The sequence below is a fragment of the Aerococcus viridans genome (assembly GCF_002871935.1).
Lineage (GTDB): Bacteria > Bacillota > Bacilli > Lactobacillales > Aerococcaceae > Aerococcus > Aerococcus viridans_B.
In genome coordinates, this window is the sequence record NZ_PNHQ01000005.1 from 1 (window position 1) to 57,671 (window position 57,671).

Sequence of the window (57,671 nt, forward strand, 5' to 3'; positions counted from 1 at the left end):
TCACTACTTTGAATTGTTGGTTTCAATTGCTACGCAATTGATTCCCTACACAATTTTGGTTCGTCTTCTTTGTTCAGTTTTCAAAGGTCTATCTCATTGCCTTATTAGCAACTTTTATATCTTATCATCTGCATTCAAGATTTGTCAAGCAAAAGTTTTTTTACTTTTTAATCACCTTGTTCCGTTTGCGACGACTTACTTATTTTACCTTATCGAAATCGTTCGTGTCAACATTTTTTTGAGCTTTTTGCTCATTTATATGACTTACAATTCATAAAGCTTTATAAGTTTATCATTTCAAACCGAAGTTTGTCAACAGTTTTTTGTATTTGTTTTTTTCTTCCTAAAACAAACAACTTCATAATAATAGCAGTCCTGAAAGAACTTGTCAATTATTTTTTCTGTTTTTTTCGATTGACATGACGTCGAATCGACAAGATTTATAATATCAACTAAGCTGAATTTCGTCAATAGTTTTTTTGTATTTTTTTATAATAAATAAAAAAAGATCGAGTATAATTACTCGACCTTTTTCTCTTAATATGAATGTAATTAATTTAAACGTTTATTTAGTTCATCTGCTAAGTCTTCAAAACCAGGTTTCCCTAATAAGGCAAACATATTTTTCTTATAAGCTTCCACTCCTGGTTGGTTGAATGGGTTCACGCCATTTAGATATCCAGAAATAGCTACAGCAATTTCAAAGAAATAGATCATATAACCTAATGAGTAAGCATCCATTTCTGGAATAGTTAACACAAAGTTAGGTACATCACCATCTGTGTGTGCCAATACTGTACCTTGGAAGGCTTTAGTATTTACGAAATCAACGTCTTTACCTTCTAAATAACCTAATCCATCTAGATCTTCATCAAAAGCTGGTATAGCAATTGATTTGCTTGGTTTATCCACTTTCACAACTGTTTCAAATAAGTTACGTTGTCCTTCTTGGATATATTGACCAAGGGAGTGTAAGTCAGTTGTAAAGTTGGCGCTTGATGGGTAAATACCCTTACCATCTTTACCTTCTGACTCGCCAAATAGTTGCTTCCACCATTCAGAGAAGTATTGTAATTTTGGCTCGTAATTGATTAACAATTCAGTTACTTTACCTTTTCGGTATAATATATTTCTTAATGCAGCATATTGGTATGCTTCATTTTTAGCTAAATCTGCATCGCTGTATTCTACCATTGCATCAGCAGCACCTTGCATTAAAGCATCAATATCTGCTCCTGAAACTGCAATTGGTAATAGCCCTACTGGTGTCAACACAGTAAAACGTCCACCAACTGCATCTGGAATAACGAATGTCTCATAGCCTTCAGCATCTGCTTCTGATTTCAATGCACCATTCGCTTTATCTGTAGTGGCATAAATACGTTCTTTAGCAGCTTCACCATATTTTTCTTCTAATAGTTTTTTGAAAATACGGAATGCTACAGCAGTTTCAGTTGTTGTTCCTGATTTAGAAATAACATTCACTGAGAAATCTCTATCCCCAATAGTTTCAATTAATTCTGCAATATAAGTAGAGCTTAAGCTATTACCTGCAAAGAAAACTTGTGGTGTTTTACGTTCTTCTTTGCTTTGTAGATTTGCAAACGAATGAGATAAGAAATCAATCGCAGCCTTAGCACCTAAATAAGATCCACCAATTCCTAATACAATTAATACATCAGAATCAGATTGAATTTTAGCAGCTGCTTTTTTAATACGTGCATATTCTTCTTTGTCATATGCTTTTGGTAAATCTACCCAACCAATAAAATCACTTCCTGCACCAGTTCCTTCACGTAGAATAGTATCAGCAGCAGTAACTAGTGGTTGCATTTGTGTTAATTCGTGTTCTGCAATAAATTGGTCAGTATTACTGTAATCAAATTTAATATGTCCCATTTCAATACTCCTCATTTATAAAATATTATTTTGTAGCCATTTTGTTTAATGCTTCCTCAATCCACCCTGGCATTTGTTCTTCAATAGAGACAAAACCAATTTTTGGTGCATGCCGTTTTTTAGGCCAAGCATTTTTAGCAGGTTTATTAGAGGTTGCAAGTTTTTTTAATGCTCGAATAGACAAACTCATTTTGCTTGTATACTCGTCGATATCGATAATTTTTACCTTCAGTTTTTCACCTATAGTAAATTTATCATCCACATTACTCACATAACCATGATTGATTTCGGATATGTGGATTAAACCTTGATGATTCTCATCTAGTTGAACAAATACACCATAGGGCTGTAAACCTGTCACTTCACCCTCAACTACATCACCAATGTGGTAGGGAAAATCTTTAGTTGTCATGAAGCGTTATCCTTTCTAGCGTGTTTCTTACTCGTTTTCAAAAGTAACACTAGTAATAACAACCTCTTCTAATGGTTTATCTGATGCGTTACGAGGTTGGTTTTCAATGTCGTATACTACATCCATACCAGAAACTACTTGTCCAAATACTGTATGTTTTTGGTCTAGCCATGGTGTTCCACCATTTTCACTATAGGCTTCAATAATCTCTTCTGGCCAGCCACCAGCTTTCAATTGCCCTAGCATTTGTGCGGGTACTTCTTTAGCAGTTACAACAAAGAATTGAGAACCATTCGTATTTGGTCCTGCATTTGCCATAGATAACGCACCATTAATATTGAATAATTCAAGACTAAATTCATCTTCAAATTTTTCTCCATAAATAGATGCGCCACCCATACCTGTACCAGAAGGATCGCCACCTTGAATCATAAAGTTAGGGATTACACGATGGAAAATAACACCATCATAATAACCTTGTTTTCCTAATGTCACAAAGTTTTCTACTGTTTTTGGTGCTAATTCTGGAAATAATGCAACTTGGAAAGCGCCTTTATTTGTTTCAATCGTCGCTTTTAATTGCGTATCTTTAATTTCTAATTGTGGATAAGTCATTTTCTGCCTCCTAATTATTTCTAATCTTATTGTAACAAATACTAGCTAAAAATTCTCCATTTAATGTCCGAATATTTTTAACTACTATGGTTCATAAAGTTTTTCTTATTTTTTCTTTTTACAGCGAAACATTTTTCGAATGATTCTTTTTCATGCTATTATTAAATTAAATAAATTCAAGGAGGAAAACATGAATACGACAACTAATTTTCCTTTAGTCGTTACCTTTGCAGCTATTATGATTGCGCAATTGGTTAAATATCCTATTGCTGTATTCTTCAAGAAACCTAACGCTAGCTTATCCATCATTCATGCTACCGGTGGAATGCCTAGTTCCCACTCTGCTGCTGTTACTTCGCTTATCACCGCTTTAATTCTTCAGTATGGTTTCTTCTCACCCATTGTAGCGATTGCCGTTTGTTTTGGTATGATAGTCATGTTTGATGCCATGGGGGTTCGTCGCCAAGATGGAGAACAAGGTGTGTTGATTTATAATCTGATGAAGATTTTGAAAGAAAAAGCAAAAGAGACAGACGATCAAGATTTGCTCAATAAACTAAACACTTTAGATGAGGACCGTATGGTGATTAATGACTATCTAGGCCATAAACCTTCAGAAGTAATTGGTGGTATGACTACTGGTGTACTTGTTACATTAGGTATTCGCTTTATATACAACTTATTAAATATGCCATTATAATTCAGAAACAATTAGAAAGAGATCAAAATGACAAATAATAGAACGGACCTACTCATCGTTGGGGCTGGTCCAGTAGGTATGTTTACTGCCTTTTATGCAGGTATGCGTAATCTAAGTGTACGCTTAGTCGATTCCTTACCTGAAATAGGTGGTCAACCAAAAGCTTTGTACCCTGAAAAAAATATATTTGATATACCCGCTTATCCAAAAATTACCAGCCATGAACTAAGCCAGGTGTTAACCATGCAATTAGACCGTTTTCGTGAAACAACCCAAATTCATTTAAATGAAAAAGTACTTACTATTCAAAAAATAGACCAAGATTTTATTATTGAAACGAGCAAACGTACCTATACGGCCGGTGCAATTATTATTGCTGCTGGTAATGGTTCTTTTAAACCTAGAAAAATAGCCATTACCGGCTTAGATGAATATGAAGATAACTATATTTCTTATCATGTTTCAAACTTTGATCAATATACAGGTAAAGAAGTAGCAGTATTAGGTGGTGGCGATTCTGCTTTCGATGCATCTTTAGCATTAGCTGATTATGCAAAAAAAGTATATTTAATTCACCGACGAGACCGATTTAGGGCACACGAATATTCTGTCTCCCTTGCCAAACAAAAAGATAATATCGATTTTATTACGCCTTATGTACCAGAAGCACTAATTGGGCAAAACAAGAAATTAACCGGCATTCAAATCGCTAAAGCTCGAAGTCAGGAAACGAAGCTACTAAATGTAGAACATATTTTTATGACCTATGGATTTGTATCTTCTATAGACGAAATTCGTAACTGGGGCTTAGAAATTGAGAATGAATCCATTCAAGTAGACCATAATTTACAAACCAACATTCCAGGTATTTATGCTGTAGGTGATATTGCGAATTATCCAAATAAAGCAAAATTAATTGCAACTGGATTTGGTGAAGCACCACACGCGGTTAATCAAGTAGCGCATTATTTATTTCCTGACCGTCGCGTTGCGCCATTGCATTCGACCTCCATGTTCACTGACTAATACCTAACAAAAACAAAAACTACCAAGGAGCCTAGTCACATACGCTCCTTGGTAGTTTTTTAGATACCTAAAATTTGGTGGTTAAAATCCTTTTTTACTTTACGATAGACTACTTCTATTTCTATCTGAAGTATGACGAATACGGATATGAAGCACAACAGGAAGAAAGATTCATGGAGTACTAAAATAATAGGGTCAGTTGCAGGATTGAATAACCAGGCATCATTGTTAAATGCAATCTCATGAAAAACAATAAAAATAGTATTAAAATTAAAGATTAATAAAATGATTACTAAAATAGGTAACCATCTTAACTGTTTAAAAGGCCAATATAAACGCCACAAATTACGGCTCACCTTCAATTTGTATAAAAGATAGCGACCAACTATAGCAGAAACTATCAGGATAGCATAATTTAAGTAAAATAAGTGCTTAACTTCCATAAAATGAAAAGCCGCTGAAGCTGAGGTCGGAAAATCTTTCATAACTAAATGATCTATCCATGGAACATTCAAATAAGCCAATAGCTGTAAATAATTCTCTACAACTGTCCAAAAGGATAAATGAACTAACTCAAAAGACTTTGAGTACCATAATGATCCCATAAATAGTGGTACGTTTGCTATTGTAACTGTAATGGCCAAACTCACAAAGAATATAACTAGTGTTAAAACAACCATAAATAAATGTATATCATGTAAAAATTTATGACCAGGTTGATAAGAGTGCTTCATAATTTTCCACCACCAATGTTGGCGTCACGTCAAATTCTGATAAATTGTCTTTAGTATGTACACCTGTTTCAATAAAAATAGCATCAATTCCTGCACTTTCAGCCGCGGAAATATCTGTCATGAGATTATCACCGAGAAATACTGCTTGATTTTTGCTATATCCAAGCTTAGCCAGTGCCCCTTCAATAATTAAAGCATTTGGCTTTCCACATACAGTTGGCGATATTCTTGTAGCTGCAGTAATAACCTGACCTAGGGCACCTGCCCCAGGTACGAATCCTCTATCTGAAGGAAACTGAAAATCCGGATTGGTTAGATAGAATACTGCACCTCTTTGAACAGCAATGGATGCTTCAACTAATTGCGGGTAGGTAACGTCTTGGTCAAGTCCAACTACTACAATATCACAAGGCCTTTGGTCTACATCATCTACTAGATTAAAGCCAGCTTGGATTACTTGATCTTTTAAATAGCTCATACCGATGACATAAGCATTACCTTTATCCTTTACCAATTTACCTGACTTTAAATCTTCTGCTAAAATAAAGCGTAAAGTATCCACTGATGTATAAAAGTGATGTCCTTTAACATTTAAGCCTGTAATTTTATTTAAATTATCTGCAGCTGCTTGATGGTCTCGCATTGCATTATTGGTTACAAACATAAAAGGTATATCTTCTTGAATCAAGCGTTCGATAAAATCTTTCGCACCCTCTATTGGTTGACCGCCGCGGTACATCGTACCATCTAAATCAATTAAAAAAACTTTATCCTTAAGATTCATCTATGATTTTTCCCCTTTTTCTTTGATACTAAAGGAATGCTGGCGTTTAGTTACTATTTTCTTTTTCACTGATTTTTGACTTTGTCCACTTTTAAGTGTTTGTTTATTCTGCGAAATAGAAAAAGTTGGCCCCTTATAAGCAGCATGTTTTTTATTGGATCCTTTTTGTTGCGTTTTATATTGGTTTGACCCAACTGATTTTTGTCGGTTGTCACCTTTTTTACCTTGATATGACTTTTTACTTGATGAACGGTTTTGCTGATTTTTACTTTGTCGATTACGCATAGATTCATGGTTCAGGCTTTTTTGTTGTGCCCAATATTCTTCATTACGTTTTTGTATCTCTTCTGGTGTTCGTTCATGTGCAATGACAAAATAAGCTGCACCAAAACTAGCATACTCTAATAGGTAATCTGGTAAATGCTTAATTTTTTGCTCCAAACTACCAATCTTAGCATCATTAGCAAAAAAACCTTTTAAACGTAGCTGTTCATAAGACCAATCACCCACTACAAAATCATAAACATCTAGGATGTCCATATACCTATCAGCTATGGCTTCTATATCTAACGCCTCACGATAATTATCGATGACAACAAAAGTTTGGCCATTAATACGTAACGTTTCTGGATTAATTCGTTCTATTTTTGCAATCGGATAATTTAAATTCGCTCGTTGTTCTTTTAATTCTTCTTGTCTTTTACGACTTAACATCCAATACCTCCTCACTAATCTCTATTTCAATTCATCACTATACTTACACATGTCTATCAATAATCTGCTTTTAAAGCAAGTATTAAATACTATCTCGACTACTTGCCTGGTGAATTTTATCTGCGAGTAATTCTCTAATAAAAGGTTGTGACCATAAATAATGGTGTTTATTCGTTAATTCTGTGAAAAATGGCAGATACAAAATATGGTCAATTGTAATGATTTTCAAAGATTCATTTAGGTCAAGATGTGTTAATTCTTCATTGTCTAATACCATTAACTGGCCAAAAATATCTCCTCGAAAACCTGATCCTTTAATTGGCATTGCTTGAAGGTCAGCGCGTAACGTTGCAATTTGTGGATAAATATCCTGTAAATATTCCCTTACACTACACTCAACTACCATTAAACGGATTGGGTGGGGTAAGGCCTTATGTAAATCATATTTGGAAACTGGACCTGCAGGTAATCCTTGTAGAAATAATCCAGAATTTACTATAGCAACATCAGCACCACTCGCCTCTTTCATAGCCATCAGAGTATAATATTGCAAAGGTGAATAATGGTATTCATCAGCTGCTAAAGCAATGGGTAAATAACCAATTATCTGATTCTTTAACCGTTTTTTTCCTTCTTCTAACCAGTTTGATATCTGCTGTTCGTCCACTTCATAATCAGAAATTCGATCCGAGGCGATTAATTCCTCGTCTAATTTAAAGTGAGCTGGATAGTCAATAATAATACCAGATTGATTAGCTGTTTCTCTTTTATCTGGCGTGTATAAATGGTCTTGCTTTTGTAATTTATTCACTTCAAGTGTTAAATGTCCCATGAATTGACCATACTTACCACCACCAGTCAATAGGGTATGTCCAACCCACTCTCCTTCTGGTAGAACGTGGTGAGTGTGCGCACCAAAAATCACTAAGATTTCAGGAAATTGTTCAGCAATCTGGCGATCTGTTGGTAGGCCGAGATGACTAAGCAATAATATGCCATCAAAACTTTCATTTGCTTTAATTTCTTTTAAAACACGGGCAATACTTAATAATGGATCAATTGGTGTCCACCCAACAACGCCATAAGAAATTTCAAATGGTGCAGTCATTCCTAATACAGCAAATCGACTCCCTTTATCCGTTTGGATCATGGTGTAATCTTTGGTATATTTAGGTGCTTTACTCGTAACTTTATCAACGATATTACCTAGAACCACCTGGAAATCTGCTTCTCTATAAAGATTATCTAAGATGTCATGTTGACTACCAATACCTTCATTATTGCCAATTGTTGCTACATCGACACCAAATTCATTCATTAACTTGACCATGTTTTGACCTTGACTAGCTTCAGTTAAAGGATGCTGACGGTCTACTGCATCACCTATATCAAAAAGAAAATAAGCCTCATCTTCATCGCGATGTTTATTTGCCTGTGTTTGATAATAACGTAAAAACTTTGGCCAATTCTCAAGATGAGAATGCCAATCATTTGTATGATAAAAATGAATTACTTCCTTCATAGCAACACCTCATTCATTCTGTATTATCATATCATATTCATATACTTTTCAACATGTGAAAAATCTGGTAATTATTTTACGCATATTCTTTTAAATAAAAAAAGAAGCTAGTCTTTTTTTGACCAACTTCTATAAGAATATCTAGGAGGATTAACCTTCTAAAATATTTTGAGCTTTAAAGCCTATTTTTTTTGTTAAGTTAATATAATTTTCCAAGTCGTCTTCGCTAAATTCTTGGAACATATCAGCAATTAATTGACTGTGTCCGGGGAAAACTTCTGCCATTTTTTCACGGCCAAGTTTTGTAATTTCAGCATAGATTACACGACGATCTTCAGGATTATGTGTACGTTCAACGAATCCTTTATCCTCTAGGCGATCTATCACATAGGTTAAACTAGATGAGGGGATTAAGATGCGTTTTCCAATTTGTTGAATAGGTTGTTGTCCACGGTTGTATAGTAATTCTAAAACGGTAAACTCGTTTTCACTTAACCCTTTTTTACGCATATCTTTTTTTAACACTTCAAGGATATATTGGCTTCCTTTTAGGTGAACACGTAAGGCGTGTAAACTTTCAGCTGTTTTAGACGCGTCATGTTCTCTAGGCATGTTTTCACCTTCTCTTTCACTTCTTTGACCATAAATATACCCAACTTGAAAATATTAATCAAGTATAGGAATGAAAATTCATGAGGGTTTCTACCTTCAAAAATGTGATCTCTATTTGATTTTTCGACATTCGCAAAATGTTATCTTTGGGTCACTTTCACATTTTGGATTGCGCGCAGTACAGTATTCTCGTCCAAAATAAATAAACTGATGGTGAGCATCCCGCCACCTTTCTTTGGGTATTTTTGCCATTAAAGTTTCTTCTGTTTCTCTCACACTAGCTTTTGGGTCAACAATTCCCATTCTTTTTGTCACTCGTTCAACATGAGTGTCTACTGCGATTGTTGGAATACCAAAAGCCTCACTTAATACTACATTGGCCGTCTTACGACCAACGCCAGGTAACTTAATCAACTCTTCTCTAGTTTTGGGAACTTGCCCACCAAATTCATCACGTATCATGATCGCTGTCTTTTTCATATTCTTAGCTTTATTACGATATAAACCGATTGTTTTGATGTAATCTTCTAAGTCTTCTAGGTCAGCCTCAGCCATATCGTCTGGACTGGGATATTTAGCAAATAAGGCAGGAGTCACTTTATTTACTGCAACATCAGTTGTTTGCGCCGACATAAGAACGGCAATTACTAACTGAAATGGTGTTTGATAATCCAACATTGTTTTTGGATTTGGATACATTTTATCCAATTCATCTAGAATTGCTATCGTTTCTGCTTTTGTTTTTAAAGGTAATTTCGTCAAAGTAAAGCCTCCTTACTTATTTAACCATTTAGTAACTGGGACTGGTGGCAGATTCTGCTCTTGTGCATTTTGTTTATTAAAATTAGTAGAATCTTTGCCTTGGACTTGTTTCCTTTTAGACCAGTTCAACAAAATACGGTCCATGTAATTTAAAGAATAAACATTATTTAATACCATTTCTTTTAGCGCTTCTTTGACCACCTCTGGATCATAACCATCTTTTTGGAACCAATCGCCAATTTTTTGATACTCAATAGGGGATAATTGTCGACCAAATTCAACTTGTATCATGTCAAAAACTTCACCCTCTTTAGTAGCTTTTGCTTGTTTAAAGCGATGGCTTTCGTCTTCTTCATCTAATTGTGTTAATTTCTGATACAAAGGGTCTAACGAATAATACTCAACTAATTTCCCTTCATCATTTTTATAAAAAGGGATACTTAGAAATCCCCGTTCAATTAATGATTGAATCATATTATACAGTTGTTGATCTTCCAAATTCATTCGTTGACCTATTAATGAGATTGCTGGAAAATCCTCTCCCGCTTGTTGAAAAGTCAAAAAATGAATCAGTAGCATCATCTCTTCATTGCTAATATTTAAGCGGTGATACGATTCTAAAACACGATTGCGTAGTACAGTATAATATTCTCTTTGCATACGTCACCCTTCTTTGATATTCATTTTCAGTCATACATGTCATTGTTTAAACTTTACAATTGAATAATAGCTAGTATATTCAAATACTGTCAACTTTATTATAATCCAAAAAAGTTAGGCTGCTTTATATACCTAACTTTTTAGAGTTATTTAATAAAATAATGACTATTCAAGTTATCGAGCAATTTTACTTTCCACAAATTCACGAATGCGTTTCATTGCTTCAGCAAAACTTTCCTCATTAGTTGCGTATGAAAAACGAATATGATTTTCTTTACCAAAAGCTACACCTGGCACACCCACTACATAGGCTTCCTCAATAAAAGCATTGGCTAGCTCTGTCACGGAATCATAACCACATAATTTAGCAGTCTCTGAAGCATCTGGGAATAGGTAAAAGGCACCTTGAGGTTTATGATCTAATTTAAAACCAGGAACAGTTAGTAGTTCTTGGTAAGCTGCATTTAGACGTTTCTCAAATTGTTTACGCATTGCTTCTACGGCTTCTTCTCTCGGGTCAGTTAAGGCTGCTAAGGCTGCATATTGACTGATACCTGTGGGATTAGAATTAATTTGACTAGCTAGTTTTGAAAAGGATTCAATATATTTGTGATCAGCTAAAGCATAACCTAAACGCCAACCAGTCATGGCATAAGCTTTAGAGAAACCATTGATAATGATTGCATTCTTTTTGATTTCAGGTGATAACGCAGCGATTGAATGTGCGTTATGCCCGTTATAAACCAAGCGGTAGTAAATTTCATCTGCAACAATTAAAATATTATGTGCTAAACAATACTCGGCAACTGCAAGTAGGTCCTCATCACTCAAAATGGCACCTGACGGATTAGACGGTGTATTTAAAACAAGCAACTTAGTCTTGTCTGTCACGTGTTGATCTAAAAGTTCCGGTGTAATGCTAAAGTTATCACTTGGTGAGGTTTCAAAGATAACTGGTACGCCGTCAGCCATTTTTACCTGATCAACATAGCTAACCCAGTATGGTGCAGGAATTAAAACTTCATCACCTTCATTTAACAAAGAAAGAAAAGTGTAATACAAAATCATTTTTGCGCCATCAGCAATAAATACTTGGTCTAAAGTATATTGAATATTGTCATATTCAGCATGATAGTCAATAATGGCTTGCTTTAAGGCATTAAGACCTGATGCTGCGGTGTAGTGATGGCCCCTACCAGCAAACATATCTTCTTTTACCTGATTTAAAATATAATTAGGTGTATTAAAATCTGGTTCACCTACTGCTAATGAGATAACGTCAACACCTTGTTCCTTCAATGCACGCGCCTTTGCGGCCGCTGCTGAGGTTTGGGACCCCTGCATTTTTTTTATTCTATTTGCTAATTCCATATACCCTCAATCCTCCTATAAATCGTTTATAGTTTCATACCATTCACCCGTCGTTGCGTTGATATAATGATAACCAAGACGACCGTCTGCGTCTGTGAATGAAACCTCCCAAACGAATGTATCGTTTTCGATACCTAGATTGGCGGTTCTTACATTAATATCTGGCATTTCGTATCGTGTGAGTGAAAAAGCATTGTCCTCATTCACCATTTCATCTACAAATCCCATTTTCTGATAGTCAGACTCTGGTTGATAAGCAAAATAAACTTGGCGTCCTTCACTATTTTCACCCATAACGGCATAATACGTTTCATCTTTATTAAATACATAAAAATCAGTTATATGAGTGAGACCATTATCCTTTGCTACTTGAGTGGTTTTGGCTTCTGCACTCGCCACCATTTGTTGAGAACTGGCATATACATATGTTGAACCCACTAAATAAATCACCATGACAGCAATTAAAATAGAAAATAATTTTCGTTTCATGATTTCTTACCCCTTTTATAGGTCTATCCTAACATAATTTTAATCTTTCCGCTTTAATTCATTTAAGTTGATTTTCTGCATGGTTAATGCTTCCGGCATCACATCAGCTATCTGGTCAGCATAAGCCGCTGTTTCCAATCGTTTATCCAGTGAGATAAAGATTGCTTGTCGACTCCCCGATGAGGCCATTCGCCCAAAAATCTGTGTTAGATTCATCAACATGTCCGGTAAAGCTACATCATTGAAATAATTATCTCCAAGTGATTTTAAATAATCTTGTTTAGCTAACGCATCCGGGGTATCTGGCGCTGAAAACGGCAATCTAGTTAGCACAAAAGCATCAGTTTCAGCATTTAAGTGAATACCTTCTTGAAAGCTTGCCACTGCAAATAAAATTGCACGAGTACTTTCTTCATACTGGCGTGCTAGACGATCTAGATTCCGTTGATTATTCTGCACGATTAAATGGCCAAAAACAGCTCGAGTCAGTCGTTGTTTCATTTCATGATGAGTTATGCGCATCAATGAACGTGATTGAAAAAACACCTGTATTTTCCGCATGGATTTTTTATTTGTCCATAGTGCCTCCAGCACATCCGAAATTACAACAGCGGCCTCTTCTTCATTATACTTATCAATCGACAAATAGTCTTTTAAATAATAACCATGAACTTGTTGTGTCCGACCATCTACTAGTTGTAGAGTATAAGAATCTTCTATAAATGAATACCATGCAAAGTCTTCGATGCCAAATAACGATTGGACCATATTCTTAGATCGTACAATTTCTAGTGATGCTGAAACCAATAGCAATTGACCTGGGATAGCATGGAACATAGCTGATAAATGCGATTGGCTGGTATATAGTTTACGATCAATTGTCACTTGGACATTATTTTTTCCAAAGCTTACGTGTAGATCTGCATAGTAATCTTTACTGGCTTTACTTGTCTTTATCCAGTTTTGAATATGGTCATCATATTGATTTAACTGGCTAATTAGTTGTTGGTAAGCCCGTTTGGTCAAAATATCCATTTGATAAAGCTGTCTAGCAATAACTTTTAGTGGTGCGCACATCTTCGCCATAGCTGTAACAGCTTTTTTTACACTTTCTCGCCAATTTGCCACCATATAAAAATCGTGGCTTATATAATAAGATTCTTGACCTGTCTGCCTATGATAATAACTTTTGGTTTGGTATTGATCTGATATTTGATCAATAAACCGATCCCAATTAGCCCAAGCTGCTTGTAAATTCTGCTCAACATGATAAAGCTTATCTACCGATTGCATTTTCGCATTATTTGTGACTAGCTTATCCATCAATCGATGAACTATTCGCTCAATAGCAGTAAGCGTTTCTTCAACTTCTTTTGATTGAATAGTTTTAATTTGTTGTTGATGCACGGTCACTGGTAATTGATGACATTCATCAATGATGACTTTCGCTTCCGCTGTCAAAATAGCTTGTTCAATTAAATCTTGATAGTGATAAGCAAAATAAGCGTGATTTAAAATCACGATATCCGCATACCTAGCTTCAGCTACGTGACGCTCATAGAAGGCATAATCACCCCACCGCTGAATTTCATCGTTACGGCTACCTTTAGATAAACGATTCACATTATGCCAATACACTTCATTGTTCAACCCTGGATTAAGCTCGTGCAGATCTCCTGTGGTTGTTTCGTGTAACCAAACAAACAATGCTACTGAAATTAATACATCACGCTTTAGCGCAGCTTCAGGATGTTGTTTTAATTGTCGGATGTATTTCTGTAATTTAGTCAACTGTATAAAATGGTTTTGTCCTTTCAAGATGACTGTTTTCAATGGTCTGCCGAATAGATTAGCTGCTAATCGGATTGTTTTATCTAAGAATTGATGCTGCAAAATAACAGTTGATGTTGAAATAACAACCTTGGAGTGGTTATTGTACTGTCTAGTCTTTTCATCGCCATTATCTTCACTAGATAGCGCTGATACTACATAAGCTAGTGACTTCCCTACTCCTGCATTAGCAGTAAGGAATGCGTATTTCACTTTGTCGTCTTGCATTTCTCCTACATCTTTTTGATTAAAAAATGGTGCGATCTTTTGGACCATCGTTTTCTGAAGTGATGCTAGTTTGACGCCATGATTTGCCTGTATGATCTTTTGGTTGCCAACTTCCATATAACTCGCTTCATCTTCCCCAAATCCGGATGGAAAAATCTGGAAACTAGCTAATTTTGGATTTAAGGTAAATGGCGCAATATATTCATAAGGTCTGGGTGCCTGTTGATGTTTTATAAACCATTGTGCTATATAGTCTCCGGTTTGACCTATAAAATAATGTAAAAAAGGTTGAACTTGCTCAAATAATTCCACTGGCATAGTAGCCACTTTCTCTTGACACATGACTAGAATATGTGCTGTTGCAATAGCATCATCAATTGCTGTATGCGCATTTTCTAAATGAATACCGTGGGAAATACAAAATTCCCCTAATTTATAGGAATCTGCAGTTGGATAAAGCACCCGTATCATTTCAACCGTATCTACTCGGTCATGTGACATAGCAGGATAACCATGGTCTTGGAAAGTCTTGTCTAAAAATTTATAATCGAAGCCTATATTATGTGCCACAATAACCGTATTAGTTAGCTTTTGCCATAATATTTCAGCAATTTCTTGAAATTTAGGGGCAACTTTAACTTGTTCATTGGTAATACCTGTTAATTTGGTAATTTCACGTGGAATTTCTTGGTTAGGAAAGATATCCGTAGCAAATTGATCCACAATTTGCCCATTCTGAACAAAGGCCACCCCTATTTGAATAATGCGGTCACCGTTATCATATGTAGATCCTGTTGTTTCTAAGTCCAGAACTGCATAAGTGGTTGTCACTTCTAACACCTTCCTACAATTAAATTTGATAGTTATCCTTTAAATATGCCAACAAAGCAAGTTGGTCATTGATTACCTCTTCTTTAACTACAGCTTGCTCCAAGTACTTTAACATTTGACCAATCTCGCGTTTATTTTTGGGATTAATTTCTCTAATGATGTCTTGCCCATTAATTGCTAAGTCGCGTAGGGAATTAATGGGTAATGCCTTAAATAATTCATGAATAACTTGGGGATTGTTGGACTTAAAGACCGTTTTGAACAAAACTTGCGCATTTTCTTGTTGCAAGGCGATGAAAGTTTCCACCAGTTCAATTTGATGCTGATTTCGACCATAAATATCCACTAGCTTCCACTCCGTATGATCAGTTCGGTAAATAAATATTTCTAAGTATGCCAATATCTCTTTTTGTGACTGGTTGGACATTTTCCAAGCTTTGACGAATTGGCGAACTTGCTGTTGTATCATTGTGATGTCTTTATGGCCTGATAATTCATAGACACGCCAAAACAATAGTGCCCACGCAAAGTTTTCGTCTGGTAATTGAACCCGGTCGCTAGTGAGATCTAGTAAATCAGAAAATACATGCTTGTAATCAGCCAATATAGGCACATACTGTATTAGGTCAGTTGATAAAAAATATGATAGTCCTTTATGCCAATTGACACCAATCCAAAGTTTATTCATTTCAACTGTAATTCGCTCAATTGCAATATGTACTAATATACTTGCATTATCTTTTATTGCTTTAAAGGTCTCTCTCTCTATTGCAAAATCTAACTGGCTTGCAAAGCGAATACCACGCATCATCCGCAGACCATCCTCATTAAATCTATCGTGTGGACTGCCTACTGCTCGGATTACTTGATTAGCTAAATCTTTTTGCCCATCAAAATAATCCACGATTTGGTGATCAGGTGTCATGGCTAAGGCATTAATAGTGAAATCTCGTCGTAACAGATCTTCTTCAAGATTTTGTACGAAAGTAACATTGTCTGGTCGACGGTAATCTTGATATGTCGATTCAGTTCTAAAGGTTGTAATCTCATAGGTCTCCCCTTCAAACCACACCATAATAGTGCCATGGTCTAAGCCCACATCGAAATGACGAGGAAATAAGGATTGAACCTCTGCTGGGTAAGCAGAGGTTGCAATATCAACATCATGAATTGGCAAGTCTAATAGTAAATCACGTACGGCACCACCCACAAAATAGGCCTCGTAGCCAGCCTCATTTAGGGTATAGATAATAGGTGCGGCTTTAATAAATTCTTGACTATTAGTCATCTAATAAATGCTCCAAACCATAGATTAAGCCATCCAATTGGCTCACTTTCTCAACTGCCAATGCTACGCCGGGCATGTATGAGTTACGATCGAATGAGTCTTGACGAATCGTTAAAGCTTCTCCAACTCCACCGAATTGTACAATTTGATGTGAATTATAGCCTGGTAAACGTAATGAGTGGATACGAATACCATGATAATCAGCCCCACGTGCTCCAGGCATTGACTCCGTTTCCTCAGGGTGCCCAGATACGTGCGCCCCACGTGCTTCATAAATTAATTTAGCTGTTTTTTCTGCTGTACCACTTGGTGCATCTAACTTTTGGTTATGATGGATTTCTGTAATTTCTACATCTGGTAAGTGCTTGGCTGCTTTAGCAGAGAATAATTGCATCAATACTGAACCGATTGCAAAATTCGGTGCAATTAAACCACCTAACTGTTTCTCTTTAGATAAAATAGTCAATTCTTCAATCTCTGCATCAGTGAAACCTGTTGTACCAACGACTGGATGAATATTATGTTCAATATAATATTTAGTATTTTGATAAGCTGCAGCTGGAATAGTAAAGTCAATCGCTACATCAATTGCTACTTGATCAATCGCTTCTTGAATACTTTCAAAAACTGATGCTTTATCTTGCCATTCAGCTACTTGTTCTGCATGCTTATCTAAATCAGTATTTACTAAAGCTACTAATTCAAAACCTTCATGGTTCAAAACCATATTAGCTGCTGTTGAACCCATTCTACCTAAAAATCCTGTTACTAATATGCGCATAATCTTGCCTCCTAAAGTTCTATTAGTGCAATCTATTATCTAATATTCTTCGTTTTCAGCTAACCAATCTTGTAAACTTTCGTACACATCTTGAAACTCTGGTCTTTGGGCCAAGTCAGCTTGGCCTTCAAAGACAGCTTGAATTTGTCGCCAATCTCCAGCTTCCCTTAAGAAAACAAAGTAATCTTGTAAGAATGAGTAATCTTCCTTTAATTGTGCATAAGCATCTGTGTATGATTGTCTTGCAAAATCAAACTCTTCCAATTCTTGGAATACCTTAGCTTTCATCCAAACATAACGATCAAATTCAATACCTTTTTCATCCATATCTTGAATCAACGCACGAGCAGTACCATAATCTTCATCATCGATGAATAATTGCAGTAGTAAGACTAATGCCTGGCTATAATCCGGATCGATATCCAACGCGAATTCTAAAGCTTCACGAGCTGTTTCTCGGTTGCCAGTTTGTTGTGCAAATTCTGCTTTTAAGAAATATAACCTTGCCTCATAAGGGTTTATTTGAATCGCTTTATTCATCAATTCTAAAGCACCGTCATGATCATGGAAGGCATTCTTTACTTGAGCATAAACAACTAATAAGCCATCTGATAATTTGTCATCTTCATATAAATTTTCTAAGATTGTATTAGCTTTCTCAAAATTTTCTGTTTCTGCATAATAAAAGGCTAATTGTTCTTGCTGTTCATCCGTTCGATCATTTTCTGGTGTTGCTTCAATTAATTCAATAGCTTCTTCAAAATTACCAGTTGCCGCTTTCGCATAAGCAAAATGTGCTTCTATCGTCTCCAATAAAGATTCCGGTGTCTCTTCGGATTGCAATAGTCTTTCATATAGTGGCAAAGCCTGTTGGAACTCTCCTTGTTGAAATCTTAATTCCGCAATCCCGTATAAAATCACTGGTTGATTTGGCGCTAATTCTCTTGCTTCATTTAATTTCACCAAAGCCACTTCTGGTAAATTATACATTTGATAGGCATCCGCTTGTAACAACAAGGCATCTACATATAGCGGACTTTCAGGTACAATTTTAAGTAATTCATCAATTGATTCTTCTACTTGTCCATTGTCTAAGGCAAGTTCCCCTTTTAATAATATCCAAGAATCTTCTTCTGGAAACCGTTTTTCCCCCACCGTATAAATCTCATTAGCATAATCAACAAAACCTAATTGGGCTAGGCTGTACCCCGTTTGTGCTAATACTTGAGCATCTTCATTTTCTAACTGATCTAACATTTTTTCAAAAACCTTGTTGGCTTTTTCAATATTATTTTGTTGTATATATGTTATAAATTCATTTACCAATTGGTCCAAAAGATCCAACCTCCTATACCTAGCTTATTTTAGCATAATTGACTGGATAAAATCTCCAACCAAGGTTACAAATCTCCTTAGAAAAAGAGTTTATCATAGCTGGCACTGATACTTATAAAAAAAGAGGCTGGGACAAAAATATCTCAGCCTCTCTTTCCTATATAAGAACGTTTATCCTCGCGTTTCAAAAGTCAGCATTGTCCGATACTACTCAAAATGCGCCAATCACATTTCGTTATTGTTCAGCTTTTGGTCTAGTATGTCAATTTTAACGACTTTTGTCTCACCTTCTAAATCACTGCTTAATCTTTCGAATTAACTGCTCGCGCAATAGGTGTATAGAAAGGCTTTATACCTTCCGTTAACAAAACTTGCCCATCTTTTCTTATGACTACAGCTTCGACGCCAACAACGCTTGATAGTTGCTTTAGTAAGTCATCACTAGATAGATGAAAATATAAAGAAGTATAAATTTCTCCTATCAGCGATGATTTTGAAACAATTGTTAAGCCTGCAATATCACTTTCCACTGGATAGCCAGTTTGTGGATCAAAAATATGATGGTAACTTTTCCCTGCATACTCAAATTGTCTTTCATAAATACCAGATGTCACAACTGAACCATCTTGGAATTGTAAAATACCACTTAAATGGTTACGTTGTTGCTCAGGATCTTGAATACCTACATGCCAAAAGCCACCGGGATTTTTTGGATGACTACCTATTAATAATACATTACCACCTAAATTAATCATGCCGGATTGAACACCTTTACTCAGGAAAAAATCTTTTATTAAATCTGCGAAATAGCCCTTGGCTAATGCACCTAAATCAATTTCCATTCCTTTTTTTTGTAAATATACTGTTTTAGCTTGATCATCAAGGATAATATCTCGAGGATCAGTTAGTGCTAAGCGAGTTTGAATGCTGTTCTTATCAGGTAAATTTGCACCCTTGAAACCGATCTTCCATAACTTCACTAGAGGCCCAATCGCAATATTTAAGCAAGTGTTTTCTTTTAGAGAGTATCTTTTCCCGATGGCAATCAACTTGAAAATATCATCATCTACTTCAACAGGACTAATGCCTGCCTTCGCATTCACTCGCATCAAAAGGCTGTGCGCATCGTTAGCAGAAAAACGCTTTTCAAAATCTAAAAGCCGTTGTTTAGCTTCTGCCAATATTTCATGTGCTTGTTCGTGAGCAATGGTTAACCTAATGCTCGTCCCCATAGCCTTAAATAGAATTTCTTCCAATGTTTTCACCTTCTATATCTCTAATTGCCATTATTATACAGTTTGGCCAGGAATCAATTTAATTGGTAGAATATAACGATTATCTGCATGCTTTTTAACTTCAAGCGAGTGATCAATTTGTTGTAATAAAACATCCACCAATAATTCAGCTAAGTCCCTAATAGGTTGTGCAATTGTCGTTAATTGTGGTACGTAAGTCTGAATAAAATTCGTACCATCATAACCTACAATTCTTAAATCATCAGGAATGGATAGGCCCAATTCCCGTGCTGTATTCATCACTAGTAAAGCTGTTAAATCATCAGAACAAAAAATAGCATCCGGTCTTTCTTCCGTCAATAACGCTTTAATCTTCAATTGCTTTCTTATTTGTGAGAATTCTTTTGGAATTTTCGTTAGATGTCCCTCTAAACCACGTTCCTTTGTCACATCCATAAAAGCTTGATAACGTAAATATGTTGGAGAATTGGGGTCGTTAGTACCAGTTATCATCCAAGGTTTAGTCGAATGACTCTTCAGCAATGTCTCTGTAGCCAATCTCCCCCCTTGGTAATTATCTGATGATACGATTGGAATGTTTTCCCCAATAAAACGGTCAAAGGATATCACTGGTGCAGTTACGCGCTCATAATCTGTATAATTTAAATTATGTGCACCAGCAATTATACCCTCCACCTGATTAGACTGGAGCATATTCAAATAATCAGCTTCCTTAGCCTCATCTCGTTCACTATTACAAATAATTGTTTTATATCCTTTTGCAAAAAGTATTTGTTCAAGATTGTTGACTAATTCTGCGTAAAATATGGTATCAATATTTGGAAATATTAGCCCTACTAGTTTAGTTGATTTACCTTGTAAACTCCGTGCTAAGGAATTAGGATAATAATTCAATTCCTTCATAGCTTTGTGCACTTTTTCAATTGTTTTTTGAGATAGGTACCCCTTTTGATTGATTACCCGACTAACTGTTGTCACTGAAACGCCTGCCAAAGCTGCTACGTCTTGTAACTTTGCGCGCAATTTACTTCCCCCTATTCACTATTTTTGCAAGGGATAAATGACGTTATTGTCGGTTCCTTCCGCAAAAATATTTTTTTGTTGTTCATCTGCTGTAAAGATTCTTGATGATAAAACATAAGCACCATCATTTATAAATACCTCTAAGACGGACTCATCTACGAAGACATTTACTTTAACATTTTCTTGACCTGTTAATGTTAATTGACGGCTTACGCCAAATTCGGCACCAAAACTAGCACCCATATCACTTCTATCAAGTACTATCTTACCATCAATTGTATTAATGGATAAGGTTACAAAGTGTTTTTTATCAGAATCAGCATATAAATAAACAGTCGCTTCCTGGTTAGCGAATACTTCAAATGCATATTCATAAGCATTTTTTTCTACAGTAATATTTTCAGAAAAATGGATAGGGGCTTGTCTTAAAGCAAGCATTTCCTCAACTGGGTATTGGTATAAATGACCATTTTTTATACGGAAATCTTTAATCAAACTCAAAGCGCCTTGGTAGCCGTATGCATCTGTAGGATAATCTATTTCTGGCAATCCTAACCAAGAAACACCTAGCACTCTCCCATCAGGAGCGTTAATCAATTGACTTGCATACACATCAAAACCGTAATCTAAGTTATATAATTTTCCTGGATTTTCTAACTGACCATCTGGGGTAAAGGCATCTGCGATTAAGTAAGCATTTGGGTATATATTTTGATACGCTAATTGATCACGATCAATGCCTTGAGGACAGAATGTGACAAACACTTTGCCATCCACTTGATTAATATTCGGACACTCAAACATATAGGCTGAATCTGCCTGCGCAATCGGCAATTCACTGTGGAAGGTCCATTGATCTAAATGAGTTGTTTCAGCTCGATATAGGTAAAGGGTCCCCTTATTATCGGAAACTCTCTGTCCGCCAATGACTAGCCATGAATGGTCGTGAGCAGTGAAATACATCGGATCTCGAAAATGGTCTGTTGCTAGATCAATTTCATCAATAATCAGTTGCTTTTCGCTAAATCCACCTTTGTCTGGATTATATGTGATGGTGTTTTGTTTAGGATGACGAATCCATTGATCATCTCTTACATTTCCTGTATAAAACAATCTTAAATCTTCACCATCAGCTACTGCCGAACCAGAGTATGCACCGTGAGCATCCAAAGCATTATCAGGTAATAAGCCAATACCTTTTTCCTCCCAGTGGACTAAGTCCTTAGATGTTAAATGATACCAAGATTTAAGGCCATGAACAGGGCCGAATGGATAATATTGGTAGAAGAGATGCCATTCCCCATTATAAAAAGAAAAGCCATTTGGATCATTCAATAATCCTGTCTTAGGTTCGATATGAAAATGATTGCGCCAAGGGGATTGAGCAGCTAAATCATTCAATGATTCAATGTATTCTTGTGACCATTCTCCATAATCGCGATAACGGTCTTCCTGATTAAAAGTATGTAATTTAAAAGCCATACGCTTCCTCCTTGATAAAAGATATATAGTGAAATCTTCATTTATACGTTTATGTTGGTATCATTTTAAGCATATCTCAGAAAAATAGCAAGCGTTTCCATATTTTACTACCTTAATTTGCGACACTTTATAATTGGAAATGATATTTTTCTGTCAAACGTTTGACATATCTATCACAGCCTGTTAAAATTCTAATCAAGTAAATGAAAACGCTTAAATTTACAAGTCATTATTTACAAAGAAGAGAGGTAAAGTAAATGAATCATAAAGAAGTTGCCAAACGTATCTATACAGCCCTGGGAGAAGATAATGTCGTAACCGCAGCCCACTGTGCTACACGATTACGTCTAGTTGTGAATGACGATTCAAAAATCGATCAAGATGCCTTAGATAATGATCCAGACTTGAAAGGTACTTTTAAAGCAAATGGGCAATATCAAATTATCGTTGGTCCTGGTGATGTAAACAAAGTTTATGAGGAATATACCAAGATCGCTAATATTAAACCCGCTTCACAAGAGGAAGTTAAGGAAACAGCTAAAAATCAAGGCAAGCAAAATCCCGTGATGGCAGTTATTAAGGTATTATCGGATATTTTTGTTCCCTTAATTCCTGCATTAACTGCTGGTGGTCTGATTATGGCTGTCAACAATGTTTTAACGAGCGAAAACTTATTTGGACCTGAAGCACTAGTTGCCATGTATCCTGCTTGGGCTGACTTTGCAAACATGATTAATATGTTCGCCTCTGCTGCCTTTGCCTTTCTGCCGGTTTTAATTGCCTTTTCAGCAACAAAACGATTTGGCGGAAATCCTTATTTAGGTGCAACAATGGGGTTAATCATGGTGATGCCACAATTGGTGAATGGTTATGACGTTGCAAATGTAACGGCTGCTGGTGAAATGCCTGTATGGAATATCTTTGGTTTAGAAATTGCGCAAGCTGGTTATCAAGGACAAGTTTTACCTGTTATTGGGGTCGCATGGATTCTAGCTAAATTTGAAAACTTCTTCCATAAATATCTAAAAGACGCGATTGACTTTACCTTTACTCCGATGCTTACAGTAATCCTTACTGGTATAATTACTTTTACAGTTGTTGGGCCAATCTTACGTACCCTTTCTGACCTATTGTTAAACGGAATTGTAGAAGCTATTTCTTATTTAGGTGCTTTTGGCTACGGTGTATTCGGTCTATTCTATTCAGCAATTGTATTAACTGGATTACATCAATCATTCCCAGCAATTGAAACTGCCTTAATTGCAGATGTTGCGACTACTGGTGGTAATTTTATTTTCCCAATTGCTTCAGTAGCCAATGTTGCTCAAGGTGCAGCTACTCTAGCAGTATACTTTATTACGAAAAATGAAAAAACAAAAGGTTTGGCAACATCATCTTCTCTATCAGCTATGTTAGGTATTACTGAACCTGCTATGTTTGGTGTAAACCTAAAATTGAAGTATCCATTCTTTATTGGATTGATAGCTTCTGGTATTGCTTCAGTCATTTTAGGTATCTTTAATGTTCGTAGCCAATCATTAGGACCAGCTGGTGTAATTGGATTCGTTGCCATCATTCCTAAATTTATCCCAACCTTTATGCTTGCCATTGCTGTATCCATAATTATTGCATTTATTGCAACTTTCATTTATGGAAAATCTTTGGTTAAAAAAGAAGCAAAACAAGTTCAAGTTGAAAAAGAAAAAGAAGCTAAAGTCGTTGCTGACCAAAATGATGACCAGTATATAGCATCTAAAACAAGCGATAAAACTTCTAATAATACATATGTAACAAACGACTTAACGATAGAAGCGCCTATTTCTGGTAAAATTATGCCATTAGAAGCTGTAAACGATCCCGTATTTTCTCAAGGTATGATGGGACCCGGATTAGCTATTATTCCAGATGAAAGCGGTCAAATCTATGCCCCTATTTCTGGTAGCTTAACGATTGCTTCAGAAACAGGCCACGCATATGGACTAGTCAGTGAATCAGGATTAGAAGTATTAATCCACATCGGTATTGATACTGTTAATTTAAATGGACATGGCTTTACGAGTCAGGTTGAACAAGGCGACATGGTAGCGAAAGGAGACCTTTTGGGTAGCTTTGACTTATCCGTAATTAAAGAAGCAGGCTATGATTCAGACGTTATGGTGCTTGTTACAAATGGTCACCAATATGAAAATGTTGAACCTATTGCAGAAGGTCATGTCAGTGAACATACCCCTATTCTTCAAATAAAGTAGTAAATAAAAAACATATATAAATGAAGGTGATCAAAAAGTCGTTTAGCATTGACTTACTAGACGAAAAGCCGAATAATAATGTAATGTTATTGGCGCATTTTGGACAGTATCGGTCAATGCTGACTTTTGAAACCCGATGATAAACATCTTTATATAGTAAAGAGAGGCTGAGATATTTTTGTCCCAGCCTCTTTTCTTATCTACTAATATTTTTAGTCAATGAATGATTCATTCACGGTTCGAATTCTGCTGAGACTGTTTAACAATATATAGCAAATCAATTAATACAATGAAGCTCCCCTAGAACTTGATGCCTCTATGTCATGCATTACACGGTTTCCTCAAGAGGCAACTTTAAATAAAATAATCGCTTCTTTTCTGCTTCTTTTTGACTAAAACAAAAAAATAACCGCTGATATACCTTGATATATCAACGATTATAGATTGTTTCTATTTAACTGCATCTTTTAATGCTTTACCAGGTTTGAAAGCTGGTACTTTGCTTGCAGGAATTTCAATTTCATCGCCTGTTTGAGGGTTGCGACCTTTACGCGCTGCACGATCACGAACTTCAAAGCTACCAAAACCGATTAATTGAACTTTTTCGCCGTCAGCTAGAAATGCTTCGATTTGTTCGAAAACTGCATCTACAACCGGTGCTACACTTTTTTTAGAATCACCTACTGCATTTGCAACATTTTGTACTAATTCTGCTTTATTTGCCATTCTAATTTCACCTCCTCCGAAATTCTTTCGGATATATTTATTCTAAGATAAATATACGGGATAATCGAAATGTCTCTCGGATAATCCTTTTATAGAATACCATACAAACCGCTATATAACAACGTTTTTGGCATAAAATAATAGGATTTTGCACCTTTTTCGTTATTTTCTATTTCTTGTTATGATTTGAATAGGTGTCCCTAAGAAATCAAATGATTTTCTGATTTGATTTGAAAGAAAGCGCTCATATGAGAAGTGCATCAATTCTTCATCATTCACAAAAGCGACAAAAGTTGGAGGTGAAGTTTTTACTTGTGTCAGATAGTAAATACGTAATTTTCTACCTTTATCAGAAGGTGCTGGATTAATACGAATTGCATCGACTAATACCTCATTTAATAATGAAGATTGTACACGGCGATTAAAGTTGCCATAGACATGAGCAATCATCTCCGGTAACTGGGTTAAACGCTGTTTAGTTTCTGCAGACACAAAAATAATTGGTGCATAATCAATAAATTGGAATTCACGACGAATATCATCTGTAAATTTCTTCATCGTATGATGATCTTTTTCAATGGTATCCCATTTATTCACAACAATCATAATACCACGACCCGCTTCATGCGCGTATCCTGCAATTGTCTTATCTTGATCACGAATACCTTCTTCAGCATTCAAGACAACTAAACATACCTGTGCTCTTTCTATAGCGCGCATAGCTCGCATTACAGAGTATTTTTCAGTTGCTTCATAGACCTTACCACGTTTACGGATACCTGCAGTATCAATAATTTTAAAGACTTGCCCCTCATCTTCAAAACTGGTATCAATTGCATCACGAGTTGTACCTGCAACATTCGATACAATTACACGATTTTCACCTAAAATTGCATTTACTAATGATGATTTACCAACGTTTGGACGACCAATTAAAGCAAAGGAAATTGTATCGTCATCATCATCATTTTCAATATCATCAGGCGCCAAATGGAATACTTCTTCTAATATATCACCGATTCCTAGGCCATGAGAGCCAGAAATTGGATATGGATCCCCTAACCCTAATGAATAAAAATCGTAAATTTCAGCTCTTTGTTCTGGATTATCCACCTTATTCACTGCTAAAACAACAGGTTTATCTGTTTTACGTAACATACTCGCAATCTGAGAATCGGTCTTTGTTACACCTTCACGGACATTCGTCATCATAATAATGACATCTGCTTCTTCCATTGCAATTTCAGCTTGCAAGCGAATTTGTGTCATGAAATCTTGGTCATTAAATTCTATACCACCTGTATCAATCACATTTAATTGTTTACCTAACCATTCTCCTTGCGCATAAATTCTATCACGGGTAACGCCAGGTTCATCTTGGACAATTGAAATTCGATCACCAACTATACGGTTAAAAATAGTAGATTTACCCACATTTGGTCTACCGACAATTGCAATTGTTAAATTAGACATCGTTTTGCCCCCTTTCAATAGCAAACATTTAAATAAAAAAGGTAGGCGAGTTTCCCCAACCTACCATCAAACCAAACTTATGGTTTATTAATAATTATTATTCATTATCGTCGCCGAAATCGAAGTTTTTCAATTGGTCACCTAATAAATCACCAAATGTGAAACCTGATTCATCGTCTGATGATGCTTGAGAAGCATTGTTACGACGGTTGTTGTTTTGTTTACGAGGTTTGTTTTGACGTTTTTCTTCGCGAGGTGCAGCAGACTGTGCAGATGCATCAACTTCTGGTGCTTCTTCTAAGGCTTTAATAGATAGTGATAAACGTTCGTTTTCAGCATCAACGTCTAAAACTTTAACTTGGATAGCTTGACCTTCTGTTAACTTCTCAGCTGGTGTAGCAATATGGTCATGAGAAATTTGAGAAATGTGAACTAAACCTTCAACACCTGGGAATACTTCAACGAATGCACCGAAGTCAACTAAACGACGTACAGTACCTTCTAATTCTGCACCTTTAGGTGCTTTTTCTTCAATATTTTCCCATGGTCCAGGTTGTAAAGCTTTAATAGATAATGAAATACGTCCACGTTCTTCATCTACTGAAAGCACTAATACTTCAACTTCTTGTCCTTCGCTTAATACATCTGAAGGATGGTTAACGTGTGCTTGAGCGATTTGAGAGATGTGTACTAAACCATCGATACCACCTAAGTCAATAAATGCACCGAAGTTAGCCAAGCGTGCTACTGTACCTGTTACTTTATCGCCTTCTTGGAATGAGTTTAATTTTTCTGCACGTTCAGCAATGCGTTTTTCAGCAGCAATTTCTTTGTGAGAAAGAATTAAACGGTTTTCGCTAGGTTCAATTTCAACAATTTTAACTTCTAATTCTTGGCCTTTGTATGGAGAGAAATCGTCAACGAAAAAGTCTTCAACCATTGAAGCTGGGATGAAACCACGGACACCCGCATCAACAACTAATCCACCTTTAACTACGCTCTTAACTGGAACAGTGATTGTTTCACCGTTTTCAGCTTTAACTTCTAATTCAGCCCATACTTTTTTCGCTTCGATACGACGGCGAGAAAGTAAGAATGAACCATTTTCTTTTTCTTTGATTTGTTTAATTACAACTAACTCTAAAGTGTCGCCAACTTTAGCAACTTCTTCAATTGAGTCAATTGGTTGAGCAGATAATTCTTTGAAAGGAATAACCCCTTCAACACCTGCACCTTCGATACCAACAATTACTTGATTATCGTCGATTGATAATACTTCACCTGTAACAGTATCTCCAATTTTTACTTCTACTGATTCAGCTAGAATCTCTTCCATTGATGGAATCTCTTCCATTGATGGAATCTCTTCCATTGATGGAATCTCTTCATTATTTTGATTTTGTTCAAATTCGTTTGACATACTTTAAATCCTCTCCTAAGTGTACTACCTCATTCGCACTAAGCCAATGATCAATTACTATTGTATCATTTATTTAAAATATATTCAACATTTATTCCTCAAAGACAACAAAACGAGGCAAAATTCTCTTGAGTTTTGCCTCATTTTGTGATTGTTGTTATTTTTGCAAGTTTATTTATGCTATTGCTTGCTGAATTTCGGCTAGAATCTTATCCTCTACCTCTTCAATCGTTAAGCCAGATGAATCAAGCATTACCGCATTATCTGCTGGTACTAACGGACTATCTTCTCTTGTTGTGTCATATAAATCACGACGTTTTATATCCTCAATTAAATCAACTAAATTCATATCCGAATAACCTTTTTCTTGGTTTTCTAAAAAGCGGCGACGGCCACGTTCCTCAGCAGAAGCAGTCAGGAATATCTTTACTTCTGCATCTGGCAATACGACTGTTCCAATATCGCGCCCATCCATCACAACGCCCTGACCGTTTTGTGTATAAGCTCTTTGTTTTTCAACTAAAACCTGACGAACTTCTGACACTGCAGCGTATTTTGATACTTGTTTAGAGATACGATCAGTACGTATCTCTGCAGACTGATCTAACCCGTTTACCAGTACACGTTGACCATCTTTGGTAGGTTCAAAGGTAATTTCACTAGCTTCTGCTAGTACTTTTAATTTCTCTACATCTTCAGCCGCGATGTTGTTTTCTAAGGCTAATAAAGTGACTGCACGATACATAGCTCCTGTATCTAAATAAACATAAGCTAACTTTTTAGCAATTTTTTTAGCAATTGTACTCTTACCAGATGATGCCGGTCCATCGATTGCAACTTGAATTGCTTTAGACAATCTGTCCACCACTCTTTCATTCTATATTAATTCACACGTAGAACGGTTCCTGGTCCAATACTAGAACCCTGTTGTAAACCATTCAATTCAAGTAATTCATCTAAGGTCATGCCATTGTTTACAGCGATACGGTATAAGTTATCTCCTGCTTGAACAGTATAAGTACCTGTTGAAGTCGAAGCACTTTCTGAAGCAGCAATTGATTCTTGCTCCGCTATTGCTTGTGACTCTGCAATTGATGCAGATTCAGCAGCACTTTGCGCTGCTGCTTCTGAAGCCGCTACTGCAGCATTTGACTCCGCTATACTAGCAGCGATACTTGATGATTCTTGTTCAGATGCTAGACGGGCAGATTCTGATTCTGAAGCGGCTACTGCACTTTCAGATGCAGCGATTGACGCAGAAACTGATTCAGATGCTGAAATGGATGCTGACTCACTCGCTTTTGAGATGGATTCAATATTTTGTGTTTTCGAAATCATCACTTGTTCAGTTGATTCAGGTTCAGGTACCTTATCTTCATTTTTCATATAGGCAATCAATAAAAAAGGCACAACAATCATCACAAAAAGTAAGAAGGCGATAACTTTTGAAGTTGTTGATACTGTATCTTGATTATTTTTCTTATTACGAGCCGTTCTTGTGTACTTTTGATTTTTCAAATTTTCAAATTCGCCAAACCCTTGATTCTGAAAGTCATCACTTGTAGGGGGAGTTTGTTCAGAAGACACCGAACTACCTTGTTCAGATTTTTGTTCAATATTTACTTCTGTTTTATCTTGATTTTTTTTAGTCAACTTATCCCAGAATTTCATCCATATACCCCTTTCTCAACACCAAGAATTGTACCATGAACCCCCTTTTATGTCAGTATTTCTTTAGTGAATTTAATAAAACTTTATACAGCGTTTTCAAGATAATAATGCTTGCAAACGCTGGGTCCACATTTGTTGAAAATCTTCGTTTACTTGCTTCTTGTTAGTAGCTACTCGATTTGGCAAATCTATTAACTTTTGCCAAACACTATTATTTCTATAATTCGGCTGGCAATTACTGCAACATAATTGATTTTTTTCAGCAGTTGACGCATCAGACTGACGCAAGAGAAAATCCCGATAGCAATGTTCATTATTCATTAAATCTAGCATTTGATAAATTTGTTGAAGTCGTTCATTTCGCAATTTTTCTGCATGTACTTTAGCCGATTGGTAATCAGAGAAATGATGGCCATAAAAATACAACATGGCTCCTATACTCTCTGCATATTGACCTATCTGTTGTTGTGGTAAGTCCCCGTTAAACAATTGGACTAATAACTCATCTAATAAATCAGCCTCGTCCTCTAATAATCGTCGCATTTGTTGTAGTCTAGCTGCCTCTCTTTTGTCATATAAGACGATTGAGACTGACTGCTTTTGATCCCGACCTGCCCGTCCTACTTCTTGAATAAAATCAGCCATATTTTTAGGCAAATGATAATGTAAAACAAACCGGATATGACTATGATTAATCCCCATGCCAAAAGCGGATGTAGCAAAAACAACGTCTAATTCACCTTGAAGAAATTGGCTTTGAATAATATGCCGGTCTTCTAGGCTTTTATCCCCATGATAAGAAGCTACCCGCAAATCTGTATGATCTTTCATCCATTGGTTAAGTTCTTCTAACTCACTTTTATGATGCACATAAACGATACCTGGTTTAGGTAGCATATCTAACCAGTCTTGTAGTTTATGTATTCTTACTTCATCCGATTCGATTTCATCAAACAAATAAAAAATATTGGGACGATCTACTGATTCTTTAATGAGTTGAACAGATTCATATGCTTCAAATAAGTATGATTGAATATCAGCTAATGCTGTCTGGTTAGCTGTTGCTGATAAAGCCAATGTTTTAGGATAGTTTAAGCGCTGACGTACACTTTTTAATTCAGTATATTGTGGCCTGAAATCATAACCCCATTGAGAAATACAATGCGCCTCATCAATGACCAACAAGTGAATATACATTTGTTGAATTGCATGCATCACTGGTTCTTTAAGCAGCATTTCGGGTGAAAGAAACAAGAATTGATAGTCAGATAGATGATTTAAGATATACTCTTGTTCTTGACGGTTGTAGGTAGAATTTATGGCAATACCTCTACCTAATCCCATTTGTTGCAACTGACTTACTTGATCTTGCATCAAGGATATCAGTGGCGAAATAATTAGTGTAACACCCTTTTCATGATATTGATGTATTTGATAAATTAAGGATTTGCCACCACCAGTTGGTAAGATAGCGATCACATTTTCTTGACACTCTAAGGCCTCTAAACTTGTCAATTGTCCTGGCTTAAAAGCCTGATAACCTGTCATTTCTTTAAGACGTTGATGCCAATCGATCATGATGATCTCCTTTCTGGTACACAATATGCCAATAGCGATATAACCAATACGCTTTTTCTCCAAATCTATCCTTAAAGCCTTCATAGGTTACATCTGGTTTAGTTGTTATTAAAATGCCAATATCCTTTAAGTCAAGTAACTCAACTACCAATGGTTCGATGATTTTGGGATTACTCAAAGATATCTCGATGATATGTTCTGTAATTGTAGAGAGTTTCAATCCTCTTTTAAACGCAATTTGTTCCAAGCTGTTCCCTTGATTGAACATATCCAAAGTTTCTTGTGTTGTTTGGTTCCAAATTGGAAACTGGTTAAAAAGTCCTCTGGTGAATACTTGAAGCCAATGAGTGGTATCCTCTAAAGTCTCCCCACTCAGCCAATTCTGATAGAGTTGGTCCAACACAGCTTGTTGTGTAATGACAACTGCACGTTTAGAAAGCTGATGATTTTCAGCAGCTTGTTCAAGGGTTTGTGCTGGTAATTGAGCGCCCTCAAACTGCTCAAGGAATAACAAGGCTGCCTGGTTGGGAAAATCGGTAAGGTCCTTGATTAATTGCTGGTGGAGGCTATGACCTATGGCTGTTAAATCAGCTTTATCAGCATTTTCTCTTTTTATCATTAATACAAAACTTTTGATAAATTGTTGTATATCTAAATCTTGAACAATTGGACTATAATGTGAATTTTCAGCTAGGTGATTGGATAATACTTGCAACAATAATTTAAAGGCTAGATGGTGTTTATGATGATGATTTGCAATAATTAGACCATTTCGACTGGGTAATATTTTATCAAAAATTAACTCCATAAACTCTGAATGGTTATCTTGCCGAAAAATTGCCTCTATTGAAATATAGTCTTCTACATTTTGAGTATAGGATAGCCAGACATTTTTTTGAAGTTTAGGGTACAGCCCCAAATAAGCGGTTAAATGATTCGAAAAAGCAAAAAAAAGTGTTGTAGCAGTTCGCTTGCCAATCAACACTTGGTATACAGAATTTTGAGGGAGGGCTTGGACCTTAAAAGCAATCGCCATTAATAAAGTATCCAATTCTACCCCTCCAACATTCCTATATAATATTTTTGCGTTTGTTATTTATCCTTTGGTCTCTATTATAGCAAAAAATGAGTCTATCTTCATTTTCAACGGTGTGAATATTCGAGCGTTCCAAATCGACTGACTAAAGTTGGTAAACTTTGAACTAAAACAAAGTGTGCCAATAGTGAAACCAATACGCCTTTGATCAGATTGAATGGGATAATACCCGCTAGGATATATGTTTGCATATTACCTACATCGAAGTTCATTACTTGCATGTAGAATGGCGTAATCACGAAGTAGTTTAAGATAGTCATCACAATCGTTAAAGAAAGAGTAGCTGATAAATATGCGGCAATCGTTTTTGCAAAGTTCATTTCTTTAGCTGACTTTCTACCTGAATATACTGTTACCATTTGATCTTTTAATAGATAGTATATCGGTAAGATATAGGCTATAGTAGCGATAAAGGCAGTAGCGTCTCCTATTGGAATACCCATCTCACCACCAGTGTAAATATAATGTAAGCCATTTGCAATTAAGCCAGCTGCAGTAGCTTTTTTGGGTCCCGAAATAAAAGCAACAAGTAAGATTGGCACCAATGAAAAGTCTACCTTTAAATAGGGTAACGCTGGGATGATTGGAAAACCAATAAACATCAAAATAAATGATAATGCCCCAACAATTGCAACCAATACTATTTCCTTAGTGTGATTCTTTCCCATATAAATGCTCTCCTTTTCTACTTCATGGGTCGGCACTCAAAAGTGGAAATAAAAAACTCTTTCCACCTTCAAGGTAAAAAGAGTATAGACAAACAGCCTTTGTTCGCCCATCTTCTTCCATCCTGACTTTACAGTCGGTTCTAGAATTTCACTAGATCAGTCCCAAAATGGGAGTCGCGGACTTTACCGCCGATCGGGAATTTCACCCTGCCCTGAAGATTGCTTCAAATTTATTTTCTTACTACTCTTATTATAGCAAGTATCTTACTTATTTCAAGTATATTGCTTATTTCTTCTTAGCAATCGTTAATAGCTCTTCGATTTCATGCTTCAATAAAATTCTACTATCTCCTGGTTTTAAGCCTTTAAGATCTAAAAATCCGTAGCGTTCGCGTTTTAATTTAGTAACGGGGTGTCCTACTGCTTCAAGCATCTTACGGACTTGGCGATTACGTCCTTCGTGGATAATCACCTCAATAATTGTTGTTTTTTTATCCTTATCAACAGAAAGAATTTTAGCTTGTGCAGGTGCTGTTTTACCACCATCAATTTCAACGCCACGTTCTAATTGCTTACGCTCTTCTCCAGTAATAATCCCCTCAACTTTTGCCACATAAACTTTATTAATCTCGTAACGCGGGTGCATTAAAGTATTCGCAAATTCACCGTCATTGGTTAACAACAGTAAACCGGATGTATTGTAGTCTAATCGTCCTACCGGATAAATACGCTGTTCGACATCTGGAAAAAAGTCTGTCACAACTTTACGCCCTTTATCATCTTTTACAGCAGAAATCACGCCAGTTGGTTTATAAAATACATAGTAAACTGGCTCTTCTTTATAAATAGGTACCTCGTCTACTTCAATACGATCAGAATTTGACACTTTTTTTCCTAATTCTCTAACAACTTGTCCATTAACTTTGACGCGTCCCGCCGTAATTAATTTCTCTGATTCTCGTCTAGAGGCAACTCCTGCGTGTGCCATCACTTTCTGTAATCTTTCCATTATTCAATAACTCCTATTGGTGACCTATTCTGTTGGCTCGTCTTTTGTTATTTGGTTGAATTCCTTTTGCATGGGTTCGCCATGCTCATCTATTTTAAAAAGGGTTTCTTCATCTACAGACCCATCTAACACTAAATTATGGATGTCTGGCAAGTCGTTTAAAGACTCTAATCCAAAGTATTGGTAAAAGTAAGATGTCACCTCATATATGATTGGTCTCCCCGGTGAATCTTGTCGACCCGTTTCCATAATTAAATCTCGCTCTAGCAATTTATGGATCATGTTTGACGATTGAACGCCCCGGATATCATCAATTGTCATCCTTGTCACCGGTTGTTGGTAGGCAATAATCGCTAACGTTTCTAAGGCTGCTTGTGATAGTTTTGTAGCGAAAGGAGACACCGCATATTTCTTCACTACATCACCATATGTCGCTTTTGTCACCAATTGGACCCGTTCATTAATCACTGTAATTCTCAAACCCGATTGCGGATCGTGTTGCAGACGATTTCTCAATACCATCACATAATATAAGGCCCATTCTGACTTTATTTCCAGTAAATTCGCAAGTTCATCCACAGCAATACCGTCTTCACCTGCTACGAAAAGTAAACTTTCTATCGCAGCGACTGCATTCATTCACTTTCCTCCCGTCTAATCAATTGAATATCTGCCCTTAAGTTTTCTTGGTATAAGTATAACTCATTTGACTTCACTAATTCTAAAATTGCTAGAAACAAGCTGACAATTTGACTTCGTGAGTGAATTTTACCAATAAAAACAGTATCTTGGAACATTAAAACATTTCGGTTTGACGAGACAAAGGCTTCACGGATATCAGCCATTGCAGCACTTACTGAGTAAAGTTCTCCCGCAATCGTTGTTTGGATCGGTTGTTGATTCTTTAATCGGAAGGCCATTTTTTGAATAGCTCTGTATAAGTCATCCGGCGTTAGTTGGCGTCCAGTCATCGGTATTTTAGCTTGATATGCTGATAAATCAGTTGGTTGCTTGGTGTATTCTAAAGATCTTTCAGCCTGTTTATCCGCTAATATATGAGATATCTCTTGATATTGTTGGAAAGCTAGTAATTGTTCTACCAAAGAATCGCGTGGATCTTCCTCTTCTTCAACAACCTCTTTAGGTGTTTTAGGTAACATCATTTGCGTTTTAATTTCCAGTAATGTAGCGGCCATCACCAAATATTCTGAAGCAACATCCAGAGATAGCGCTTCATAAGTATGAATATAGGCTAAATATTGGTCTGTAACTAAATTAATTGGAATATCGAAAATATCCACTTTTAAATCTTTAATTAAGTGTAATAGTAAATCTAGCGGCCCCTCAAAGGCCGCTAGATCTAGTGTTAATCCATTTGTTTGCTCGTTCATATTGACACTTATCTCCTAGACTTGGGTAGTGTGTTCTTGATTATTATCAGATTCCTCTTGGCGACGCTTTGTCCATTTTGACAAAATTGTTGATAGAGAAATTACTCCAGTAAGGGAATAAACGGGATACTCTTTTTTTAATGCCGTCAGTATATCATAAGTAAGTCCTTCTTCTCTAAAAGAAGGATTGATGGATAAATAACGCACAACTAAAGTATCTGTATCATCATGTTGATCAAATCCCACTAATCCGATAATATTATCTGAATCAGCATCTTTCCATAAATAAATCTTACGCTCATGCTGATCTATTTTATTCATCTCTTCTTTAAGTTCAGAAAACTCTTTAAATTCAGGGATGTAGGATAATAGGCCCATTACGACTTTCTCGTATCTTCCTATATAAGGCACTAACATTTTTGCCCTCCTTTTACTTTTGCTTAATAACAAAGTATGTGTAAGAGTACATTAGCATAGATCTCTAGTCAAGGCAATTTTTTCTCTACTAAAATAGCTTCTTTTAAAGATTGTGTTCGTCATTTAATGCAACCAATAAATCGAATATAGCCAGGCCAACCAGACCTGGCTAACTTGTTTATCTTAACTTTTTTTCTCATTTTGCCTCAAGTTGTAAGATTGTTTTAAGGTACCAAATAAGCCTTTGTCTGAGTAGGTCAATACATTTGACCGGTAGAAATTGGCTGATAACCATAAACATAAAATAGAAAATAGGAGTGAAATAATAACCGACAAAACTAATTCTGTTGTCGATACTGTTTCAGTTGCAATCCTAAATGGCATAACGAATGGTGTAAAGAATGGAATTTGTGATCCTACTCTTACTAAAATATTATTAGAGAAACCTAATCCGAACATACCAATATAGAAGCCTACTATACTAAGCAAGATAATTGGCGTGACCATTTTGTTGACATCTTGTACATTTGAAACGAGTGACCCTAAGAATGCACCTAATACTGAGTAGGTAATGATGCCTAAGAATGCTAATAAGCCTGACCACATAAGGACTGATGATGACGATCCTAGTAAAGTTAGAATAGATTCATTTCCTAAGAAACTTTGAATTTCTGGTGGTAAGGGTGTGCGCATCAACGTGATAAATGCAATACCTAATAAAATAGCATAGAAAGCTACTTGGGTTAATAGTACTAAGGAAATCCCAATCATTTTACCCATAAAATGTGTATTGGATGAAATGGATGATAAGACGATTTCCATAATTCTAGATCCTTTCTCCACAGCAATTTCTTGTGAAATAATGGAGATATAGTTCATGACAAACATGAATACTATAAAGGATACTACATAAGCAACCCCTGTTCGAAACATCGATTGTAAATCTTGGCTACTTTCGGTAGTACCGGCTTCTAAATTAACCGTTTGGTTATGAAGTGGCACGCTTGAATCCAATAGATAACTAGCTTCCTCTTCTAACAACCCTAAAGATTCGGATCTGTTCGATAGTTGAATATCCTCTAATACATTTTGGAATCCATCTGTAGAAATATTTTTACCTGTATTACTTCGATAGAAGTCTGCTTGAATATTTTCTGGATCACTTTCATCTACTTTCAGATAGCCATCAATTTCTTCATTCGCTAAGGCCGCTTCAGCTTGTGCAGTATCTTGATCAAATATTAATTGATTTTGTCCATTATCTTGATTTGCTATTGCTTTGCCAGTTTGATCAGAAACACCCACAATAGCAACCGTTCCAATTGAATCAGAGGCTGTAGCTGATCCAATAATCGTTGCAATGATAGCAACTACTGCAACCATTAAAATAGGACTGAGTAATAACATTACAAATGACCATGAAAATACATTTTTCTTGTAGACTTCTTCAATAATAATCGCTAATCGACTATTTCTCATGACGTCCACCTGCTTCCATTTTGAAAATTTCGTCTAATGTCGGCGGTTGTTGGCTAAAGGATTGGACATACTGTCCATTAGAAATTGTATCAAACAAATCAGGCCCTATGTTTTCATCTTGTAGAATTAACCTATATTCTCCTGTTGCTAATTGAGTAACTTCGTCTACTCCTTCCAACGCTGAAAGTGTATTTTCATCCCAACCGTCAGCTTGAATGAACAATCTCGTTTTTCCATAAGCATTTCTTACCTCATTAATAGGGCCAAAAAACTTTTGATGTCCGTTATGGATCATAATCACAGCATCACAAATATCTTGTACATTAGACATATTATGACTGGAAAAAATAATACATGCACCTTTATCTCGTAACCGCATAATACCTTCCATTAAGAAACTAGCATTGACTGGGTCTAAACCTGAGAAAGGCTCATCTAATATAACCAATTTTGGTTCATGAATTAAGGTTGCAATCAATTGGACCTTTTGTTGGTTACCTTTCGATAACGTCTTAATTCTATCTTTACGGTTACCTTTCACGTTAAAATTTTCTAGCCATTCATCAATTTTGGTATCAATTTCATGTTTTTTCATTCCACGTAATCGAGCAAAATATGTAATTTGTTTCTCAATTGTCATCGCTTCATAAAGTCCACGTTCTTCAGGTAAGTAGCCCACGATATCATATACCTTTTTCATATGTAATGGCTGTCCTTCCCACTTTACTTGACCACCATTTTCTGGTGTTAGAAAATTCAAAATCATACGGAATATTGTTGTTTTCCCAGAACCATTTTGACCTACGATACCTAGGATAGTGCCTGGTTGAATGTCAAATGAAACATCATCCACTGCGACAAGTTTGCCGAAGGTTTTGCGTAGGTGTTCTACTTCTAACATACGATTTCCTCCTCGAATTTTTAATGAAAATTTTTTCGCCTACTTATATTATAAAATAAATAAATGGTTAAATATCTTCATAATTTTAAAAAAAATACATCATATTGAATATATGCAAAAAAAAAAGCAGGAAAAGCCCTACTTTTTATAATGAGTTATATTTATCGCACAATTTTTGATTTTTTTATGCTCGTGGATGGTTTTGCTTATAAATATCTTTCATATATTGTGCATGAATATGGGTATATATTTGTGTGGTCGAAATATCTGAATGACCAAGTAACTCTTGTACCACCCTCAAATCGGCCCCATTTTCAAGTAAATGTGTTGCAAAAGAATGCCGTAGCGTATGAGGACTAATGTCCTTAGTAATATCCGCCATCATAACCATTTTCTTTAAGTTTTTCCAAACGCCTTGTCTAGATAAAGGTTTGCCCCGATTATTCACAAATAAATAATCTTGACTCTCGTCTTCATCTTTAACTAACTTAGGACGTCCTTCAGTTAGATACCTATTAATCCATTCTTCAGCCAACTCCCCAATCGGTACCAATCGTTCTTTATCCCCTTTACCAATTGTTTGAATAAAACCCATATCTAGGTGAATGTCTGCTAATTTGATATGAATAATTTCAGAAACACGCATACCAGTTGAGTATAGGGTCTCCAATAGCGTTCTATCTCGTAATCCTAACGGCCTGCTCACATCTGGAGCAGCTAGAATGCGATCCACTTCATCTAAGGTTAATACTGCTGGTAAATGTTGTATTTTCTTTGGTAGAGAAATCTTTTCCATTGGATTGCTTTCAATAACACCATCTAATTTTAAATACCGAAAGAAATGTCGTAAGGTTGACACATAATGTGACCTTGTAGATGTTGCTAGCTGGTCCTCATTCATCCACTTGAGGTGTGTGAGCACCGTAGCTTGATCAATTTCTTGAACACGCTCAACCCCCTGACGACCTAGATAAGTCATCATTCTGTTTAACTCCTGCTTGTAGGAAATGATGGTATTTTCAGCCAGTCCTTCTTCTACGCGCATCGTATTTAAAAAATCTTCAATCACTTCACTTAACTTCATGCTTGCCCTTTCTTCACTCAACAAAACGTGCTACTGAATTTAAAGTAGCTTACTTTATTAATAAATTCTGGAAAACTCAGTTGATTACTACTTTAAGCTTGATTACTTAAGGCGGATACCACCGTCAACTTGCTCAATTTGACGGTTTTTTAACAAGTTCCCTACAGCCCGTTTAAATTGTGCCTTAGAAATACCAAAATAGTCGCGGATATCCTCTGGATTAGATTTATCATGGTAAGGTAAGAAATGATTTGGTTGACGTTGTAATAAAGCTAAAATCATTTGTGCATCTTCAGTGATGACTGTATGTGCAAGTGGCTTTAGAGAAATGTTCAAGTTTCCATTCTGCCCAATACCAATTACGCGACCTTGTACTTCTTGACCCAAATGCGGTTCTTCTAATCGCTCACTTTCGTGAATGAAAGCTAAGAAATAATCATCTGTAATCACATAAGTACCAACTAACTTAGCGCGATAGACCGTCCCTTTGACTTCTTGATTGGTCCAAGATTTCGATTGTGGTGATAATTTATTTGTAATTTGTTGAAAAACTTGATCTTCTGCTAATTTACCCCAGATACGGCCTTTTTTATCTACTTCTAAACGGATAAATAACCGGTCACCTTTTTTAGGCCATAAGTGTTTTTCACTTGGTAGGTCATCTAAAGAAACAACAATTTCTTTATCTGCCAAGCCAATATCCACAAAAACACCTAAATCTTTACGAATCGTTGTAACCGTCGACCAACCATAACGACCTTGACGTATTTCTGGTAATCGCGTTGTCATCATTTTTGTATGTTTCATATTTTCGTAAATAAAACCTCGGACTGCATCACCTAATTGGTAATCGCCCTCGTTTTTATCAAGTTGGTAAGTAATACCCTCTTTTTGTACTGAATAAAATTTATCATTTTGATCTGTTACCAATGCTTTAATAACAGTAGCTAATTGTGCGCTCATATTTTTCTCCTTCAGCTGATCCATTGTTTATATTAGTGCTATTGTATCATATTTAATTCATTATTTAGTCGTACCGCCATACTTCAAACAATTGATTATACTCGATTCCTATTCAAAGGTAAATGGTTATTATTTCAATACTATTCATTAAAATAATGTATGCGTATATATATAATAAAAAGGAGATGTGCGGTTTAGCAACATCTCCCTTCTATTTCATCAAATTCAACTAACACATTTTTCTAATCACTTCTGCTGTTTCATGTGCCGCCATTCGACGAACATCTAGTCGATAGTTCGACGCTTCCTCGTATAAGGGAATACGTCGCTCATATTTAGCAGCCATTTGCTTTTTACTATTAGCATTAACTAATGGACGATCATTTTGGATAAGTCCACCTCGGTTAATTCGTTGCCAGGAAGTTTCAAAAGTATCCTGTAAGTAGAATACCTGATCTTGTTGGACAAGCAATTGTCGGCATTCAGTCGTTTCAACAATACCTCCACCAGTTGAAATAACCATACGCCCATTTTCTTCCGCTTCAAGTAATTCTCTTAGTACTTGATACTCTATTAATCTAAATCCCGATTCTCCAATTTGATCAAAGATTTCTGCAATCGTCTGACCTTGTCGGGCCTCGATATAATAGTCCATGTCCACAAATGGCACACCCAATTTATTGGCCAAAATGCGCCCGACTGTTGTCTTCCCGACACCCATAAATCCTGTTAATATGATTAGCATCCTTTGATCAACCTTCCATTTCATTTTAAAATTGGGTAACTTATTTGCTTAATGCAGCTAAGTCATCGAAGAAGCTAGGAAAAGAAATATTGACAGCTTCTGGATGTGCCAGTTGAACAGTACCTTCTTTAACCAATAATGCAGCCACTTGTAACATCATACCAATACGATGGTCACCGTAACTGTCAACTTCTGCTGCATGTAATGGTGTTGGTCCAGTAATGATCATACCATCTTCAGTTTCTTCAATGTTTGCACCCATTTTGTTTAATTCTTGGGTAGTGGCCTTAATACGGTCAGTTTCTTTTACTTTTAATTCTTCTGCGTTTCGAATAATCGTTTTACCTTCAGCTTGTGTTGCTGCTAAAGCAATAATAGGAATCTCATCAATTAAAGTTGGAATAATATCTCCACCGAATTCAGTTGCTTTCAGATTGCTCCAATGGACAGTTAAGTCCCCACTTAAGCCACCTTCATGTAAGTTGATTTCAATATTTGCACCCATATCTTTCAATACTTCAATAATGCCAGCACGAGTTGGATTCAACCCGACATTAGGCATATTTAGTTTAGACCCCTTAACTAAAAGTGCAGCAACAATGAAAAAGGCCGCAGAAGAAATATCTGCTGGTATAGTGATATCACTAGCTGTTAATGTTTGACCACCTTTTAAATAAATATCTCTATCTTCAACACGTAAGTCCACACCAAAGTTTTTTAACATCTTTTCAGTATGGTCACGAGACCGTTCCTTTTCATGGATAACCGTTGTTCCCTCAGCTGAAAGACCTGCCAATAGGATAGATGACTTTACCTGAGCTGAAGCTACTGGCATATCATACTCAATCGCATTTAAATGGTCGACAGGCTGAATATATAGAGGGGCAAACTCGCTTCCGTCAGATCCAGAAATAGAGGCACCCATTTGACGTAAAGGTAACATTACCCGATTCATTGGGCGTTTAGATAGAGAGTCATCCCCAATAATTTTGGTTTTAAAAGGAAAACCAGTAAATAGTCCTGCTAATAGACGCATAGTTGTACCAGAATTTCCAGCATCTAGAGCTTTTTGCGGTGCCGTTAACCCGTCGATACCTTTACCATGCACAATAACAGAGCCGTCTGGTTCTTCATCAATTTGAACACCTAAATCACGGAAAATATTCATAGTTGAAATGCAATCTTCGGCATATAAAAAACCTTCAATTTTAGTTGTACCTTTTGCAATTGCAGCAAACATGATTGCCCGATGAGTAATTGACTTGTCACCGGGAATCGTAATCGTGCCTTCTAATGCATTGGCATCAATCATTAACTTTTTCATGAATACCTTACTCTCCTTCATTTTGCCAGATATCAGGATTTTTCACATATTCGCGGTAGTCGGCTACAGACTTTACTAATTCATTGTAGTCATCATGAGGGAATTTTTCTAATATTGCTTGCGCTAACTCAGTCGCAATCACTGTTTCCGCGATAATAGCGGCACGTGGTACTGCAGTAATATCTGAACGTTCGATTGATGCCTTGTAAGGTTCTTTTGTATAGATATCTACTGATTGTAAAGGATGGTATTGTGTTGGAATTGGTTTTTTGTATCCACGAACGATAATCGGCATACCTGTAGTCATACCACCTTCAAAACCACCCATATGGTTCGTTAATCGGTAGAATCCTTGCGTTTCATCATAGGCAATTTCGTCCATTAATTCATTACCAAAACGGTTAGCAACTTCAACACCATCACCAATTTCAGCAGCCTTAAAAGCATTGATTGATACCATAGCACCAACTAATTTAGCATCCAATTTTTTGTCCCAATGGGTATATGAGCCTAGACCAGCTGGTACGTTTTTAGCAATCACTTCAATTACACCACCAAGAGTTGTACCATCTTTTTTTGCTTGGTCAATTTTTACTTTAATTTCTTCATCTATAGAATGATCAATCATTTTTAATTCTGATTCATCAGTTGTTTGACGGATTTCATCATAAGAGAGGCTTGTAGCATCAACTTTACCCTCAACGCCACCTAAAGCTTTTACATAAGCGATTATTTCAATACCTAGCCCGTCTAAGATTTGTTGTGCAATGGAACCAACAGCTACTCGCATAGTCGTTTCTCTAGCTGAAGAACGTTCTAAAACGTTACGCAAGTCTTTAAATCCATATTTAATCCCACCAACTAAATCAGCGTGTCCAGGACGTGGATGATGAACTGTACGGCGTTTTTTAATGCCTTCTTCCACATCTTCTGTGCTCATAATTTCTGTCCATTTTTTAAAGTCTCTATTTTCAACTTGTAAAGTAATTGGTGAACCTAAAGTTAAACCATGACGCACACCTGATGTGATACGCACTTGGTCTTTTTCAATTTTCATACGATTTCCTGCACCATAACCCATTTGGCGGCGAGCAAGATTCTCGTTGATTTTATCTATATCGATTGGTAAATTTGCCGGAACGCCTTCAATAATCGCAGTTTCTAATGGACCATGTGATTCGCCAGCTGTAATGAAACGTAGCATGTACTGTTTCCTCCTAATTATCAATTTCTTCTATTCATTTTAGCCTTTATTTCCTATTGGAGCAATTATATTTATGCAAAAAATTAGAAAATAATGAATATTTAACAACAAATCTAATATTACTAGCTATACTTGCAAAAAAGAAAAGTGTTGATTGAGCCAAATAGCTCAGTCAACACTTTTTAAATGTCCGAACAATAGATTATAATGATATAGTTTCAAATGAATTAGATAGTTGTAGTTGCGCCGTTATAAACAATACCACGACGAGCATCAACTGTTACTAATTGACCATTTTCAATTGTGGTAGTGGCATTTTCAGCACCTACTACAACTGGAATACCATTTTCAACACCTAGTACTGCTGCATGACTAGTCAACCCGCCTTTTTCAACAACTACAGCCGCTGCATTTTGAATCGCTTCATTGTAATCATTGTCAGTTGATTTCACAACTAAAATAGCGTTAGGTTTTACTTTAGCTACTGCATCTGCTGCATTATCTACTACTACTGCATGACCAACAACAGATTTTTCACCGATACCTGAACCGGATACTAGTTTTTCACCAATAACTTGAATTTTCATCAAGTTAGTTGTGCCTTTTTCACCAACTGGTACACCAGCTGAGATGATGATTGTATCACCGTCATGGGCATATCCTGAGTCTTTAGCTACGATGCCTGCTAATGTCATCATTTCATCAGTTGAAGCTGGTTTTTCAATAACAAATGGTTCCACACCCCAAGCTAAAACTAATTTACGTGCTTGGCTTTCAGAGAAAGTTAATGCAATAATTTTTGCACTTGGACGGTATTTAGAAATCATTTTAGCTGTATGACCTGATTCGGTCGCAGCAACAATTGTAGAAACGCGTAAGCCGCGAGCTGTATAAGCAACAGATTGGCTAATTGCTTCTGCCATATCACCTTCTGTATTTGGTTTCAATGAACCAATGTCAGTTTTAGCTTCTTCACGGCCTTCAGTGACTAAAGCAATTCGGTTCATAGTTTGAACTGCTTCTACTGGATAATCACCAGCTGCAGTTTCACCTGAAAGCATAATTGCGTCAGTACCATCTAAAATTGCATTAGCAACGTCAGAAGCTTCTGCACGTGTAGGTCTTGGGTTACGTTGCATTGAGTCTAACATTTGTGTAGCTGTAATAACCGGTTTACCAGCTAAATTACATTTACGGATCATGTCTTTTTGTACAACTGGTACTTGTTCAGCTGGGATTTCTACCCCTAAATCACCACGAGCAACCATCAATCCGTCAGATACAGATAAGATATCTTCTAAGTTATCTACACCTTCTTGGCTTTCGATTTTAGGAATGATTTGAACAGATTCATTACCAGTTTCTTCTAAAATTTCACGAATTTCTAACACATCACTTGGTTTACGTACAAATGAAGCAGCGATGTAGTCAATATCGTTTTCTAAACCGAAACGGATATCATTTTCATCTTTTTCAGTAATACCTGGTAATTGAACAGAAACGCCAGGTACGTTAACACCTTTTTTATCTTTAACGATACCAGTATTTTGAACTTCAGTAATGATTTCGTTATTTTCAGTGTCGATACCAGTTACCAATAAGTCAACTAAACCATCATCAATTAAGATATGAGAACCTAATTCAACATCATTAATTAAGCCAGTATATGTGACTGAGAATTTCTTCTCATCCCCTTCAACTTCTGTCATTGAAATGCGAACTTCAGAACCTTTAACCAGCGTAACAGCTTTATGATCTTTCATGTTGTTTGTACGAATTTCAGGACCTTTAGTATCCAGTAAAATCGCAACACGACGGCCAGCTTTTTCAGAAGCTTCACGAATGTTATGAATACGTGCTAAGTGTTCTGCATGGTCCCCATGAGAGAAGTTTAAACGAGCAACGTTCATACCTGCTTCGATCAGTTGAACTAAAGTTTCAACGGACTCCGATGCGGGTCCAATGGTACATACAATCTTGGTGTTTTTTTCCATAATGATTCATGCATCCTTTCTTAGAGAAAATTAAAATGAAATTTCTGAGTTGATATTGTATAAATCTACTTGAGACGTATGTGAGTGGCCTTTCGATTGTAATGCTTCGTTAATATCAGTAGAAATAATTTTTTCTCCACTAATACCGACACAAACACCACTAGCCCCTTCATGAAGCAATTCCACAGCTTTGAAGCCAAATTGCGCCGCTAATACACGGTCACGAGCTGTTGGTGCTCCACCACGTTGAACATGACCTAATACCGTAACACGTGCATGATAATCATCGTATTCATAAAGCTTATCAGCAAATTCATGCCCTTCCATTACACCTTCAGCAAGGATAATGATAGAGTGCTTCTTACCACGACGTTGACCTTCTTCGATATTTGCAACAATTTCATCCATATTAAATTCTGCTTCAGGAATAATAATTTGCTCAGCCCCTGAACCGATACCAGTCCAAACAGCAATATCTCCAGCATTACGGCCCATCACTTCAATGACAAATGTCCGAAGATGACTCGTTGCCGTGTCACGAATTTTATCGATAGCTTCTAAGGCAGTATTACATGCGGTATCAAAACCAATAGTATATTCGGTACCAGGAATATCGTTATCAATTGTTCCTGGAATGCCGACAGTTTGAATACCTTCTGCGGCCAATGATGCTGCACCTCTGTATGAACCGTCCCCACCGATGACTACCAAAGAGTCAATACCATGTTTTTTTAATTGTTCAATGGCTAGTCTACGGCCTTCTTCATCCTGAAATTCAGGATAACGGGCAGTATATAGCATAGTGCCTCCGCGAGCAGTTAAATCACTCACATCCCGTTCCGCCATTTGGAAAATATCGCCTTCAGCTAGGCCACGATAACCGTAGCGAATACCGAAAACTTCATCTCCATCATGAATTGCTTTACGGACAACTGCTCTAATAGCTGCGTTCATACCAGGGGCGTCTCCACCACTAGTTAAAACTCCTATACGTTTTCCCATTTTTCCACCTCAATTAATTTATTTACAGTGTTATTCTACCATTTTTCATAGCTAATGTCTTACGTTTTCTTAATTTGTGCAAAGTTATACAAGTATTTTACATTATTTAATCACAACATTGCGCTCGCCATAGATTGCAATCAATGCTTGCACCGATTCATTTGTCACTTGGATTGCATATTTTTCTGCTAACCAGTAGCTTTCTTGACTAGCCACAATTGTAAAATGAAGCAATGTTTGACCTGGATATTTAGCTACTACAGTTAACAATCCAGCTTTTAAATCGCTTGCCATTGCTTTATCAGCTACACGAATCCAACAAACCGGTGCTGATTGCTTCTGCACTGTTGACTCAGGGTGATTCACTGAACGCTTTTTCTTATCAACTTTCTCCGACGCTCCAGGTAGCCCAACTTGTTTTTGTTTTAACTGATTTAAATATTGCTTAGCTGTTGCATCTAACATCCATGCTTTAGTTAACACTACCTGCAATTCACCATTGCGTTTTTGTGTCCTTCCATAAATTAATAAAGCATTTCCTTGATTCAGATGTTTAGCAAAGTCGATATAAGCTTCAGGAAAAGCTGTCACTGATATCGCACCTGTTTGATCTTCGAGTGTCACAAAAGCCATGGGTTGATTTCTTTTCGTGGTAATCCGTTTAACTGTCCTTACCTCACCAAGGAAAAAAACCTTGTTATTTTCTTTTAGCCTATCAATGTAGTTGATGATCCCTGCCTGATAAAAATCTTCATAATCTTCAAATAAATTTATGGATAAAGCTTGGCCTAATGTTTCGATTTCATTTTCGATCAACTCATGTTGGTCAAATTCATCAATTTCAACAATTTTGGGTGCAAACATTGCAGACAAATCATCTTCCCCTAGTAGTGACGTTTGATTTTTGTTATCCGTCTTAAATAATTGTTCATGAGTAATCATTTTAGGAATCGCTTCTAATTGTAGTGTACGACGGTTATAACCAAAGGTATCCAAGGCACCGGACTGCGCTAACTTTACTAATATATCTTCTTTTAAAGCAAGCTTACCAAGTCGATGGATAAAGTTAGTGAAATCTTTAAAAGGACCTTCCGCTTCTCTAGCTTCAATTATTTCTTCTACTGCTCGCTTAGGAATACCTCTGATATCGCCTAATCCCAGCTGCAATTGATGAGCATTCACTACCGACAGACCATAAAATGACTTGTTGATATCTGGATTGACCACCTGAACACCATGATTTTTAGCTTCTAAAACAAGATTTTTCCCTTTCTTATCATAGATTCTGGTATGCTTCAGATTACCATAATAAAAAGCAACGGGATAATTGGCTTTAATCCAAGCTAACTGATAAGCCAAATATGAATATGCAAAGGAATGCGATTTATTGAAACCATAATTGGCAAAGGCCTCTATATAATCATAAATTTGTACAGCAATATTTTCTTGATAACCCTTATCAATCGCACCATTTATAAATTGCTGCCGGACTCTTTCAATGGTTTCGTGTTTCTTTTTCCCAATCGCACGGCGCAAGATATCTGCTTCTCCCAAGCTAAAACCGGCAATTTTTTGGGTAACCTGCATTACCTGCTCTTGATAGACCATAATGCCATATGTAGGCGCTAATATGGGCGTCAAATCAGGGTGAGGGTAAGCTATTGGTTCACGTCCATGTTTTCTTGAAACAAAATGTGGAATTTGCTGAACTGGACCTGGTCGATACAAGGCATTCACCGCAACCACATCTTCAATTGATGTTGGTGCTACTTGCTTTAAGACATTTTTAATACCATCTGATTCAAATTGGAAGACACCATTTGTATCTGCATGACGGAATATTTCATAAGTATTTTGATCATCTAAAGGTATATCTGAAGCTTTAACTGCTCTACCAGTCAATTTACTTACCGCGGATAAACCATCATGCAAAATGGTGAGATTGGATAAACTTAGAAAGTCGACTTTCAAGAGTCCGACCGCCTCAACATCCCCCATCGTGTATTGGGTATTGGGAATATGAGTCGAGGATGCTTGTAGCGGCGTATACAAGGTTAGGGGTTGGTCAGCAATTACTACGCCCGCTGCATGTGTAGAAACATGACGTGGTAACCCTTCTAATTTTCGTGCAGTATCAAACCATAATTGACCGTATTCTTCATTTACAATCAACTCCTGTAATTTCGCTGACTGTTTATAAACTGCAGTTAAAGTCTCAGCTGGTAAATTGGGATTATTTTCTACTGTATTTGCCCATTCAGAAAGCGTCACCTGCGCCTTTCCAAATACAGCACCTACATTTCTTAAGGCTTGACGCGCCCCGAAAGTACCGAATGTGGCAATCTGAGCGACATGGTTTTCGCCATATTTTCGGTAAACATAGTCTAAGACTTTTTGGCGTTTATCGTCTGGGAAATCTAAATCTATATCAGGCATATTCTGTCGTTCAGGATTTAAAAAACGCTCAAATAGTAAGTCATTCGCAATCGGATCAACATCCGTTATCTCTAGTACATAAGCAACTAAAGCACCAGCTGCTGAACCGCGGCCTGGACCAGTTTGGATAGCATGTTGATGGGCGTAATTCATTACATCCCATACAATCAAGAAATAATCATCAAATCCCATCTTATGAATTACATTTAATTCATATGCCAAACGATCAGTATACGCTTTGGAAACTGTTTGCACTCGCTTTGCTAGTCCAGCTTCAGCTAAATCTTTTAAATATTTTTGTGTGTCTGTATATTCACTTGGTATTTGATATTTAGGTAGCAAGGTTTTTACTTTTGGAAAATCAATTTTAATTTGCTTGACCATTTCCGTTAATTGATTGAGGGCTTCTTGATATTTTAACTCCTGGTACATACTTGACCACTGACCTGGACTTCTCAAAGCGTGTGCGCCTTTAATCTTTTTCATTTCCTCAATATCAACTAACTTTTCATTTCGATCAATCGCTTCTAGCACTTGTTGGGTGAAGTAGTCATCAGGTTCCAAGTATTGAATATGTGGCATTGCAATTAATGGAATACCCCAACGTTCACTAAGTTCAACTATAGCATCTGTATGGAACTGTTCATTCTCCAAAGCTGATAGTCCCAAGAACAATTGATTACTAGAAAAATGACGTCGCCACCAAACTAATTCTTGGTCTAATTGGGCATAATCAGCTTGACCATCACCTTGTTTGAAATACCGCATATGTGGTCCTGTCATAGCTGAAAATATAACAATATAATCATCAGCATGCAAAGTAATTTCTTGGTAAATAGCTTGGCGATTTGCCTCTGTTTGTAGTTTTAAAGACGACGAAAGGGCCATCAGATGCTGATAGCCTTGGTAATTTTTGGCGTAGACAACCAATTCTTCTTTCATATTATCTATATTAAACTGGATCGTTAACCCAATTAAAGGAGTGATGCCATTTTGCTCACAGGCGCGGACGAAAGCTAAAGTCCCTGACATGACATTCACATCTGCCAAACCTAAATGGGTATAACCTGCTGCCTTACCTGCTTTGACATAAGACTCAACCGACATTGGACTTGTCAATAAAGAATAAGCTGAATTTACATGTAATGGTACGAACATCCGCTCACTCCTCCTTCATTCTCTTAAGTATTTTCATTCATTATTTGAATTTAGTCTTTTTGAGTAAAAAATTGACTATTCCGTCGTTTAGCCGCTTCAATATCTTCTTCACTAATAGCTGGATCTTGATATTGGGGTCCACGTAAAAACATAGCGTCCCCAAAGGAGAAAAAGCGATATTCTTCAGCCACTGCATGTTGATAAGCGGTTAAGACATGCTCGCGACCTGCAAAGGCTGAAACCAACATAATTAAAGTTGATTTAGGTAAATGGAAGTTCGTAATAAAGCTATTAACTACTGTAAATTGATAGCCTGGCGCTATAAAAATATCTGTCCAACCAGAATCTGCCTTGACCTCTCCATCAAATTTAGTACCTATCGTTTCAAGTGTCCGAATTGAGGTTGTTCCAACTGCAACCACTTTATGCCCACCCTGTTGAGCACGACGAATTTTATCTGAATTTTCTTGATCTAAGCTATAGAATTCTGAATGCATTTTATGTGCATCAATATCATCTACTGAAACCGGACGGAAAGTCCCAAGTCCTACATGTAGCGTTAAGTAGGCAATATCAATTCCACGCGCTTCTAAGTCCGCCATAAATTCTTGGGTAAAGTGTAAGCCTGCGGTTGGCGCAGCTGCTGAACCATTTTCTTTAGCATACACAGTTTGATACCGATCTGGGTTATCTAATTTCTCTTTAATATATGGTGGTAAGGGCATTTCACCCAAAGCTTCCAAAACTTCTAAAAAGATGCCTTGATATTTAAATTCAACAATTCGCCCCCCATGATCAAGTTCTTCGGCTACAACTGCAACCAACTGACCGTCGCCAAAAGCGATTTCGGTGCCAACACGAATACGGCGCGCTGGTTTGACTAGTGTTTCCCAGCGGTCACCTTCTGTATTGTTTAGTAACAATACCTCTACATGTCCACCTGTATCAGGTCGGATACCATGTAAGCGTGCTGGTAATACCCGCGTATTATTTAATACCAAAACATCACCTGGTTCCAACTCACTTGCAATATCTGGAAAATGACCATCCTCATATTCGCCTGTTTGTGCATCTAGTTTCAACAGTCGACTAGCCAACCGATTTTGAATCGGTACTTGTGCGATCAGTTGTTCTGGTAAGTTAAAATCAAAATCATTTGTTGTTAATGTCAATTAAAATTCCTCCGAATAGGGTATGCCTAAATGGTCGAATGCCTTTGGTGTAGCTAAACGTCCACGTGGTGTTCTCTGCAAGAATCCATTTTGAATTAAGAAGGGTTCATACATATCTTCAATCGTTGTTGCTTCTTCTGAAATATTGGCTGCTATAGTTGATAAACCAACTGGTCCACCACCATAATAGCGAATAATTACGTCTAGAATTTTTCGGTCGGTTTCATCTAAACCTGCCTGGTCTACCTTCAGAATTGCTAGGGCTTTATTCGTAATTGCATCATCAATTAATCCGTCCTCGTGGTATACCTGGGCAAAATCACGAACACGTTTTAAAAGACGATTAGCAATACGAGGTGTCCCCCTAGACCGCATACCAATTTCTTTAGCCGCCTGGTCTTTAATCGGCACTTCAAATAAATTGGCTGTTCGCTCAACAATTGTCGCCAATTCCTCTATTGTATAGTAACGTAAATGCTGGACTATCCCAAACCGATGCCGTAGCGGTGAAGATAAGGCACCTGGTCTCGTTGTAGCCCCAATCAGCGTAAAAGGTGGTAAAGGAAAGTGTACGGGATGAGCTCCTTCATCTTGCCCAACAATAATATCTACCTGGTAATCTTCCATAGCAGAATAAAGCATTTCTTCTACCACCCTTGGCAACCGGTGAATCTCATCAATAAATAAGACGTCTCCAGCTGATAATTCATTAAGTAAAACCAGTAAATCCCCAGTTTTTTCAATAGCTGGCCCAGACGTTGTTTGAATATTAACGTTCATTTCATTCGCTATAATATTCGCTAAGGTTGTCTTTCCTAACCCTGGAGGCCCATAAAGAAGGACATGGTCGAGCGCTTCATCACGATTTTCTGCCGCTTGTATATAGATGGCCAGTTCTTCCTTTAATTCTGTTTGGCCAATATATTCGCGTAAAAACCTAGGTCTTAAAGACAAGTCTTGTGCATCCTCTGCTTGCTCTTTGGGCGAATGAATTTGTCCGTTGTGAATGATCTCAACTCCTAAATCTTCAGCTTCGAAATCTTCATGATGATCAAAGTTCATAGTAGTTTCCTCCTTTCATATAATGCATATCTAAGTCCACGCACCACTATTTAGGTTTTGTAATAAATTTCAGTGCGATACGGATTGCTTCGGCTGTAGTTGTCACACCAGTAAAGTCTGCATTTTTTACTACTCGGTTAATCTCTCTTTGACTGTAGCCAAGACTAGCCATAGCTTCCTCCAATTCGTGCAGGAATGGTGAATTGACTTGTTCTGATACTTGAATGTTCAGACTTTCTTGCTTAAATAAGTCTGAGGACGGTAACTCAGCTAAAACTTTTGGTAGTTTTTCTTTGAGGTCCAGTATAATCTGTCCGGCTGTCTTTTTCCCAACACCTGGAAATTTCATTAAGAAAGTATTGTCTTCTGCCTGAATGGCTTGGACTAACCCTGCATGATCATCTAAAGAAAGAATGGATAAGGCTGACTTAGGACCTATCCCTGAAACTGAAATGAGTTGGAGAAAAATGGTCTTTTCTTCTTGTGATTTAAATCCATATAAGCGAATGTCATTCTCTGAAACAGATTGATACAACCAGATTTTTACTGGCTGGTCTTGTCCAATTTTGTCTGTAAAACGATAAGGATTGGCCATATAAATATAGTAGCCAATCCCATCCGTTTCAAGGATAACAGCATCTGGATAGACACTCTCAACCTGACCTATCATAAATTCGTACATTGTCTTACTTCACTAATGCTTTCAAGTCGCCGTATCCTTCTTTATCCATATCTTCTAAAGATATGAAACGAAGTGAAGCGGAGTTTATACAGTAACGTAAGCCACCTAATTCAGCTGGTCCATCGTTGAATACGTGACCTAAATGTGAATCCGCATCTTTAGAGCGAACTTCAGTGCGTTTCATACCGTATGAGGAATCTTCCAATTCCTCAATTTCATCTGCCATAATTGGTTTAGAAAATGATGGCCAACCACAACCTGCATCAAACTTATCAGTTGATGCAAACAAAGGCTTACCACTCACGATGTCTACGTAAATGCCTTTTTCATAGAAGTCATCATACTGACCAGTAAATGGGCGCTCGGTTGCGGAATTTTGTGTGACTTCATATTCTAACTCAGATAATTTTTTTAAACGTTCTTCTTTATTATAGTCTTTTGTCATAATGAAACTTCTTCTCCTTCTGAATAATCTAGATAACCTAGTATATTTTCTTTTTTAGTTACTTATATTCTAGCATAATATTCATCTATACACGAAAATCTAGATTAGGACTTTACTTATAATTGTGGTGATTCATGCGGATCCTGAATCCGTTTAAACATCCGCTCAATTTCATAATTTGAAAAATGAACTAAAACAGGTCGACCATGCGGGCAGTTATATGGGTTTTTAGTATAAGCCAAGTCATGCAACAACTGCTTAGCCTGCATATCATCTAAATAATGATTGGCTTTAATCGACCGTTTACATGACATCATAATTGCCGTTGCCTCCCGATAGTTCCCTACTGTTGCTTTAGGGTCTTCTAAGACTAGTGCAATCAGATCTTCAACAATTTTTTGGACATTCTTCTTACCCATCCAAATTGGGTGTTGTTGTAATTGAAAGGCGTTTGGGCCAAATGGTTCTAAATCAATACCCATTTCCAATAACTTAGGACGGATTTGTTCAATTTCTTGCGCTTCAGATGTTGAAAAATCAAAAACAATTGGGAGCAATAGACTCTGCATGGCTGTTCCAAATTCAACAATCGTATCCCGGTAGTACTCATACTTAATCCGTTCTTGTGCTGCATGCTGGTCTATCATGTACATACCCGTCTCATTTTCTGCTACTAAGTATGTTCCTTGCATTTGCCCAACATAAGTTAAGTCTGGAAAAGAACTATTTCTATCAACCATCGCCTGGTCAAGCTCCCTGACCTGTTTAACAGTCTGCCATACCGGTTTATTATGTGATTTAGGTAAGCTTACTTCCTTTTCCGTATCTAAATAAGTGATGCGGCCTTTTGCCTGGTCTTGACTCTCACTCTCAATCTCTGTTTCCTCCACAACTTGCGCTTCGTCCCGTAAATAACTCGGCACTTGGATTGGTTGCTCGCCTTCGTTTATGCCCTTATTTTCTTTGGAAGAAGCGTTACCTTCACCTGGCTGATGTATAGTGTGCTGATTGGTTTGACTGACATTGAAATCGAAACTTGATTGTTCACCAAGGTAAGTGGTTGGTTGATTTAACGGACGGTAATGATTTTGCTGGTTCTGTTCCAAACCATCAGTTTGACTAGAGCTTGTTGTATCCGTACGCACTTGCCGATTTTCTACTGCTAGTTCTAGATTATCCTCATCTTCATCTGCAAAAACATCCGGTATCCGTTGAACTGGTGCTAACGCTTTAATAATGCTTGCCTTAATCATTTCATATAGGTCATCTTCTTTTGAAATACGCACTTCCTGTTTGGTTGGGTGAACATTCACATCAATTAATTGGGGGTCCAGTTCTATATAGATAACTGCAATTGGATACCGTCCAACCATTAATTTAGACCCATACCCTTTAAGGATTGCTTGGCTTAACTTATAGTTTTTGATAAACCGCCCATTGACAAAAAGCGACATATAAGACTTACTAGCCCTTGTGACAGTAGGCAAGGAAACGTAGCCAGAAATTTGAAAATCTAAGCTCTCACCCTTAATCAAAACCATATCTTTAGCCTGTCTAAACCCATAAATCGCAGCTAAAACTTCATTCACCCTTCCCTTACCATTCGTTGACAATAAGGTCTTGCCGTCATGAGTATAGTTAAAACGAATTTCTGGGTGTCCCAATGCTTCACGGTTAATAATGTCTGTAATATGGGCTAATTCTGTTTGTAAACTCTTCAAATATTTCAACCGAGCTGGCGTATTATAAAAAAGGTTTTCTATCAATACCGACGTGCCTCGGCGCAATGCAGATGTCTTCTGGTCTATAATTTCACCATCTTTTAAGTAAATTTCACTCGATGATTCCCCATCCGAAGTATTCATGGTTACTTCAGAAACAGAAGCAATAGAAGGCAAAGCTTCCCCTCTAAAACCAAGTGTTCGTATCCTAAATAAATCATTTGAACTATATATTTTTGAAGTGGCATGTCGCTTAAAAGCCAACTCAACCTGATCAGCGGCAATCCCTCTACCATTATCAATGACTTGAATCGACCGCAAACCAGCTTCCTTAATATGAATTGCAATCTCACTAGCGCCGGCATCTATCGCATTTTCTACAAGTTCCTTTACCACAGAGGCTGGTCGTTCAACCACTTCCCCCGCTGCAATTTGGTTGGCAACTTGAATAGGTAATTCTTGTATCGCCATTTACATCATCCTTTATAGCTGGCTCTTTAATTCTGCTAAGAAATTTAAAGCTTGAATTGGTGTTAAATTATAAATATCTTCAGACTTCAATTGTGCAATCACTTTTTGACTCGCTGCATCCACTGGTTCATTATCTGATGCTTCTATAGGTGTATTTTCGGCCACCATATCAAATAAGGAAAGCTGCTGGTCTTTATTCACTTCATTTAAATTATTGTTTTCTAACTCATGTAAAACCGCTTGGGCATTCTTCAATAATTCTCCAGGCATACCAGCTAATTTAGCTACATGAATACCGTATGATTTATCTGTAGCACCATTAAATACCTTATGTAAAAAGACTAATTCACCATCTTCCTCACTGGCACCAACATGAATATTGGTTAAGCGAGGCAAACGTTCATCTAAAGCCGTCAACTCATGATAATGCGTTGAGAAAAGAACTTTCGCGTCGAAATGATCATGAATGTAAATTAAAATAGCTTGAGCTAAAGCAATACCATCATAAGTTGAGGTCCCTCGTCCCAGTTCATCAAATAGTAATAAAGAGTTATCTGTTGCATGTTGTAAAGCTTGATTGGCTTCCATCATTTCCACCATGAAGGTCGATTGCCCTGCTAACAAATCATCTGCCGCTCCAATCCGAGTAAAGATTTTATCAAAAATTGGTAAACGGGCCTCCTTAGCTGGTACAAAACAGCCCATCTGTGCAAGAATGACAATCAACCCCAGTTGTCGCATATAAGTGGATTTACCAGACATATTTGGTCCTGTAATCATTAAAATACTTGTTTCAGAGTCCATCTCAATATCATTAGGCACAAACTTATCTTGGCCAATAACACCTTCAACTACTGGATGTCTAGATTCTTTTAAATATACATCTCGTTTGTCTGTCATGAATTGTGGTTTTACGTATTGGTGGGTTTCTGAAATTTCTGCTAGCGACTGTAAAACGTCTATAGTTGCCACCGTACTAGCAATCGCTTGTAAGGTCGCTTGGTGACCCTTAACTTTTTCACGAACCTCTTGGAATAATTGATGTTCTAGAATTTGTGACCGCTCCTCAGCTTCAAGTATTTTTACTTCAACTTCTTTAAGCTCAGGCGTAATAAAGCGTTCAGCATTGGTTAATGTTTGTTTTCTATCGTAACGACCTTCTTCAAGCAAATGAAGGTTAGCCTTTGTTACTTCAATATAGTAACCAAACACCTTATTATAGCCGACTTTAAGTGATTTTATCCCTGTCTTCTCGCGTTCATCAGCCTGTAATTGCGCAATCCATTGTTGACCGTTGCGCATAGCATCTCGGTATTCGTCCAATTGAGGATTAAAGCCATCCGCAATCACATTACCATCTTTCAAAGTAGCTGGCGCATCTTCCCTTATTGCCGCTGAAATGGTCGCTGTTAATTCAGGTAACGCCGTAATTTGACCTTGAATAGTGGTCCAAACACTATCGTCTGGATTATCAACAGCAATCTGATTAACCGCATCGATAATACCAGGGATTCTACTTAAAGATTGATTTAACTGTAATAATTCTTTTGGATTCACATTACCCATAGCTACTTTAGCTACGAGTCGTTCTAAGTCGTAAACCCCGTGAAGTAACTCTTTGATTTCTAACCGTTGGAAATAATGTTCAATTAAATCTTCTACCTGAGACTGGCGTCGTTCAATAGCAGATAGTGAAATAAGCGGTCGATCAAGCCAATTTTTGAGCAAACGAAAGCCCATAGCAGTTTCTGTTTTATTCAAGAAGGCCAATAGCGA

General features: G+C 36.9%; 50 protein-coding genes and 1 riboswitch (1 of these 51 running past the window's edge). Of the genes, 3 read left to right on the plus strand and 47 right to left on the minus strand.

What is annotated here, in order from left to right:
• Positions 1-552: 552 nt before the first annotated feature.
• Genes CJ191_RS02800 through CJ191_RS02810 form a run of 3 tightly spaced genes read right to left on the minus strand, consistent with a single transcriptional unit; the run spans position 553 to position 2,926 of the window.
• Complete coding sequence (locus tag CJ191_RS02800) at positions 553-1,899, minus strand: glucose-6-phosphate isomerase (RefSeq protein WP_102198949.1); 1,347 nt, start codon at positions 1,897-1,899, stop codon at positions 553-555.
• A 25-nt stretch (positions 1,900-1,924) separates the two neighbouring features.
• On the minus strand, positions 1,925-2,311 hold the full coding sequence (locus CJ191_RS02805) for a CvfD/Ygs/GSP13 family RNA-binding post-transcriptional regulator (protein WP_070468987.1): 387 nt from the start codon (positions 2,309-2,311) through the stop codon (positions 1,925-1,927).
• Between the two features lie 27 nt (positions 2,312-2,338).
• On the minus strand, positions 2,339-2,926 hold the full coding sequence (locus CJ191_RS02810) for a peptidylprolyl isomerase (RefSeq protein ID WP_070468989.1): 588 nt from the start codon (positions 2,924-2,926) through the stop codon (positions 2,339-2,341).
• Between the two features lie 190 nt (positions 2,927-3,116).
• On the opposite strand from CJ191_RS02810, the gene CJ191_RS02815 reads away from it, so the two are divergent.
• Complete coding sequence (locus tag CJ191_RS02815; RefSeq protein WP_102198950.1) at positions 3,117-3,626, plus strand: divergent PAP2 family protein; 510 nt, start codon at positions 3,117-3,119, stop codon at positions 3,624-3,626.
• 27 nt (positions 3,627-3,653) lie between these two features.
• Entirely contained in the window at positions 3,654-4,652 is a 999-nt protein-coding gene (locus CJ191_RS02820; protein WP_102198951.1) for an NAD(P)/FAD-dependent oxidoreductase, read from the plus strand.
• Positions 4,653-4,711: 59 nt separating this feature from the next.
• Here the strand turns inward: CJ191_RS02820 and CJ191_RS02825 are convergent, their stop codons facing one another.
• The 16 genes from CJ191_RS02825 to CJ191_RS02900 all read right to left on the minus strand — a co-directional run bounded on the left by CJ191_RS02825 (position 4,712) and on the right by CJ191_RS02900 (position 22,354).
• Entirely contained in the window at positions 4,712-5,386 is a 675-nt protein-coding gene (locus CJ191_RS02825) for a TIGR01906 family membrane protein (RefSeq protein ID WP_070468997.1), read from the minus strand.
• On the minus strand, positions 5,358-6,170 hold the full coding sequence (locus CJ191_RS02830; protein WP_102198952.1) for an HAD-IIA family hydrolase: 813 nt from the start codon (positions 6,168-6,170) through the stop codon (positions 5,358-5,360). Before CJ191_RS02830 ends, CJ191_RS02825 begins: the two co-directional genes overlap by 29 nt.
• The gene (locus tag CJ191_RS02835; protein ID WP_070469002.1) at positions 6,171-6,884 is read right to left on the minus strand and encodes a YutD family protein; all 714 of its coding nucleotides are present in this window, start codon (positions 6,882-6,884) and stop codon (positions 6,171-6,173) included. It lies immediately after the preceding gene.
• Positions 6,885-6,966: 82 nt separating this feature from the next.
• A complete protein-coding gene (locus tag CJ191_RS02840; protein WP_102198953.1) occupies positions 6,967-8,406 on the minus strand; it encodes a bifunctional metallophosphatase/5'-nucleotidase in 1,440 nt (479 codons plus the stop codon).
• 150 nt (positions 8,407-8,556) lie between these two features.
• Positions 8,557-9,018 (minus strand): MarR family winged helix-turn-helix transcriptional regulator, encoded by a 462-nt coding sequence (locus CJ191_RS02845; protein ID WP_070469006.1) that lies wholly within the window; start codon positions 9,016-9,018, stop codon positions 8,557-8,559.
• Between the two features lie 111 nt (positions 9,019-9,129).
• Complete coding sequence (gene nth / locus CJ191_RS02850) at positions 9,130-9,780, minus strand: endonuclease III (protein WP_102198954.1); 651 nt, start codon at positions 9,778-9,780, stop codon at positions 9,130-9,132.
• A 12-nt stretch (positions 9,781-9,792) separates the two neighbouring features.
• The gene (locus tag CJ191_RS02855) at positions 9,793-10,440 is read right to left on the minus strand and encodes a DnaD domain-containing protein (RefSeq protein WP_102198955.1); all 648 of its coding nucleotides are present in this window, start codon (positions 10,438-10,440) and stop codon (positions 9,793-9,795) included.
• A 174-nt stretch (positions 10,441-10,614) separates the two neighbouring features.
• Entirely contained in the window at positions 10,615-11,811 is a 1,197-nt protein-coding gene (locus CJ191_RS02860; RefSeq protein ID WP_102198956.1) for a pyridoxal phosphate-dependent aminotransferase, read from the minus strand.
• Positions 11,812-11,826: 15 nt separating this feature from the next.
• Complete coding sequence (locus CJ191_RS02865; RefSeq protein ID WP_070469011.1) at positions 11,827-12,300, minus strand: cell wall elongation regulator TseB-like domain-containing protein; 474 nt, start codon at positions 12,298-12,300, stop codon at positions 11,827-11,829.
• Positions 12,301-12,339: 39 nt separating this feature from the next.
• A complete protein-coding gene (locus CJ191_RS02870) occupies positions 12,340-15,189 on the minus strand; it encodes an exonuclease domain-containing protein (protein ID WP_102198957.1) in 2,850 nt (949 codons plus the stop codon).
• A 19-nt stretch (positions 15,190-15,208) separates the two neighbouring features.
• Positions 15,209-16,477, minus strand: a complete 1,269-nt coding sequence (locus tag CJ191_RS02875) for a CCA tRNA nucleotidyltransferase (RefSeq protein ID WP_070469015.1) — start codon at positions 16,475-16,477, stop codon at positions 15,209-15,211.
• Positions 16,470-17,261: a 4-hydroxy-tetrahydrodipicolinate reductase gene (gene dapB / locus CJ191_RS02880; protein ID WP_180960927.1), complete on the minus strand. Its 792-nt coding sequence runs from the start codon at positions 17,259-17,261 to the stop codon at positions 16,470-16,472. Before dapB ends, CJ191_RS02875 begins: the two co-directional genes overlap by 8 nt.
• A gap of 36 nt (positions 17,262-17,297) precedes the next feature.
• Positions 17,298-18,593 (minus strand): tetratricopeptide repeat protein, encoded by a 1,296-nt coding sequence (locus CJ191_RS02885; RefSeq protein WP_246819078.1) that lies wholly within the window; start codon positions 18,591-18,593, stop codon positions 17,298-17,300.
• 302 nt (positions 18,594-18,895) lie between these two features.
• Positions 18,896-19,858, minus strand: coding sequence for an FAD:protein FMN transferase (locus CJ191_RS02890; protein WP_308409775.1), 963 nt, complete (start codon positions 19,856-19,858; stop codon positions 18,896-18,898).
• A gap of 24 nt (positions 19,859-19,882) precedes the next feature.
• Complete coding sequence (locus CJ191_RS02895; RefSeq protein WP_070469022.1) at positions 19,883-20,872, minus strand: LacI family DNA-binding transcriptional regulator; 990 nt, start codon at positions 20,870-20,872, stop codon at positions 19,883-19,885.
• A gap of 18 nt (positions 20,873-20,890) precedes the next feature.
• A complete protein-coding gene (locus CJ191_RS02900; protein ID WP_070469024.1) occupies positions 20,891-22,354 on the minus strand; it encodes a sucrose-6-phosphate hydrolase in 1,464 nt (487 codons plus the stop codon).
• A gap of 257 nt (positions 22,355-22,611) precedes the next feature.
• Here CJ191_RS02900 and CJ191_RS02905 point away from each other — a divergent pair, with 257 nt between their 5' ends.
• Positions 22,612-24,603, plus strand: a complete 1,992-nt coding sequence (locus tag CJ191_RS02905; RefSeq protein ID WP_102198958.1) for a sucrose-specific PTS transporter subunit IIBC — start codon at positions 22,612-22,614, stop codon at positions 24,601-24,603.
• Between the two features lie 450 nt (positions 24,604-25,053).
• Here CJ191_RS02905 and CJ191_RS02910 read toward each other — a convergent pair whose 3' ends face one another.
• From CJ191_RS02910 to mutS, 28 genes are all read right to left on the minus strand, one after another.
• Positions 25,054-25,329, minus strand: a complete 276-nt coding sequence (locus CJ191_RS02910; RefSeq protein ID WP_016897591.1) for an HU family DNA-binding protein — start codon at positions 25,327-25,329, stop codon at positions 25,054-25,056.
• Between the two features lie 162 nt (positions 25,330-25,491).
• Entirely contained in the window at positions 25,492-26,802 is a 1,311-nt protein-coding gene (gene der / locus CJ191_RS02915; RefSeq protein WP_070469029.1) for a ribosome biogenesis GTPase Der, read from the minus strand.
• 97 nt (positions 26,803-26,899) lie between these two features.
• Positions 26,900-28,174: a 30S ribosomal protein S1 gene (rpsA, locus tag CJ191_RS02920; protein ID WP_374754465.1), complete on the minus strand. Its 1,275-nt coding sequence runs from the start codon at positions 28,172-28,174 to the stop codon at positions 26,900-26,902.
• 223 nt (positions 28,175-28,397) lie between these two features.
• A complete protein-coding gene (gene cmk, locus CJ191_RS02925) occupies positions 28,398-29,078 on the minus strand; it encodes a (d)CMP kinase (protein WP_102198960.1) in 681 nt (226 codons plus the stop codon).
• 26 nt (positions 29,079-29,104) lie between these two features.
• Positions 29,105-29,893: a LysM peptidoglycan-binding domain-containing protein gene (locus CJ191_RS02930; protein ID WP_070469035.1), complete on the minus strand. Its 789-nt coding sequence runs from the start codon at positions 29,891-29,893 to the stop codon at positions 29,105-29,107.
• Between the two features lie 96 nt (positions 29,894-29,989).
• Positions 29,990-31,471, minus strand: a complete 1,482-nt coding sequence (locus tag CJ191_RS02935) for a RecQ family ATP-dependent DNA helicase (protein WP_102198961.1) — start codon at positions 31,469-31,471, stop codon at positions 29,990-29,992.
• Positions 31,446-32,522: a helix-turn-helix domain-containing protein gene (locus CJ191_RS02940; protein WP_070469041.1), complete on the minus strand. Its 1,077-nt coding sequence runs from the start codon at positions 32,520-32,522 to the stop codon at positions 31,446-31,448. The genes CJ191_RS02935 and CJ191_RS02940 overlap by 26 nt, the downstream gene beginning before the upstream one ends.
• A gap of 92 nt (positions 32,523-32,614) precedes the next feature.
• Complete coding sequence (locus CJ191_RS02945) at positions 32,615-33,235, minus strand: ECF transporter S component (RefSeq protein ID WP_070469042.1); 621 nt, start codon at positions 33,233-33,235, stop codon at positions 32,615-32,617.
• A gap of 105 nt (positions 33,236-33,340) precedes the next feature.
• Positions 33,341-33,459: riboswitch (FMN riboswitch) on the minus strand.
• A 62-nt stretch (positions 33,460-33,521) separates the two neighbouring features.
• Positions 33,522-34,244 (minus strand): pseudouridine synthase, encoded by a 723-nt coding sequence (locus CJ191_RS02950; protein WP_070469043.1) that lies wholly within the window; start codon positions 34,242-34,244, stop codon positions 33,522-33,524.
• Positions 34,245-34,268: 24 nt separating this feature from the next.
• The gene (gene scpB / locus CJ191_RS02955; RefSeq protein WP_070469045.1) at positions 34,269-34,883 is read right to left on the minus strand and encodes an SMC-Scp complex subunit ScpB; all 615 of its coding nucleotides are present in this window, start codon (positions 34,881-34,883) and stop codon (positions 34,269-34,271) included.
• Complete coding sequence (locus CJ191_RS02960; RefSeq protein ID WP_070469047.1) at positions 34,880-35,635, minus strand: segregation/condensation protein A; 756 nt, start codon at positions 35,633-35,635, stop codon at positions 34,880-34,882. Before CJ191_RS02960 ends, scpB begins: the two co-directional genes overlap by 4 nt.
• Positions 35,636-35,650: 15 nt before the next feature.
• Positions 35,651-36,052, minus strand: a complete 402-nt coding sequence (locus tag CJ191_RS02965) for a reductase (protein ID WP_070469048.1) — start codon at positions 36,050-36,052, stop codon at positions 35,651-35,653.
• Positions 36,053-36,235: 183 nt separating this feature from the next.
• Positions 36,236-37,531 carry an ABC transporter permease gene (locus CJ191_RS02970; protein WP_070469049.1) on the minus strand — a complete coding sequence of 432 codons (1,296 nt, stop codon included), beginning with the start codon at positions 37,529-37,531 and terminating at the stop codon, positions 36,236-36,238.
• Positions 37,521-38,432, minus strand: a complete 912-nt coding sequence (locus tag CJ191_RS02975; RefSeq protein WP_070469050.1) for an ABC transporter ATP-binding protein — start codon at positions 38,430-38,432, stop codon at positions 37,521-37,523. Before CJ191_RS02975 ends, CJ191_RS02970 begins: the two co-directional genes overlap by 11 nt.
• Before the next feature lie 184 nt (positions 38,433-38,616).
• Positions 38,617-39,516 (minus strand): site-specific tyrosine recombinase XerD, encoded by a 900-nt coding sequence (gene xerD, locus CJ191_RS02980; RefSeq protein WP_070469051.1) that lies wholly within the window; start codon positions 39,514-39,516, stop codon positions 38,617-38,619.
• A gap of 102 nt (positions 39,517-39,618) precedes the next feature.
• Positions 39,619-40,479: a CvfB family protein gene (locus CJ191_RS02985; protein ID WP_070469053.1), complete on the minus strand. Its 861-nt coding sequence runs from the start codon at positions 40,477-40,479 to the stop codon at positions 39,619-39,621.
• 229 nt (positions 40,480-40,708) lie between these two features.
• The gene (locus CJ191_RS02990) at positions 40,709-41,224 is read right to left on the minus strand and encodes a shikimate kinase (RefSeq protein WP_070468959.1); all 516 of its coding nucleotides are present in this window, start codon (positions 41,222-41,224) and stop codon (positions 40,709-40,711) included.
• A 40-nt stretch (positions 41,225-41,264) separates the two neighbouring features.
• Positions 41,265-42,548, minus strand: a complete 1,284-nt coding sequence (gene aroA / locus CJ191_RS02995) for a 3-phosphoshikimate 1-carboxyvinyltransferase (protein WP_070468957.1) — start codon at positions 42,546-42,548, stop codon at positions 41,265-41,267.
• 7 nt (positions 42,549-42,555) lie between these two features.
• The gene (gene aroC / locus CJ191_RS03000) at positions 42,556-43,752 is read right to left on the minus strand and encodes a chorismate synthase (protein WP_070468956.1); all 1,197 of its coding nucleotides are present in this window, start codon (positions 43,750-43,752) and stop codon (positions 42,556-42,558) included.
• A gap of 227 nt (positions 43,753-43,979) precedes the next feature.
• Positions 43,980-45,746, minus strand: coding sequence for a pyruvate kinase (pyk, locus tag CJ191_RS03005; RefSeq protein WP_070468954.1), 1,767 nt, complete (start codon positions 45,744-45,746; stop codon positions 43,980-43,982).
• A 30-nt stretch (positions 45,747-45,776) separates the two neighbouring features.
• Positions 45,777-46,748, minus strand: a complete 972-nt coding sequence (gene pfkA, locus CJ191_RS03010; protein WP_102198962.1) for a 6-phosphofructokinase — start codon at positions 46,746-46,748, stop codon at positions 45,777-45,779.
• 102 nt (positions 46,749-46,850) lie between these two features.
• Positions 46,851-50,342, minus strand: coding sequence for a DNA polymerase III subunit alpha (locus tag CJ191_RS03015; RefSeq protein WP_070468950.1), 3,492 nt, complete (start codon positions 50,340-50,342; stop codon positions 46,851-46,853).
• Positions 50,343-50,392: 50 nt separating this feature from the next.
• A complete protein-coding gene (queA, locus tag CJ191_RS03020) occupies positions 50,393-51,514 on the minus strand; it encodes a tRNA preQ1(34) S-adenosylmethionine ribosyltransferase-isomerase QueA (RefSeq protein ID WP_102198963.1) in 1,122 nt (373 codons plus the stop codon).
• On the minus strand, positions 51,515-52,576 hold the full coding sequence (gene ruvB, locus CJ191_RS03025; RefSeq protein ID WP_070468947.1) for a Holliday junction branch migration DNA helicase RuvB: 1,062 nt from the start codon (positions 52,574-52,576) through the stop codon (positions 51,515-51,517).
• 46 nt (positions 52,577-52,622) lie between these two features.
• Positions 52,623-53,258, minus strand: a complete 636-nt coding sequence (ruvA, locus tag CJ191_RS03030) for a Holliday junction branch migration protein RuvA (RefSeq protein WP_070468945.1) — start codon at positions 53,256-53,258, stop codon at positions 52,623-52,625.
• Positions 53,259-53,262: 4 nt separating this feature from the next.
• On the minus strand, positions 53,263-53,703 hold the full coding sequence (gene msrB, locus CJ191_RS03035; protein WP_070468944.1) for a peptide-methionine (R)-S-oxide reductase MsrB: 441 nt from the start codon (positions 53,701-53,703) through the stop codon (positions 53,263-53,265).
• Between the two features lie 116 nt (positions 53,704-53,819).
• Positions 53,820-55,895, minus strand: a complete 2,076-nt coding sequence (gene mutL, locus CJ191_RS03040) for a DNA mismatch repair endonuclease MutL (protein ID WP_102198964.1) — start codon at positions 55,893-55,895, stop codon at positions 53,820-53,822.
• 12 nt (positions 55,896-55,907) lie between these two features.
• On the minus strand, positions 55,908-57,671 hold the 3' portion of the coding sequence (gene mutS / locus CJ191_RS03045; RefSeq protein WP_102198965.1) for a DNA mismatch repair protein MutS. It continues 846 nt past the right edge of the window; only the last 1,764 of its 2,610 coding nucleotides appear in the window; its start codon lies beyond the right edge, outside the window; it ends in the stop codon at positions 55,908-55,910.

Excerpts from the sequence above, each read along its gene's own strand:
- CJ191_RS02800 (WP_102198949.1), bottom strand. The coding sequence starts at position 1,899 with ATGGGACATATTAAATTTGATTACAGTAATACTGACCAATTTATTGCA.
- CJ191_RS02805 (WP_070468987.1), bottom strand. The coding sequence starts at position 2,311 with ATGACAACTAAAGATTTTCCCTACCACATTGGTGATGTAGTTGAGGGT.
- CJ191_RS02810 (WP_070468989.1), bottom strand. The coding sequence starts at position 2,926 with ATGACTTATCCACAATTAGAAATTAAAGATACGCAATTAAAAGCGACG.
- CJ191_RS02815 (WP_102198950.1), top strand. The coding sequence starts at position 3,117 with ATGAATACGACAACTAATTTTCCTTTAGTCGTTACCTTTGCAGCTATT.
- CJ191_RS02820 (WP_102198951.1), top strand. The coding sequence starts at position 3,654 with ATGACAAATAATAGAACGGACCTACTCATCGTTGGGGCTGGTCCAGTA.
- CJ191_RS02825 (WP_070468997.1), bottom strand. The coding sequence starts at position 5,386 with ATGAAGCACTCTTATCAACCTGGTCATAAATTTTTACATGATATACAT.
- CJ191_RS02830 (WP_102198952.1), bottom strand. The coding sequence starts at position 6,170 with ATGAATCTTAAGGATAAAGTTTTTTTAATTGATTTAGATGGTACGATG.
- CJ191_RS02835 (WP_070469002.1), bottom strand. The coding sequence starts at position 6,884 with ATGTTAAGTCGTAAAAGACAAGAAGAATTAAAAGAACAACGAGCGAAT.
- CJ191_RS02840 (WP_102198953.1), bottom strand. The coding sequence starts at position 8,406 with ATGAAGGAAGTAATTCATTTTTATCATACAAATGATTGGCATTCTCAT.
- CJ191_RS02845 (WP_070469006.1), bottom strand. The coding sequence starts at position 9,018 with ATGCCTAGAGAACATGACGCGTCTAAAACAGCTGAAAGTTTACACGCC.
- CJ191_RS02855 (WP_102198955.1), bottom strand. The coding sequence starts at position 10,440 with ATGCAAAGAGAATATTATACTGTACTACGCAATCGTGTTTTAGAATCG.
- CJ191_RS02860 (WP_102198956.1), bottom strand. The coding sequence starts at position 11,811 with ATGGAATTAGCAAATAGAATAAAAAAAATGCAGGGGTCCCAAACCTCA.
- CJ191_RS02865 (WP_070469011.1), bottom strand. The coding sequence starts at position 12,300 with ATGAAACGAAAATTATTTTCTATTTTAATTGCTGTCATGGTGATTTAT.
- CJ191_RS02875 (WP_070469015.1), bottom strand. The coding sequence starts at position 16,477 with ATGACTAATAGTCAAGAATTTATTAAAGCCGCACCTATTATCTATACC.
- CJ191_RS02900 (WP_070469024.1), bottom strand. The coding sequence starts at position 22,354 with ATGGCTTTTAAATTACATACTTTTAATCAGGAAGACCGTTATCGCGAT.
- CJ191_RS02905 (WP_102198958.1), top strand. The coding sequence starts at position 22,612 with ATGAATCATAAAGAAGTTGCCAAACGTATCTATACAGCCCTGGGAGAA.
- CJ191_RS02910 (WP_016897591.1), bottom strand. The coding sequence starts at position 25,329 with ATGGCAAATAAAGCAGAATTAGTACAAAATGTTGCAAATGCAGTAGGT.
- der (WP_070469029.1), bottom strand. The coding sequence starts at position 26,802 with ATGTCTAATTTAACAATTGCAATTGTCGGTAGACCAAATGTGGGTAAA.
- rpsA (WP_374754465.1), bottom strand. The coding sequence starts at position 28,174 with ATGGAAGAGATTCCATCAATGGAAGAGATTCCATCAATGGAAGAGATT.
- CJ191_RS02930 (WP_070469035.1), bottom strand. The coding sequence starts at position 29,893 with ATGAAATTCTGGGATAAGTTGACTAAAAAAAATCAAGATAAAACAGAA.
- CJ191_RS02935 (WP_102198961.1), bottom strand. The coding sequence starts at position 31,471 with ATGATCGATTGGCATCAACGTCTTAAAGAAATGACAGGTTATCAGGCT.
- CJ191_RS02945 (WP_070469042.1), bottom strand. The coding sequence starts at position 33,235 with ATGGGAAAGAATCACACTAAGGAAATAGTATTGGTTGCAATTGTTGGG.
- CJ191_RS02950 (WP_070469043.1), bottom strand. The coding sequence starts at position 34,244 with ATGGAAAGATTACAGAAAGTGATGGCACACGCAGGAGTTGCCTCTAGA.
- scpB (WP_070469045.1), bottom strand. The coding sequence starts at position 34,883 with ATGAATGCAGTCGCTGCGATAGAAAGTTTACTTTTCGTAGCAGGTGAA.
- CJ191_RS02960 (WP_070469047.1), bottom strand. The coding sequence starts at position 35,635 with ATGAACGAGCAAACAAATGGATTAACACTAGATCTAGCGGCCTTTGAG.
- CJ191_RS02965 (WP_070469048.1), bottom strand. The coding sequence starts at position 36,052 with ATGTTAGTGCCTTATATAGGAAGATACGAGAAAGTCGTAATGGGCCTA.
- CJ191_RS02970 (WP_070469049.1), bottom strand. The coding sequence starts at position 37,531 with ATGAGAAATAGTCGATTAGCGATTATTATTGAAGAAGTCTACAAGAAA.
- CJ191_RS02975 (WP_070469050.1), bottom strand. The coding sequence starts at position 38,432 with ATGTTAGAAGTAGAACACCTACGCAAAACCTTCGGCAAACTTGTCGCA.
- xerD (WP_070469051.1), bottom strand. The coding sequence starts at position 39,516 with ATGAAGTTAAGTGAAGTGATTGAAGATTTTTTAAATACGATGCGCGTA.
- CJ191_RS02985 (WP_070469053.1), bottom strand. The coding sequence starts at position 40,479 with ATGAGCGCACAATTAGCTACTGTTATTAAAGCATTGGTAACAGATCAA.
- CJ191_RS02990 (WP_070468959.1), bottom strand. The coding sequence starts at position 41,224 with ATGCTAATCATATTAACAGGATTTATGGGTGTCGGGAAGACAACAGTC.
- aroA (WP_070468957.1), bottom strand. The coding sequence starts at position 42,548 with ATGAAAAAGTTAATGATTGATGCCAATGCATTAGAAGGCACGATTACG.
- aroC (WP_070468956.1), bottom strand. The coding sequence starts at position 43,752 with ATGCTACGTTTCATTACAGCTGGCGAATCACATGGTCCATTAGAAACT.
- pyk (WP_070468954.1), bottom strand. The coding sequence starts at position 45,746 with ATGGAAAAAAACACCAAGATTGTATGTACCATTGGACCCGCATCGGAG.
- pfkA (WP_102198962.1), bottom strand. The coding sequence starts at position 46,748 with ATGGGAAAACGTATAGGAGTTTTAACTAGTGGTGGAGACGCCCCTGGT.
- CJ191_RS03015 (WP_070468950.1), bottom strand. The coding sequence starts at position 50,342 with ATGTTCGTACCATTACATGTAAATTCAGCTTATTCTTTATTGACAAGT.
- ruvB (WP_070468947.1), bottom strand. The coding sequence starts at position 52,576 with ATGAACTTTGATCATCATGAAGATTTCGAAGCTGAAGATTTAGGAGTT.
- ruvA (WP_070468945.1), bottom strand. The coding sequence starts at position 53,258 with ATGTACGAATTTATGATAGGTCAGGTTGAGAGTGTCTATCCAGATGCT.
- msrB (WP_070468944.1), bottom strand. The coding sequence starts at position 53,703 with ATGACAAAAGACTATAATAAAGAAGAACGTTTAAAAAAATTATCTGAG.
- mutL (WP_102198964.1), bottom strand. The coding sequence starts at position 55,895 with ATGGCGATACAAGAATTACCTATTCAAGTTGCCAACCAAATTGCAGCG.